Source organism: Kribbella steppae, assembly GCF_004342025.1.
GTDB classification, from domain to species: domain Bacteria; phylum Actinomycetota; class Actinomycetes; order Propionibacteriales; family Kribbellaceae; genus Kribbella; species Kribbella steppae.
Genome location: NZ_SLWN01000006.1, coordinates 454,412 through 509,047, shown reverse-complemented (window position 1 = coordinate 509,047; position 54,636 = coordinate 454,412). Strand labels below are relative to the sequence as shown.

Sequence of the window (54,636 nt, the reverse complement as noted above, 5' to 3'; positions counted from 1 at the left end):
GACGTACCGACCGTGCGACTGCGACTTCGGAGCTGGAAAGTCTCCTGATGGAGAAAACTGTCGGTGGGTGCATCTAGTGTCCGTCCTGCAACCCCGGCAGAGGGAGGGAACGAGATGTCCACGTTGTCAGATCGGCCGAACACGGCACTCGTGGTGATCGACGTCCAGCAGGGCGTCGTGTCGGAGGGGTACGAGCGGGACCAGGTGGTGGCGAACATCAGCACCCTGGTCGGCAAGGCACGCGCCGGTGGAGTACCGGTCGTCTGGGTGCAGCACAACAGCGAGCACCTGCCGAAGGACAGCGACAACTGGCAACTCGTCCCCGAGCTGAAGCGGGACGAGTCGGAGCCGCTCGTCCACAAGACGTTCGCCGACTCCTTCGAGGAGACCGACCTCGAGGACGTGTTGGCGACAGCCGGGATCGGCCGGATCTTCGTCAGCGGGGCGCAGACCGACGAGTGCATCCGCTCGACGATCCACGGCGCTTTCGTCCGCGGGTACGACGTGACACTCGTCGGCGACGCCCATACCACCGAAGACCTCACCGAGTACGGCGCCCCGCCGCCGGACAAGGTGATCTCCCACACCAACATGTACTGGGAGTCCCACCGAGCCCCCGGCCGCACTGCCGCGGTGGAGAAGACCGCAGAGGTCACCTTCAAGGAAGGCTAGCCTCGGGCTCCGTCAGCCGTTGACCCAGGCGGGGAAGCCGTCGCGCCAGCTCGGGTACCTCGGTTCCCACTCGAGCTTCGTGCGTGCCTTCTCGTTCGAGGCGCCACGGGCGGTGGTCATCTGGGCGAGGACGAATTCACCGGCCAGCAGTTTGCCGAGCCAGGCGGGCATATGCAGCGGGGGCTTCGCGCCCGCGATCTCGGCGAGGTACGGCAGCCACTCAGCGACCGGTGCCGGGTCATTGTCCACCACGTTGTAGACGCCGGGCGCACCGCGCTCGACCGCTGCGAGCGTGGCTGCTGCCGCGTCGGTGGTCTCGATGAAGGACCAGACTCCGGTGCCACCAGCCACGATCGGCATCTGCCGCTTCCGGACCATCTCCACCATCGGATCCGAGGCGCCCGGCCCGTAGAAGGTGCCGTACCGCAGCACGATTCCCTCGGGTGCCTTGAGCGGAACGGTCTGGTCGACGTACTTCATCGCCGCCATCGTCTGCACGCCGGACGAGACGGGCTTCGAGATGAGCGGATCGGTCTCGGTCTTCACCGGGCCGCCGGACTGCTCGTAGACGAAGTTGTGGCCTTGGGCAACGACCCGGCGGGTGCCGGCCCGCTCGGCGGCCGCCAGGAGGTTGTCCGTGCCGCGGGTCCGGAGCGCGTTGGTGGCTGCGAACACCTTGTCCATCTTGCGGAGGCTTTTCATCTCGGCCAGCGCGGTCATCTGGTGCACGATCACTTCGGGCTCGGCGGCGCAGACCGCAGCGATCACTCCCTCGCGATCCAGCCCGTCGACGACGACCGGCTCTGCACCGGCCGCACGCAACTGCGCGACCTTGCCGGGGGACCTGGTGGTGGCCGTGACCTGGTGACCCGCCGCGACCAGCCCGGGGACCAGGTGCCGGCCCAGTACTCCGGTCGCTCCTGTCACGAAGACCTTCATGTTCGTTCCTTTCGTATCTGCCGTCGCGGTGTAGACACGTCCCGGCTCGAGGCTGTGACATCGGCGGCCGGTCTCTTCGGAAACACGACGAAACGGGATTCGAACGATCCATCGAACCGCTTCGACCTACGAAGGTGACGAACAACGTGAAGCTCCTCAACAATTGGCTCGCCAACTCCGGTACGCCGGCCCCGTCCGGCCGGGGCACCGGTAGGCTGGCCGGACACGACTGGCGAGGGTGGGCGCGAACCACCGGGGAGTGACAGCAGGGCATCGACCGCCTGGGTGCCCGAGGCAACGAAGTCGAGGAGCCTGTCGTGCATCGTGTTCTGCAGCTGTCCGACACCCATGTCAGCCGCACCGGCCCGGACGAGGACAGCGTCGACGGTCTCGCCGCGTTGCAACAACTGCTGTACGACGTACGCCATGTGCCGGCGTTGGACCTCGTCGTGGTCAGCGGCGACATCGCCGACGACGGCTCCAAGGAGGGCTGCCTCGCTGTTCGCTCGGCCGTCGGCTCGTTTGCTGCGGAGCGAGGGATCCCGCACATCTACAGCACCGGAAACCACGACCGCCGAGAGGGCTTCGAGGCCGCGCTCAGCTGGGGCCACCTCGGCCCGGACGGCTCACCGATCGGGCGGCGTGCACAGGTCGACGGCGTGATCGCAGCGGTGAGCGAGATCAACGGGCTGCGCGTGATCACCCTCGACAGCCTGGTCCCCGGCGAGACCCACGGAGTGCTGGGCCGCGAACAGTTGGACTGGCTGGCCGCCGAGTTGGCTACACCGGCGCCGGACGGATCCATCGTCGTACTGCACCATCCGCCGATCTCCGTGGACGCCATCCTGTACATGAAGTCCGTCGTACTGCAAGAACCTGCGGCGCTGGGTGATGCGCTCGCGGGGACCGACGTACATGCCGTCCTCTGCGGCCATCTGCATCACCAGCTGTCCGGCATGGTGGGGGAGAAGCCGGTGTGGGTTACTCCAGGTGTTGTCACTCGCATCGACCTCACCGCACCGAGCGCTCTCGCCCGCGGCGTGCTAGGCGCCGGAGCAACCGTCATCGACCTGGGCGGCCCCTCCTCGCCGATGTTCCACATCCTCCACGCCCGCGACCCGCGCGCCGGCTCAGAGGTCTACGTCTACGACCCACTGACCGGCGAAGACACCACCGAGAGCTCATGAAGGGATCGGATCCGACGGACCCCGGCTTCAGCATGCGCGTCGTACCGATCGACCAGAACGGCGTCGATCCCGACAGCCAAGGCGCCGCGAACGTCCTTCTCGAGTGAGTCGCCAACCATCAGTACGTCGGACGGCGTAAGCCCGAGCCGGTCGACTGTCTGGAGGAACGCGCGCGGATCTGGTTTGCCGGCCGGCAACGTCTCGGACGAGATCAGTACGTCGACCTCGTCCGCGAGCCCGAGCCGATCGATCTTGTAACGCTGGTGATCCTCGTTGCCGTTGGTGAACACCACAGCGGCCAACCCCGCTGCTCGGACCTGCCGCAGTGCCGGCACGGCATCCTCGAACAGTGTCCAGCCGGCTTCGTAGCGACGCAGGTAACCCAGGAACAGCTCGTCGGCCTTGTCATCGCTGACCGTGACGTCGAGGAAGGCCCGCACGCGCTGGCGTCGCTGCTCCGGGAAGGTCAGCTCGCGGCGCTGGTAGCGCATGTAGTGCTGCTCCGACAGTTCGGCCCACCTGTCGGCCACGGCTGAGTCGGTGATGCCGTGCTCGGCGGCCCACTCGACAACTGCGGCGGCCGCAGCGGACTGCTGGTCTACGAGGGTTCCGTCCAGGTCGAAGAGGACGGCTTGAAGCGTCGTGTCAGGCAACGCTGAACTCATTGACTACCGAGCCAATTCTCGAGGGACGGGAGTACGGCGCGCAGGTCGCGGCCGGTGACTTCGACATCGGCGAGGGCGCGGGCCCGCTCCGTCGCGTTGAACGCAACCGCGAGGCCGACCTCAGCGAACAACGGGAGATCGGAAAGGCTGTCACCCACGGCCACGCAGCGGTCCAGCGTCAAACCGCGCTCTTTGGCAAAGCGCACAGCGAAATCGCGCTTCGCCTCGGAGTCGTAACTGCTGAGAGGAATGCCGGTGTAGATCCCGTCCCGCACTTCCAGCCTGGGGCCGCAGGTGTCGACAAAGCCGAACGTTTCACACAAATACACACCCACTGGATGCCAAGCGAGGGTCGCCAAGGCGGGAATCACGTCATGATCCACGCACCACTCGACGACCTCGGCGATGCCGTCCACGAGCGGGAGCACCCCAAGCCATTCCCGGATCTGCGTCTCGCTCGTCCCGGCCCAGCCGCGCGCGTCCAGTTCCTCGACGTACCGCGCCGAAACCAGTCCCGCATCCCACGCGGCCTCCGCTTCGGCCACAGCGTCCGCCCGCCCGAGGTGGCCGGCCAGATGGACCGCCGACGAGATACCGGGGACGAGCGTTCCATCGACGTCGAAGAAGGCAACAGCTTTCAACACACGGTCCTTGTCGTCGGGTTCAATCGAGCTTCGCCGCGTCGGCGAGGGCTGCCAGGAGGGCCGCGGTGGCGGGTGGGTCGGGTGGTTCGCCGTACGTCGCTGCGTAGACGTGCCGGCGCGACCCCGGCAACTCGCTCGCGACGATCCCGTCCGTCCGGTGGGCGCGTAGGGCCAGTCCTGGCATCGTCGTGACGCCCAGTCCGGCGGCGACCAGCGTCTGCATCACGACCATGTCGTCGGATATGTAGCCGATCTTCGGCTCGTAGCCCTCCTCGGCGCAGAGCGACAGCAGGTGACTGCGGCACCGGTCGCAGCCCGCGATCCAGGTCGCGTCCCGCAGGTCGGCGATTCGTTGCCCTTGGCCCGATGACAGGAGGTAGAGCGGGTCGTCGAGCAGGTGATGCAGGCGTACGCCGGCCGGCTCGGGCTCAGTCTCGTCGTACCGGAAGACGACCGCGACGTCGATCTTGCCGGTGCGCAGAAGCTCGAGCGCCTCGGGTGGGTGCATGTCGGTCAGGCCGATCTGCAGCCCTGGATGAGTACTGGCCAGTGCGGCGACGGCGCCTGGGATGAGGGACCCGATGGCGGACGAGAATCCGGCCAGGCGGACTCGGCCGGCGGTCAGGCCGACATGGGCGGCGAGCTCGGCATCGACGGCGTCGATCCGTCCGAGGATCTCGGCGGCGCGGACGGCGAGGAGCTGCCCGGCCTGCGTGAGCCGGATGCCCCGGCCGACGCGTTGAAGTAGTTGCGCGCCGGTCTCAGCCTCGAGCCGGGCCAGGTGGTGCGTGACGGACGGCTGGGAGTAGTGCAGCTCCTTCGCCGCCGCGGTGACGGACCCGTGGCGGGCGACGGCCTCGATCACGCGCAGGCGGGTGACATCCAGCATGCATCAACTCTATCTATCAATGACCATGAAAGTTGGCATTAGACGTATACGTCCAGCGCGCGCACCCTCGAATCATGACCATCACACTGACTCACCCCATCACCGCACTGGCCGCCGGTGTGCGCACCGCCGTCAACAAGCACGCGGACTGGTCCGGCACCGCCGAGCTCGTCGCGGAGCAGCTCCGCCTTCACCTGCCGGGCCCCGACGTACTCACTGCGGAGCAGCGCGACGGTTCGCCGGACAGCTACCGCAGCCACACGCTGCACGTCGAGCCCGACGGATCGTTCTCGATCATCGGCATCGTCTGGCGGCCCGGTCAGATCACCCGCATCCACGACCACGTGACCTGGTGCGTCTTCGGCGTCATCCAGGGCACCGAACACGAGGAGCTGTACGACGCCGACCTCCGGCTGGTCGGCACGAACGACAACCGCGTCGGCGACGTCAGCGGCTTCGCCCCACCCGGCGACATCCACCGCGTCCACAACACCACCGACGCCACCGCCATCTCCCTCCACATCTACGGCACCGACGTCACCCGCATCGGCTCCACCGTCCGCCGCTACTACGACTGACCGACGTGTCGAATGCTCGTGGGCGTGTTCGACGGACAGGTGAGCGGTCGGACGAGCTGACCGCGTCGCTTCCAAGGAGACGACCATGTCATCGACGGTGTTGTACATGTCCATGTCCCTCGACGGGTTCGTCGCCGGGCCCAACGAGACGCGCGAGCACGGGCTCGGGGACGGCGGCGTGCGACTGCACGAATGGACGACCGGGCTCGACGATCCGGCCAACGAGGACGGGGACCGGCAGATGCTCGAGGACTTCCTGTCCACCGGGGCGGTGGTCGCCGGCCGCGGGACCTTCGAACCGGCCGAAGGCTGGGGCGGCGACCACCATGACGGCGTACCGATCTTCATCTACAGCCGCCACCAGCCCGAACCGGAGTTCGCGAACTGGCCCTTGGTGACGTACCTCAGCAACCTGGAGTCCGCCGTACGTCAGGCCAAGGAAGCCGCCGGCGACAGGAACGTGCTGGTCCACGGCGTGACCGTGGCTTCAGAGTGCCTGAACGCTGGTCTCCTCGACGAGATCCAGATCCACCTCGTCCCGGTCGTCTTCGGCCAGGGCCGCCGACTGCTCGAACACCTTGACGCCGAGCAGATCGAGCTGGAGACCATCGACGTTCTCCGCGGCCGCGACGCGACCCACCTGCGCTACCGCGTCCTCAGTCGTCCTTGAGATTGTCGAGTACGGCGACCTGCTCGGGGGAGAGGCGTAGGTCGCCGGCGGCCACGTTCTCCGCCAGGTGGTCAAGGCTGCCCGTGCCGGGAATCGCGAGAACGTGGTCGCCGCGGCTCAACGTCCAAGCGATGCGGATCTGAGCGGGTGTCGCGTCGTGCTCACGGGCAATCGCGAGCACCGCATCGTCCGTGGCGACACCACCCGTCTCGCGACCGGCTGCGGTGACTGCGAAGAACGGCACGAATGCCATCCCCTGCTCACCGCAGAGATCCAGCACCTCGTCGTTGACGCGGCCGAACCCAACGCCGTACCTGTTCTGCACCGCGACGACCGGCGCGATCGCTTGCGCCTGCGCGATGTGGTGCATCCGGACGTTGGACAGGGCGAGATGCCGGATCAGGCCCTTGTCCCGCAGCTCGGCCAAGGCCCCGAAGTGCTCAGCGACGGAGTCGAGGCCGTGCTGGCGGAGGTAAACGACGTCGAGGACGTCCCGCCCGAGGTTGCGCAGGTCCTTTTCGACGAGCGCCCGCAACTGGTCCGGCGACGCCAGACCGGCCTCGGTCGGCCCGATCTTCGTCGCGATCACCAGTTCCTCCGGGTACGGCGCCAGCGCACGGCGAACCACGTCGTTCGCCCAGCCGAGACTGGTGAACTCCAACGACCGCTCGGGCCCGCCGTACGACGGGTAGAAGTCGGCGGTGTCGAGGTGGTTGACGCCCAACTCGACGGCGTGACGCAACAGCGCGATCGCCTGCTCCTGGGTGTGTTGGCCGTCGCCGCCGGCGAGACGCTTCGTCCCGAAGCCGATGCGCTCGACCGGAAGGTCGCCGATCAACGACTTGCGCCACGCATTTTCTGGTGATAAGTTAATTGGTAAGGGTGCATTTTTCTGTGAATTCTGCATTCGGCCAGGATAAGCTCAGCTGTGAATTCCGTCCAGCTTTTGTGGCAACTTTTTCTCCACTATGATTCGCCTCGTGATCGACGAGCGTCAGCGGCTTCTGCTGCAGGACTGGCTGCCGGGAGCCGAGGTCGTGAAGGACCACAGCTGGGGCCTCGTCGGCACGACCGTGCTCGAGCTGCGGCACGACGGCACGCAGTACGTCGCGAAGGCCGGCGACCCGGATGACCATCACATCGCGCGGGAGTTGCGCGCACACCGCGAGTGGCTCGAGCCTTGGACGTCGCGGGGGAGGGCACCACAGCTCGTGCAGGCCGATGCCGAGGCGAAGCTGCTCCTGACGCGTTATCTACCGGGGGAGTTGGTGGAGGGAAGCGAATACGAACAGCTTCCCGACGTATATCTCCAGGCTGGTGAATTACTGGCGCAGTTTCACCAGCAACTCGCAGTAGAGGATTTCGAATTCGAGGCCAACGAGAAGAAGAAGTCACTCGCAGCGCTCGGCAAACCTCACCGCATCGCACCTGAGTTGACCGACCGACTGCGTGCGGAAGTCGAGTCCTGGCCGACGCCTGGAACGACGTTGGTGCCGACGCATGGGGACTGGCAGCCACGGAACTGGCTTGTCCACAGCGGAGTGGTGAGCGTGATCGACTTCGGTCGCGCCGGTCTCCGGCCGGCCCTGACAGATTTCGCCCGCCTTGCTGTTCAGCAGTTTCAGACGGACCCAGCGCTCGAGTCTGCATTCCTGCACGGCTACGGCTCAGACCCGCGCGACCCCGAAGCCTGGCGCCCCAACCGCCTCCGCGAGGCAATCGGCACCGCAGTCTGGGCCTACCAGGTCAACGACACCGGCTTCGAAGAACAAGGCCACCGAATGATCGCCGAAGCATTGGCCGACTCGGTCGACTAGCAGCTCTCCGGTTGAGGTCGCGGGGGAGCAGCCACGCCGGCGATCGCATACTGGGGGTGGGGCGACGACTGGTGGGAGGGTGGAGTGGACCTCGGCGTTCATCTGCCATTGATGGAGTTCGAAGGCGAGGGGCAGTCCCTCGCCCGGCTCCAGGCGACCGTGGATGCGGCGCGCGAGGGTGGTTTCGCCGCGGTGTCGGCGAACGACCACTTCGTGTTCTCCACACCCTGGCTCGACGGGCCGACAGCTCTCGCCGCGGTGCTGGGGCGTTCTGGAGAGCTCACCTTGGCCACGACGATCTCCCTGGTCGCCTTGCGTGGGCCCGCACCGCTGGCCAAGACCCTCGTCGCCCTTGACGTTCTGTCCGGCGGACGGCTCATCGCCGGCGTCGGCCCGGGCTCGTCCCGACGCGACTACGACGCCGTCGGAATACCGTTCGAGGATCGATGGAGCCGCTTCGAGGAGGCGGTGACGATTCTTCGCGCACTCCTGGGCCGAGCGCCGGCGCCGGAGCAGACGCGCTTCTACGCATTACCCGACGGCGAACTGCTGCCCTCGCCGGTGCGGGACGGCGGCGTTCCGGTGTGGATCGGAAGCTGGGGATCGGCGGCCGGGCTGCGCAGGGTCGCGCGTCTGGCGGATGGTTGGCTCGCTTCGGCGTACAACACGACCCCTGAGCAGTTCACCGCCGGGCGCGAGCGCCTGGCCGGTGAGCTCGATCGGCAAGGCCGTCCGACCGACGCGTTCCCGAATGCGCTCGTGACCATGTGGACCTACGTGACCGAGGACCGCACCGAACGCGATCGCGTCCTTCACCACGTCCTCGCCCCGTTGCTCAACCGCGATCCCGACGCCCTCCGCGAGCGAGTATGCATCGGGTCTGCCGGCCACTGCGTCGAACTGCTGTCTCGGTACGCCGAGTCTGGCTGCCAACGCGTCGACATCTGGCCCATGGGGGAGTCGGCTCATCAAGTCGAGACGTTCGCCACCCACGTCGCTCCACACATCAGCAGAGGTTGATTGTCGTAGGCCCAGAACTCCCGAAGCTGACCCGAAGTGCAAAGTAACGTCGGCTACCCGGCCTTCAACGGCACTTCGAGGCTCGTTGCAGGCTGCGGTGCACCGTTGCTCGGCACGCCATCCAGCGCCAGGGCGCTCTACCAGACGACATCGTCGAGCGCCGGCCATGGCGGACCCTCCCGCAGAACGCGAAGGAACGCCACTCCCGATTCTCTGCCGCTCGGGTGTTGGTCGTTGAGACTCCAGCGATGCGCTGCGACGATCGCGAGTACGACCCCCCTGCACTCGCCGACCAAATCTTTGTCAGCGTCGGGATAGTGCCGGCTGACCTCGCTGGGCACCCAAGCCAGGTCGTACTCGACAGGCCCGCGGGCGGTGTTTTCGAAGTCGATGAAGAGCGGCCCGTTCTTCGTGTTGAGGATGTTCCCCGGGTGCGGCTCGCCGTGCAGCAGCTGTTCGGCGCCGCGCCGGTTGACGATTGATCGCCCCAGATCGCGCAGCGTATTGGCGAGCAGCGCCCGGTCCGTATCCGCGAGATCGGGAGTGACGTCACGGCTGGCAACGTCTCGTTGAGTAGCAGCCACTCGATCCATGAAGTGTGGCGTCGTGACCTCGATCCGCCGCAGGCCGGCATGAAGACGTGCGAGCGCCTGCGCGTACTCGGCCGGCGGAAGCATTCGAGACTGCACAGGTTCGAAGTAGGCCCACAGGGCGATCTTGAACCCGTCATGCACGAAGACGCGTGGTTCGACCCGAGCCTCGAGCGCGGCGACCGGGCTGTCCAACTGCGCTAGCCGTCTCACGAGTTCAACTTCTCGCTCTGCGCTTGCGAAATGCGTCATGGGCGTGACTCGGGCGACGATGTCGCATGGCGTCATGCGGATGACGAGTCGGTTGGAGTCGCTGAGAACGATCGCGTCGTCGACGGCCAAGTCGAGTTCTGAGGCGGTCGACATCGCCGCAGCCACCGCACGCCGCGCCTCAGTTGCTTCCATCTCCGTGTCCCCTCCCCGCGACGTCGACTGACCCGTCGAGGAATTCCCTGATCGCCCGTTTGGACTTGAGCACGTGCCGGGTCGCGTGTTGCCCGTGTCGGGCAATGATCGCTTGCTCGCGTTCGAGTTTCGCGCGCCGGTTCCGCCAGATGACCGGGATGAGGCGCCATTCATCGCGCAACCGTTGCCAGGCCGAGTACTCACATCCTTCAGGCAGCGTGTCCGGCATTCGGCAGCCGCGCAGCAACGCGCGTCCCGCGCACCGCCACCACGGCGTGGCCAGGACCACGACGGTGTCGGCGCGTTCGAGCCGGAGATCGAGCGTCTCGGTGTAGTTGCCATCGGCGATCCACGCGTCACCGGCCAGGAGGCCGCGTTGTTTCTCGCGCCACTCGGCCTCCGACGGTTCGGTCCAGCCCGCCTTCCAGAACTGGAGGTCCAGATGAATGAGCGGCAGGCCGGACTTGACCGCAAGTGCCCGGGAGAACGTGGATTTCCCGGATCCAGCCATCCCGGTGATGACGATGCGGCGTTGAGCTTCGTGGGGGTACATGACACCTTCGCAGGGTCGCAGCGGTGCCAGGTTCGACTACATGAAGGCTGTCTGCGCCGTGGTGTCGAAGCTGGCAAATGACCTTCTGCGACACGGCAGGATCAAGGATGCCCGGCGGAGCTGGCAGCGTTCTCACGACTGCCATGCCCGCCAATTGGCCACAGGGCAAGGCTCCCCGCGATCAGGAAGCTCCCGGCAGCATCGCATTGCTGCAGACCTGCGCAGCACGCGACGACACGTCCGTACCTACCGTGTCAGCGCGTGCCCCGCCGGCCGGGTAGGTCGCGATGCACCCGACCCCAGACGCCATCCGCCATGAGCAGCCTCTCCAACGAAAATTCAAGGAACCGGCCCGCGAACGCCAGCCGTCCATTCAGAGCGATTCTAACCGTCACGCGGACTCGGGGCAGCTACTTTGCCTCCGGGGTCACCATCAGCAGTTCTGGGCCGTCGTACCGACGACACGCATCGATGCTGTCTATGAATCAGCGGAGAGATTGGCATTGGACCGCATGCGTCGGGGGAGTGCACGCTGTGGTGCAGGGACAACCTCGGGAGGCCGTGATGGGCAAGCTGATCTACTCGATGATCACCTCACTGGACGGCTATGTCAGTGACCGGGAAGGAAACTTCGGGTGGGGAGCGCCGGAGGAGGAGTCACACGAGTTCGTCAGCGAACTGAGCCGGGGGATCGGCACGTATCTGTACGGCCGGCGGATGTACGAGACGATGGTCTACTGGGAAACCGCACACACCGTGCCGGACCAGCCGCAGTACATCAAGGACTACGCGAGGATCTGGCAGGCGACCGAGAAGATCGTCTATTCCACGACACTGCGTCAGGTTGCCAGCGAGCGAACCCGGATCGAACGGACCTTCGACCCGGACGCCGTACGCGCGCTGAAAGCTGAGTCGGAGCTGGACATCACGGTCGACGGTCCGCATCTGGCAGCACAGGCGATCCGGGCCGGACTTGTCGACGAGTACCAGCTGTACGTCGGTCCGGCGATCGTTGGCGGCGGCAACAGGTTCTTCCCGGACGGTGTGACCGTGGATCTCGAGCTCCTCGACGAACGCCACTTCACCAACGGCGTCCTCTACCTCCGCTACGCGGTCTCCCGGTAGCGGGTCGCGGAAGGGATCATTGGGAGTACCAACGATTGTGCTATCGTTGGGGGAGCCAACGTTGGTCGTCCAAACATTTGGGCGCCGCATGAATCCCCTGGAGTTCACGACCATGATCACGCCGTTCCGCATCGACATCCCCCAGGCCGACCTCGACGACCTGACCGACCGGCTCGCCCGCACCCGTTGGCCCAACGAGGTGGCCGACGCCGGCTGGGACTACGGATTCCCGCTGGCGCGGCTCAAGGAACTGGCCGAGTTCTGGCGCACCGGCTACGACTGGCGCGAGCACGAGGCCAAGCTCAACGAGCTACCGCATTTCACCACCGAGATCGAGGGCCAGAACATCCACTTCGTCCACGTCCGGTCGTCGAACCCGGACGCGCTGGCGCTGATCCTCACGCACGGCTGGCCTGGTTCGTTCCTGGAGTTCCTCGACATGATCGAGCCGCTGTCGCGCGACTTCCACCTGGTGATCCCGTCCATCCCGGGGTACGGCTTCTCCGGGCCGACCCACGAGCGCGGCTGGGATATCGTCCGGGTCGCGCGCGCCTGGGCCGAGCTGATGCGCCGGCTCGGGTACGAGCGCTACGGCGCACAGGGTGGCGACTTCGGCTCGGGCATCTCGATGGCGCTCGGCGCAGTGGCACCCGGGCAGGTCGTCGGGGTGCACGTCAACTACCTGCCGTCCCGGCCGGTCCCGGACGCCGACATCGAACTGTCCGCGACAGATGAGGCCCGACTGGACAAAGTCAGGCAGCTGATGGCGAATCGTCCGCCGTACCAGGCTCTGCTGGCCGCCACACCACAGACCATCGGCTGCGCACTGACCGACTCGCCGGTCGGCCAGCTGGCCTGGATCGCCGAGCGCTTCGCACAGTGGACGGACCCCAGCTCGCAGATCAGTGACGACCGGATGCTCACCGACATCTCGCTGTACTGGCTGACGGCCACCGCGGCATCCTCGGCCCGGCTGCACCACGATGCTCCACGAGGCATCGAGCCGTGCCCAGTTCCGGTGGGCGTCGCGGTGCTCCCGCATGACATCACCCAGTCGGTGCGACCGCTGGCCGAACGTCTGTTCGACATCAGGCACTGGTCGGAGTTCGAGCGCGGCGGCCACTTCGCCGCAATGGAGGTGCCGGACCTACTCGCCGAGGACATCCGCGACTTCTTCCTCAACCACATCCAGACACCCAGGGGAGCGCTGGAAGCCCCTGCTGAGGCACCCGCGCCGGCGTAAGTTGACATAATGTCGCTTATCGGCGCAGAACTCACGGGAGTCGCAGTAGATGCAAGAACTCCCGCCTGAGCGCGATTGAGAGCTGTTCGTGCAGGTCAGGAGCCGATCGTTGTGAGCTTTCTCAGGTCGGGCGGTTGGGCACGTTCAGGCCGGCTGGATCGTGCGGCGCATGACGGTGTTCTTCATCCCCTTGGAGCGGACGAACCCGAAGCCGGCTTGCTCGTACATCGTGCGTGTGCCGTTGTAGACGAAGGAGTTGCTCATCCTCTTCTCACCGGTCTCGTGCGGGTATCCCTCGACCACACCGCCACCTTGCGCTGCAATCAGATCGAGCGCACCGGCCAGAGCCACCTTGGCGTAGCCCTGTCCGCGGTGGCGCTTGTCGACGAAGATGCAGGTGATGCGGTAGTCGGGAATGACATCGGCCTCGGCGAGGTACTGCTTGCGGTGATGGATGGTCGGCAGCTCATCCGGAGTGCCGTACTCCGCCCACGCGATCGCCTCATCGCCAACCATGACCAGCGCCGCATGAGCCTGTCCGGCCTCGACCAGCCGTTTCTTCAGCGCGCGGTTGCCGTCGTAACCCTGCCCCCGCTCGGCACAGTCGGGGTGGAAGTAGATGCACCAGCACCCACCGAAGATCCCGTTGTGTCGCTCTACCAGGCCGGCGAACGCGTCCCACGTGTGAGCAGCCAACGGCTGAATCGAGTAGCCACTCGTCATCATGCCGCCGATCGTAAGCACGTCGTGCGGACGAATCTACGTCCGCATAGTCGGACCGAACCATGCCGTCGCAACGCCATCGACCATCCGCCAATCCGTTGCGATCTCTGTGTCATACCCGGCACTGTAGAGCCCATTCCGGACGATCTCCTTCCGGATAGTGATCATGTCCCGGCCGGGGGCATTGATGGACGTCGTGACCAATCCCCGCTGAGCGCGTCTCGCGCAACAGTCTTGTGCTGGTCAGGGATCGCAGAATGGTCGGGCGAGCGCGAGGTCGGCGTCGACTCGACGCAACCCGTCGAAGCCCCACGTGTTGACGCCCTCCAGGTCGACCTCGTTGAAGATGCGTACTGCGAGGTCGCGCAGCGAACGGGCGAGCCGGGCGTACTCGAGGTGGGTGAGGTCGAGTCGCTCCGCGCCGTAGGCACGCAGGAAGCGCACAGGGTCAGGCCCGCACAAGGCGGCGAACAAATCGTGCTCGCGCGGCGCCAGCCTCGTGTGACCCCAGTCGAGCAGCGTCGCGACGCGACCGTCCTCGACGAGGACGTTGTGAGGGAACAGGTCGTGGTGGCACACGACGTACGGCACGTCGATCGCGCGGGCCCGGTCGATCACCGCTTCGAGCCGGTCGACGTTGGCCATGAGCTCGCCACGGCGGTCGACAATCCAAGGGTGGTCGTGCCGGTCGCGCAGTACCTCGATGCACCACTCGTCTATCTCGGTGCGGGGCAGGACGAGGTCTGCGATCTCGTGAACGGCGCTCATCGCCCGCGCGATGGCGTCGGCGTCGTTCCACGTTGCCTGGCGGCCATCGACGAACGGGAACAGCGCGTAGCGCCGACCATGGTGCTCAGAGGTGTACGAGCCGTCGAGCGCTCGCTGCGCCGCAGGAACGGGGATGCCCCGAGCCGCCAGCTCAGCGGTCAGCGCCAATGCCGCGTCGCTGTCGGGCTGCTGACGCCAAAGCTTCACGAACCAGCGCCCGTCGGTGAACGCATCCGCTTCGAACCCGCCCGGATGCGGCCGCAGCTCGCCCACCTCGATACCGAAGGCGTCGTGGACGTGAGTCGCCGTCGGCGGGCGTACTTCGCTCCACATAGACCCAGGACACTACAGCCTTGGTGCGCGGCTAACGCCCTCATTTTCCCGCGATCCAGTCGGCTACTCCCCCGCAGCTACTCCCTGTTCTGCTAGCTCAAACCATTCGGGATCTGCCCGTGTGATAGGCAATTCGCCGTGCCTGAACGTACGACGGACGTGCGCGTGGTGGCCGAGATCAACCAATCTGCGCTGGCGCGTGCACTGCCGGCCCGCGAGAATTCCCGCGATGATCCCCGCCCTTCTGCACCTCGCCAACGACCTCGAACGAAGGTGCGCATAGGGACCCGGCTGGTGTGGATGGCGCTACTACCGCCTCGGATTGCTGGCGGTCATGGTTGCGGCTACCCCGTGCTTCGAGAAGAGTTCGAGCAGCAGGTCGTGGCCCTGCGTGAAGTCCCATTGCTCGGCGAGCATCCCGGCCGCCCGGGCACCATCGACGTTGCGTGCGTTGTCATCGATGAACAGGATCGTCTCGATGTCGGCACCGATCCGGCGCGCCGCCTGGGAGAAGAACGCCGGGTCGGGTTTCGCAACACCGAGGTCGTAGGAATAACAACTCACGTCGAACAGATCGTCGTACCCAAGGGCTGTCCGCATGTGAGCGCCACGGTAGCGTTCCTGGTTCGTTCCCAGGTGGACGCCGTATCCGTTCTGCTTGAGTGCTCGCACGATCCCGATCGATTCCTCGATGATCGCGATGTTCTTCCAGACCGCGGCGTACACGTCGGCCACCGGTGTGACCACGCCGTAGTTCTGGAGTGTCGCCGCGAGAACCGGCATGTAGTCGCCGCGGCCGGCGAGCATCGGTAGCTCGTCAGACCAGGTCTTGTGGAGGAACTCACGGGCCCTGTCGCCGAGATACGGCTCCATGGCCGCGTACCAGCCGCCGGGCAGGTCTTGCAGGACGCCGTCGGCATCCAAGAGCACGTGGCGAACGCTGGACTCGGCGACCGCCCGCTTGGAACCCGCCGTCGTCGGCGCCAGCGTGATCCCTGTCGCCAGTGGCGTCGGCTCGCCACGCACGTGTGGGACCACGCCGACTTGGAACTCGTCTTCGTAGATGACTGTGCCGGGTTCGTCCGAGGTCACCCGGTGGTAGGCAACGCCGTGGGCCGTCAGAATCCCACACAGTTCGTTGATGAGCTCCTGCATGTCGGGCCGGATCGGCGGCCTGAACCAGGTCACTGCACCGACACTGTTCCCGTCGGCGTAGAAGTCCGGGTTGGGTAGGTTCTCGTTGAACCAGTCGTCGATGTCGAAGTAGCGCGTCTCTTCGGCCGGAGACAGTCGACCCGCTCGCCGGAGATGATCGACCGCGACAAAGACACCCACTTCGACGCCCAGGCGTCCCCGATACTCGACCTGCATCCGAACGTAGGGGCCATCACTCATGCCGCCGATGATGCCGCACCCGTCCCCGCAAGCGCAGGTCTATTTGCGGCTGGCCTCGAGTCCATCGAGTCGACGCCACTCCCCCGTCAACTCCCGGCGCTGCCGGTTCAAGCGGGCGAGTTGCATCAGCACTTCCAAGGACCCGGTCCAGCGACAGCCCGCACAACGTCCAAATAGCGACGAACCGCATCAGAAGCTGCCTGGTGTCCTTCAACCCGCGAGAGTACGACGGACAGCCCGGCACCGACTCCGACGTCGGAGGGCGCATTCAGCATCGACGCCATCGCCGCGGCCTTCGCCAGATCGCCTCGAGCGACGTGCTTCGCCGCCAACGGAAGCATGGCAAGGGCGAACACGTCGGGGTCCGGTGCAGGCCCCGGCAGACCTCGGCCCACCAGCTCGAGCGTCTCCGACAGGTCGAGGCTCCCAGCTGTGCCGGCACCGGCCAGTAGCCGAGATTCTCGGGGTAGCGGCGCGCCCGACGGCCACCAATACCAGTCGACCCACAGCGGCAGAGGCCCAACGTCGTACATCGCCCCGACATACCCACCGTCGACCGGTCCGTTGTCCGGCATCTCGAGGGTCAGCAGCGTCTCGCCGAGCACACGCTCTCCGCCGACAACGACGATGTCCACATCACTCCACTCATCGTCCCTTCCGGACCCGAGTGAACCAACCAGCCAGACTCCCTCGGCCTGCAACGCCGGCACGGTCTCCGCTAACCATCGTGCCCGCCCACTAGCCAACGCCGCCACCATGCTCCGTGCCTCATCCCGCCTCACGCGACGGCACGCTATCCGGCCTGCTGGCCGAGACACGATTGGTTGCCGCTCACCGTGCGCGCGATGTCGGCCACCTCGCGATATGCCGTGCGGACGTCAGCCACAACCTCGCTGACGCTGCGGTGGAGGTACTCGCCTTTCTCAGCTGCGGCGTCGAAGTCGAATGACTCGAGCTGCGGATGATCCTCGTCGAGGACGCGCCTGATGCGACCGGCATACCATCCCACGGCCTCCCCCACGTGCGCGGCGTACTCGATAGGTGCCCAGACCTCGGCCGCCGGACGTCGTCGTACGCAGTCCGCATCCGCCGCCAGCATGTTCTTCAACACCACCGGGAAGCCGTCACACCTCGCCACGAGCTTCGTCCGATTCCATTCGAAGTTGTAGCCGCACTCGGAGCATCCATCGGAAGCCACACGACAACTTAACCGTCGACGACCTCAGCTGCACTCGTCGACAATGCGGCGAGCGCCACGAGCGCTGGATAGTCCTGCATCGCTGGAAAGTCGCGTCGGTAGTACTCAGACCAGTAGCTGCGGGCACGCTCCCGTGTGAGCGTGATGAACTGGGGATTCTCCCGACCGAATGAGACGAGCAGGGCGAGCAACTCGGCGCCGGCAAGTTCATCGATGGCATCCGCGACGTCGAGAGCGATCTGTACGACGTACTCCCCCAGCAATTGAACGATGTACGGCGCGACGAACGACTCGCGGCAGCTGAGGAGAACCCGTGCAGCCGTCTGTCGAACTCGACCGTCGGAGTGGCGCGAGTACATGCAAGCCAGGACCGGCCGAGCGGCTTCAGGTAGCGCAGCCAGGGCCTGCGTCGTGAGTGTCGGGTTGTACATCCGGTACGGAACTTGGACCGTCTGTCCCTCGACGACGACCGCCGGCCAGTGACGTGAATGGCTCGCATTCACCAACCCCGAATTCTCGAAGTCCGCCGGCGGCAGTTGGATCGCTGCATCCGCGACGCGGTCGGCAACTGCGGCCGGGAACGCATGCGTCCAGTCGAGAGCCATGACGAGATCCTACGGATGTCCAAGCCGCCGTACGTCGCCTACCAGGTTGGTCGTCGGCCAGGTTGAACAGCTGGCACAGAGTCCAACGGGGCCTGCAACACCGGCAACATCGCCTCGGCAGTAGACGGACCGAATGGACAAGCCGAGTGCAAGTATGCGAACAACTGACGACTGTTGATTAGGGCAACTAGCCGATCCAGTCCGGATCTTGCTTGTCTCGCTTCGTTGCGTGAGACAAGCCCGTCGGCTACAGCCTGGTCGAACTCGTCCAGGTCGACGACCTCGTGACGAACCCCGTCCTCCCGAACCAGGACATCCACGAACAGATCAGTCGCATAGACAGCTCCAGGGCCTACCTGCATCGGCGTCGCGATGTCGCAGTTGTAAGCAAAGGATCTGACGATCGTCGGCGAGAGTTCGGGCTCCACGACCGCCCCTGCGCGATCGATGGTCACGTTGACCTTGAACCATTCGTCGCGAAACGCATAGTGACGAAGAACGATCCCGCCCGACTCGGCTTCACTGACGAATACCTCCTCGTCGAAGCGCAACACACCTGCCGGTGGGATCTGAAACTGGCGCACATGTTGTTCGTCGGGATGGAAGTCGAAGTCACTGACGAGACCTGACGGGGGCTCCATCATGTTGCTCCGATCACCTCGTCCTTCGCCGTCCGCGAGTGTCGCACGCAGTCTCCACCACTGATCGACGGTCGGCTGCTGATGGTGCGGTGCGACTCAGCTACCGCTAGAGCATCGCGTATCGAGTTAATCGCGTTGCGTCGCGGGCTCTGGGCGGCTTACGTTGCAGTCGTCGTGGGCCGGACGTGCCCTGATCGGAGATGTGGAGCGGATGACTTCTCAGCTTTTTGCGCTCTCGTTTGATGCGCACGACCCGGTCGGGCTGGCGCGGTTCTGGGGTGGTGTTCTGGGGTGGGAGTTGGCCGACGGTCCGCACGACGACATCGCGCTTCTGCCGAGTGATGACACTGGCTTCCGGCTGCGGTTTCTCCCGAGTCAGGAGGAGAAGACCGGTCAGAATCAGATGCACTTCGATCTGACGAGTCAGTCCCTCGAGGAGCAGCAGCAGACGGTCGCGCGGGCGCTCGAACTCGGCGGCAAGCACATCGACATCGGTCAGCTGCCGGAAGAGCTTCATGTGGTGCTCGCCGACCCTGAAGGCAATGAGTTCTGCGTCATTGAGCCGGGCAACAACTTCCTGGCCGACTGCGGGTTCATCGGGGCGCTCGCGTCCGACGGTTCGCAGGAGGTCGGGTACTTCTGGAGCAAGGCTCTGGACTGGCCGCTGGTCTGGGACCAGGACGAGGAGACCGCGATCCGCTCGCCGCACGGCGGTCCGAAGATTACCTGGGGCGGTCCGCCGGTGGACCCGAAGACAGGGAAGAACCGGCTGCATTTCGACCTCGCGCCACCTGCCGACGGTGATCAGCAAGCGGAGGTCGAGCGTCTCATCTCCCTCGGAGCGACTCGACTCGACATCGGCCAGGGCGATGTCAGCTGGGTGGTCATGGCCGATCCCGACGGTAACGAGTTCTGTGTACTGACTCCCCGCTAGAGCGCCGGCAATCCCACGCCGCGCTACGCAGGTGTGGGCTCTGGGTCGCCCGCCCCTCAACTCCCCCGTTTCCGGAGCCGCGCGACAGCTGTGAGGTCAGGCGTCGCTGGGGCCGGGTTCCCAGCCGGTCCGCTGCGCCCATTCATCCGCTTCCCTGATCATTTCCCAGATGAACGGACCCTTGGCATCCACGTAGGCGGAGCGATCCGTGACGAGCAGATGGGCGACGGAGCGTTTGACCGCCGCGTACGCAGTTGCTCGCTCATGGTGCGCCCGCAGGTAGTCGCGAAAGAGCAGCGCGAACTGCTCATCGAAACTCCCACCGCGCCGGACATGCAGGTGGGTGCGCTTCCGCGGTGGCACCTCCCGGAAGTAGCGCTTGGTCAGCTCCGGGTTGTCCGCTTGCCATTCGAATCCGCAGGACTCGATGGCGGGCCGATAGCCATCAACGGGCTCCAGGCTGGGGACGGAGATCTGGACGTCAACGATCGGCTTGGCGGCCAGCCCGGGAACAGCCGTCGATCCGATGTGGTCGATTCTCAGTGCTGCCGTGCCCAACGCCCGCCGGAGCTCGTTGCCCAACTCCAGGAACTCGGACCTCCAGACCGGGTCGTAGTCCAGGACGAGTTCCTCTGCCGCAGTCACACCGCTGATCATCCCACCCAACTTATTCCTTGACGCGAATATTCTGTGCAGTGAATACTTCTGTCCATGGACGAATTGCTCAGCGCGTTGGCGGATCCGGCTCGGTGGCGGCTGGTGGGGCTGTTGGCAGAGCGGCCTCGGTCGGTCGGCGTACTCGCGCAGCTTGCGGATGCGCGGCAGCCGCAGACGACCAAGCACCTGCAGACCCTCGAGCGGGCAGGCATCGTGACCTCCCAGCGCACCGGACAGCGCCGAATCTATGCGCTTGAGCCCGCTCCCCTACGGGACCTGGCGGCTGCGCTCGCCCAGCTCGCCGACACCGTGGAGCAGGGCGGCGGCTCACGCGAGACCTACGACCGGTACGGGCTCAGCCTCCACGCGGAGCGCCTCGCTGCGGAGGAGTCGGGGTGGGCTGACGGACGCACGTTCGGGTTCCGTCGGTCGCTGGACGCGGACCGCGAGTTGGTTTGGCGGCACCTGACCGAAGGATCGCTGCTCGAGCGATGGTGGACGCCCGACGACCTTCGCGTCTCCGAGCTCGTCTTCGAGGCGCGACCGGGTGGGCGGATCGTCCTCGAGTACCGCGATGCCGAGGATGCCGACGACTCTGATCTGGTGGCCGGACGCGGGGACGGCTCTGTTGACGACGTACGCCCCGGTGAACACCTCTCGTATCACCTCTCCCCCGGACTGCCGGACGGCGGCGTCGCGTTTACCGCGTGCGTCGACTTCGACCTGCGGCCCGCCGACACCGGTACGGACCTCGACGTCCAGTTCCGGATTACCAACAGCACAGTCGACTCCGCGGACGCCGTCGCGGGCATCGAGATCGGCTTCGGCCAGAGCCTCGACAAGCTCGCAGCGGCCCTAGCCGCGGACACCGCCGAGCGCGACACCGAGCACGACACCGATATGAGGAGCCCGAAGTGAGCGAGCAGACCGACGGCCGCAGAGTCGTCACCAACATGAGCCTGTCCATCGACGGCCACTACGCCAAGCCGGACCCGCTGGACATGAGTTGGGTGATGCCGTACGCCGTCACCGACGTCGCCCGCGACCACCTGACCAGCCTCTGGGAACCGGCCACGACCGCGCTGCTCGGGCGGGTGAACGCCGAAGGATTCCTTGGTTTCTGGCCCACCGTCATCGGCATGGACGGCGCCGACCCGCGTGACGAGAGATTCGCGCAGTGGCTCGTCGACACCGACAAAGTGGTCCTGTCCTCCACCCTCGACGAAGCGCCGTGGGAGCGTACGTCGATTGTCGACAATCCAACTGCCGACGTGGTCGCGGACCTCAAGGCGACCGGGAGCGGCGACATCCTCGTCCTCTCCAGCGCAAGCGTCATCAAGGCCCTGCTCGCGGCCGACCTGGTCGACCGCCTGGCCCTGACGATCTTCCCGATCTTCCTCGGCGCCGGTCCCCGCCTCTTCGACGACGGCCTCCCCACCGCCCAATGGAGCCTCACCACCCAGACCGCAGGCGAGCACGGAACGCTGTCCCTCATCTACGACCGAGTCCGCTGACGTGGCTGGCCGTATGCACACCGTGGAGCAGTTGTTCGCGCTGCTCGACGAGCTGGTGGAAGGCAGTGAGCGTGGGGATCGGACGGCCGGAGCGGCAGCCGAGTTCTGGGCTGAGTTGCTGACGAGGCCGGGGCATCCGCTGGCTACTCAGTTGCCGGATGAGGCGCTGGTTGATTGGTACGAGCGTGGCCTTCTGGGGAGCCTGGACGGAGCCCGAGTGCTGGATATCGGGTGTGGTGCCGGACGCAACAGCAGGTGGTTCGCGGAGCAGGGCGCCACGGTGGAGGGCATCGACCTGGCGGCAGGCTTGCTGGAGCAGGTGCGGGCGACCATGCCGGAGTCGGTGACGCTGACTGCGGCCGACGTACTGCGTGACCCTCTGCCGGCCGGGCAGTTCGACCTGGTCTACGACTCCGGCTGCTTCCACCACATCGCTCCGCACCGTCGCGTCACCTATCTCGAACGGGTGTTGCCGATGATCGGTCAGCGGTTCGCGATCGTCACGTTCGCGGCCGAGCGGATGGAGACGCCGGGCGACGACCAGATCGTCAGGACCGGCGATACGGAAGGCGGTATGGCGTTCTCACTCGACGACCTCGCCGAGATCTTCGCCCCGCTCGACCTCATCGAACTCCGCGCGGTTCGCTCTGATCGCGAAGACGCTTTCGGGCCCGACTTCCTGAACGCCGGCCTGTTCGCCCGGCGAGTCGGTTAGTCCAGGCAGAACTCGTTGCCCTCGGGGTCGGTCATCGTGATGGTGCCGAAGGCCATGGGTGGGGCGGGATCGAAGCGGCGTACGCGCTTCGCTCCCAGCGCGACGAGTCGATCGCACTCGGCCTCGAGCGCCGCCATCCGCTCGTCTCCCTGTAGTCCGGGGGCCGCACGGACATCGAGGTGGACGCGGTTCTTGGCGACCTTGTCTTCCGGCACCTGCTGGAAGAACACCCGCGGGCCCTCCCCGTCCGGGTCCTCGATGGCTGATCTCGAGTTGCGCTCCTCCTCCGGTGCGCCGATCTGCTCGAGGAACTCGTCCCACGCGTCCAGCGGGTCGGTGCCCTCCGGCACCTCGACGCCGGGCGGGCCGGGGTGGACGTAGCCCAGCACGTCGCGCCAGAAGTACGACAGCGCTCGCGGGTCGTGGGCGTCGAAGGTGACCTGGATCTGCCGGCTCATCGGAGTGCTCCATTCGTCCTCGGGTTCGTTACGACCACTCTCGCACCCCTAGCGGACAGACTCGGTCCGCTATCTCTGGCAGGCTGGTCGCATGGGCGGTGATGAGCGGGGTACGACGGAGCGGGTCCTCACCCTGCTCGGCCTCCTGCAGCAGCGCCAGGTCTGGACCGGCCCCGAACTCGCCGACCGGCTCGGCGTCACGCCACGCACGGTACGGCGGGACGTCGAGCGTCTTCGCACACTCGGCTACCCGGTGCACGCCAGCCAGGGCGTCGGCGGCGGGTACCAACTCGGCCCGGGTCAGGATCTGCCGCCGCTGCTTCTCGACGACGAAGAGGCGATCGCCACGGCGGTCTCGCTGCTCGCCGGCGCAGGTGGCGCGGTGGCCGGGGCCGGCGATGCCGCGGTGCGGGCGCTGACCAAGCTCGACCGGGTGCTGCCCATCCGGCTGCGGAGCTTGGTGCGCGCGCTCTCCGGCTCGGTGGAGTCCATGAGCGGAAGCCGTACGACGATCGACCCCGACGTACTCATGACGCTGGTCAGAGCCTGCCGCGACGAGGTAGAAGCTGACTTCGACTACCCGTCCGGGAGCGAGGTACGACGGCGCCGGGTCGAGCCGTATCGCCTGGTCGCCTCGGACCGGCGCTGGTACCTCTTCTCCTACGACCTTGATCGCGACGACTGGCGGAGCTTCCGCGTCGACCGAATGAGCGAGGTAGCTGCCCGGACCTGGCGCTTCCGGCCGCGCGAGGCGCCCGATGCGGCGACGTTCGTGCAGGAGGGTGTGGCGAGTCGGGTATACCCGCACCAGGCACGCTTCCTCGTGCAAGCCCCGGCCGAGACGGTGCGTGCGCAGATTCCGGCGTCGGCGGCCGTCGTACAGCCGCGTGGGAGTGAGCACTGCGAGGTGCTGAGCGGGGCCGGCAGTCTCGACTTCGCGCTCATGCATGTGCTCCTGCTGGGGCACGACTTCGAGGTGCTCGACCCTCCGGAACTCAGGAGTCGCTGTCGAGTGCTGGCGGATCGACTGCTGTCGGCCGGTGCAACGGACTCACCGGACCCGGCCCGGAAGGAGTCATGAGGGGAAGACGACCTGCGTCAATCGCTGGGACGCGAGTTGCTGTCGGTCAGAGTCGCCAGATGCGAATTCGGCGAGCTGATACTCCCGATACAGCTCGAGGAAGTGGTTCTGGAAGTCCAGTGTGCGGTGGCACAGGTCGCGGAGGGTCTGCCTGTCGGCAGCGCGCGACGGAAGCTGGTAGTGCCAGCGGTTGCGACACAGGTCGTGCACCTGGGTGACCAGGTCGGTCCATTGGTCGGCGACGTGCTTCTGGTAGAGCTCGACGCATGCTGCTTTGTCCCTGACGTACTGGCCGCTGTGGAGCGCGATGATCGCCGTGGCTGTCCAGCCGACCGTTGCGATGAGCAACTTGGTGCTGGGCTGATCGGCGCCGTCCGTGCACTGGTCGAAGCCGAAGAACGGGCCGTCAGGATCGATGTGGTCGAGTGGATAGACGAGTGGGCCGTTGTGACGCTGGACCGGAAAGGTGTAGCTCAGGTACGGCGTGTGTACGACGGAGCGGACGTAGGTGTCGGCGTCGAACGACGGGAGGTCCGGGCGGATGTCCTCGCCGTACAGGAGTCGCGTGGCGAGCTTGAGGTTCAGGGCAGCGCCGACGCCGTCGGGTTGGCGAAGACCACGTTCGCCGACCAGGATCACCTCCAGCAGCATCGGTGTGAGCCGGGCACAGTGGTTGCTCAGGGCCCGGGCTCGGTCAAACTCGGCGCCGTCGGTGAAGCGGTCTTTGAACACGATGAACAGGTCGAGGTCACTGCCGTCAATGCTGGTGCCGCTGGCATGACTGCCACGCAGATAGAAGCCGCGCACCCTGCCGGGAAAGGCCGTCTCGAAGATGCCGATCACGCCCTGAGCGATCCGGTCGCACTCTCGATCCCCCGTCGACTCGATCAGCTCAGGCTCAGCCACTCGTCAACCTTACGTTTCAAGGTGTGTACGTGAGGACTACGACGCCGTTACCGACCTTGGTTACTTCGGCCAGGTTGAGGTGGGTTGTCGGGAGCTCGGGGAGCAGAGTGTCGCCGGAGCCGGCGATGAAGGGGAAGAGCCAGAGGTGGAGTTCGTCGAGGTGGCCGGCTTCCAGGAGCGCACGGCTGAAAGAGCCGGTGCCGTACTTGAGTAGCGTGCCTTCGCGAGAGGCTTTGAGTTCGGCAACCGCGTCCACGGCGTCGCCGGGCAGGATCTCGGCGTTCCAGGTCGCGTCGGTCAGCGTGCGTGAGGCGACGTACTTCGGCAGCGGGTTGAGCTTCTCGGCCAGTACGCCGGTCCGGCTCGGCCAGGAGCCGGCAAAGGCCTCGTAGGTTGCCCGTCCGAGCAGCAGTGCATCGGCGGAGTCGAGCAGCTTCCCGGCGTACTCGACGTGGTTGTCATCCTGGAAGCTCATCTGAGCGCCCCAGAAACTCTCGCCGGAAACCATCCCGTCAAGGGAGATGTACGTCGATTCGATCAGCTTCATGGCGGGGAACGTACCGACCGTGGTCAGCGCCTGTCTTGTACCGAAACGCAGGTCACAAGCCCAGGACCACGCTCCCCCGCGCTACCTCTGCCGGGGTGTGACCGATCAACCGGCGCAACTGCCGGGTCAGGTGCGCCTGGTCGTAGTACCCCGCATCTGAGACAACGTCCGCGATCGCCGCACCCGCGCGCAACAGCTGCACCGCGTGCCTCGCTCGCTCGATCAGTTGCAGCGTTCGCCGCGGTACGCCGACCGCGCGCACGAACCGGCTCTGCGCCGTTCGTTCCGGCAGACCGCGTACGGCGACATCGTGCCGCAACTCGTCGATCAGCGGATCGAAGACCAGCAGACCGGCGCGCTCGAGACGGTCGACGAAGACGTCGAGGTTCTGCGGGGTCGGCATCTCCCAGGCCAGTCCGTCCAGCAGAATCCGGCCGTCCGGCAGGGACGGCAGCACCGCGTCCTGGAAATCGATCAGCCGGCTGGGCAGGAACATCGGCAGGTACGCCCCCAGGCGGAAGTCAGCACCGAAGTACTCCGAGTCAGCCGAGCAGATCGCTGGAGTCGCCTTCGTCGCCGGCCCGCGAAGGTGCACCGCCCAGCGCCCGCCGATCCGCGCACACCCGATCCCCGGACCGACCGCGGCGAGCGAACTGAAGGCGGTCGGACTGTCGCATTCCGCAGTCCAGATCCGAGCCAGCGGCCCGTCCGGCACGCTGACGATCCGACTGCTTAGCCCCATGCCCGCCAGTGAACCAGAAACCCAGCCCGGTAGTCGGCTGGAAGCGTGCTGTGGAGCTGCCAGCTCAGGTCGGCGCCGATCGCATTGGTTGTTGTGGTCATGCCGACCATGCTGGGAGGTTGACCCTGCGTCAGGGTCAACCTCTTACGCGACGTACGACGCCAGGTGTTCGCCAGTGAGGGTGGACTTGGCGGCGACGAGGTCGGCCGGGGTGCCTTCGAAGACGACGTGGCCGCCGTCGTGCCCGGCGCCCGGGCCGAGGTCGATGATCCAGTCGGCGTGCGCCATGACGGCCTGGTGGTGCTCGATGACGATGACCGACTTGCCGGAATCGACCAACCGGTCGAGCAGACCGAGCAGTTGCTCGACGTCGGCGAGGTGGAGGCCGGTGGTCGGCTCGTCGAGGATGTAGGTGTCACCCTTCTCGGCCATCTGAGTGGCCAGCTTCAACCGCTGCCGCTCACCACCGGACAGCGTGGTCAAGGGCTGGCCGAGCGTGAGGTAACCGAGCCCGACGTCAGCCATCCGGTCGAGGATCTTGTGGGCGGCCGGCGTACGAGCCTCGCCGTCCTCGAAGAACTCCTCGGCCTCGCTCACGGACATCGCGAGTACTTCGGCGATGTTCCGGCCGCCGAACGTGTACTCGAGCACCGACGCCTGGAACCGCCTGCCTTCGCACTCCTCACAGGTCGACTCGACGGTCGCCATCACACCCAGGTCGGTGTAGATGATGCCAGCGCCGTTGCAGGTCGGGCAGGCACCCTCGGAGTTGGAGCTGAACAGGGCCGGCTTCACGCCGTTGGCCTTGGCGAACGCCTTACGGATCGGGTCGAGCAGTCCGGTGTACGTCGCTGGGTTGCTTCGACGCGAGCCACGAATCGCAGCCTGGTCGATCACCACGACGCCTTCGCGGTCGGCCACCGAGCCGTGGATCAGCGAGCTCTTGCCGGAGCCGGCGACACCCGTGATGACGCAGAGCATTCCGAGCGGGATGTCGACGTTCACGTTCTGCAGGTTGTTCGTCGACGCGCCGCGGACCTCGAGCTGGCCGTCGGACGAACGGACCGATTCCTTGAGCTTCGCGCGGTCGTCGATGTGGCGGCCGGTGGTGGTGTCACTCTTCCGCAGTCCGTCGACGGTGCCCTCGAAGCAGACCGTGCCGCCGGCCGCGCCGGCGCCCGGGCCGAGGTCGACGACGTGGTCGCCGATCGCGATCGTCTCCGGCTTGTGCTCGACGACCAGCACGGTGTTGCCCTTGTCGCGCAGCTGCAGCAGCAGCTTGTTCATCCGCTCGATGTCGTGCGGGTGCAGGCCGATCGTCGGCTCGTCGAAGACATAGGTGACGTCGGTGAGCGACGAGCCGAGATGACGGATCATCTTGGTGCGCTGCGCCTCTCCCCCGGACAGCGTGCCGGCCGGCCGGTCGAGCGAGAGGTAGCCGAGGCCGATCTCCGCGAACGAGTCGAGCAGGTGCTGCAGGCCGGCGAGCAGCGGGGCCACCGACGGCTCGTCGAGATCGCGGATCCATTCGGCGAGGTCGCTGATCTGCAGCTTGCTGAGATCGGCGATGTTCTTGCCCTTGATCTTCGACGCGAGCGCTTCCTTGCTGAGCCGGGTGCCGTCACAGTCCGGGCAGGTCTGGAACGTCACTGCCCGCTCGACGAAGGCGCGGATGTGCGGCTGCATCGCGTCGACGTCCTTGGACAGGAACGACTTCTGGATCTGCGGGATCAGGCCCGAGTAGGTCAGGTTGATGCCCTCGACCTTGATCTTGGTCGGCTCCCGGTAGAGCAGGTCGTGCAGTTCCTTCTTGGTGTACTTCTTGATCGGCTTGTCCGGGTTGAAGTATCCGCAGCCACGGAAGATCCGGCCGTACCAGCCCTCCATGCTGTAGCCGGGGATCGTCAGCGCGCCCTCGTTCAGCGACTTGCTGTCGTCGTACAGCGCGGTCAGGTCGAAGTCGGTGACCGCACCCATGCCCTCACACCGCGGGCACATACCGCCGTGGTAGACCGCGTTGCGCACCACGGTCTTCTCGCCGTGGCCCTTGTCGGCGACCATCGAGCCGGTCGCCGTACGCTTCGGGACGTTGAACGAGTAGGCCGTCGGCGGGCCGATGTGCGGCTTGGCGAGCCGGCTGAACAGGATCCGCAGCATCGCGCTGGCGTCGGTGGCGGTGCCCACGGTCGAGCGGGGGTTCGCGCCCATCCGCTCCTGGTCCACGATGATGGCCGTGGTCAGACCGTCCAGCATGTCGACCTCGGGGCGCGACAGATTCGGCATGAAGCCCTGCAGGAACGCGCTGTAGGTCTCGTTGATCATCCGCTGCGACTCCGCGGCGATCGTGCCGAACACCAGCGAGCTCTTCCCCGAGCCGGACACCCCGGTGAACACCGTCAGCCGGCGCTTGGGGATCTCGATGCTGATGTCCTTGAGGTTGTTCTCGCGCGCACCCTGGACGCGGATCAGGTCGTGGCTGTCGGCGGCGTGCGGCGCAGGCGACGATGCCGTCTTCCTCGTGGCCTTGGTCGTCATCGTGGGTCTCCATCTGTGGGGCGGGGACCGCGTGTCTGGCCCCCCATCGGCGCGTGGCTCGATTTAACCAGCTTCGCGGCGTTCTTCCGGCTCGCCGAGGTCGGTTCCGGTTCTGCTGTCGGCGATCGCGGCGCGCCCGGCTGAGGCGCGGGGTTCTCGCGCCTCAACTCGGGGAAGCTGCGGTCAGCCGGCCTTCTGAGCGATGCGGATCATGTTGCCCGAGGGGTCACGGAACGCGCAGTCCCGGACACCGTACGGCTGGTCGGTCGGCTCCTGAACCACCTCGGCGTCGGTCGCCTCGATCTTCGCGAACGTGGCGTCGAGATCGGGGGTTCCCAGGTTGATGCTGGCGTAGGTGCCCTTGGCCATCATCTCGACGACCGTGCGGAGCTCGTCGTCGGTGAGACCCGGGGTGGCGTCCGGCGGGTAGAGCACGATCGACACGGGCTGGCCGACCGGGCCGACGGTGATCCAGCGCTTCCCCTCGTACCCGACGTCCATACGGACCTCGAAGCCGAGGACGTCGCGGTAGAAGGCCACGGCGGCGTCCGGATCGTTGTGCGGTAAGTAGGTCTGCTGAATGGTGATGTCCATGTCGCTCACGCTAGTTGTCGCTCGGTGGGCGGCGCTTCTCGATTCCTGATCGGTCTGGTGACCTGTTTCGCCAGGCACGCCGGGATGCCCTCCGTCGAGCGCGCCTCCTCCTGCTCCCGGTACACGCTGGGCGGTACGCCGACGAGCTCGGTGAACCGGGTGCTGAAGGTCCCGAGCGATGAGCAGCCGACCGCGAAGCAGATGTCGGTCACACTCAGCTCGCCGATCCGCAGCAGCGCCATCGCGCGCTCGATCCGCCGCGTCATCAGATAGCTGTACGGCGCCTCGCCGTACGCAAGCTTGAACTGCCGGCTCAGGTGTCCCGCCGACATGTTCACCCCACGCGCCAGCGCCTCGACGTCCAACGGCTGCGCGTACTCCCGATCGATCCGGTCCTTCACCCGCCGCAACAACGCAAGGTCCCGCAGATCCTTCACCCCAGCCACCCCAAGATCATGCCACGCCCACCCCCGATCAACCCCTCCCGTCACTTTCCGTAGCTGTGTCGGGTCGGCTGAGTCAACCAGGAATGGCGTGAGGCGGTTCTAGGTGACGGGGAGGGTGCGGCGCGGGGCGGTGGAGGTGGTCATGCCGGCTGAATGGTAGAGGCGGAGGGCGTGGGTGGGGGTATTGGTGTCGACGTGGACGATCGTGCCGGTTCGGCCGGCGGCTGCGTCGAGGGCGAAGGCGTCGTGCAGGAGGAACGTGGCCAGTCCACGGCCTCGGAACCTCTCCACCACGCCGAGCATGTCGATGTAGCCGCAGTTCTCGGTTTCGACGTACTCGTCGCTGCAGGCGCGGATCGCGACCGCGCGCCGGTTGACCTCGAGCACCGTGAGCTGGGACCAGTCGAACGTCGCGCGGGCCTCGCGTTCCTCGATCCACACCTCGTGCGGGCGGGGGACGAAGCCGAACTGACCGCGGAAGCTGGCGATCAGGACGCCATGAGCTGCGCGGCGGCTGGCGTCATCGAAGGCGCCTCGACGTACCACGATGTCCGCCGGCACCTTCGCGGCGGCGACCGGTCCGGTGTGATCGATGCGCATCCGGTGGTACGTCGTACCGGTGGCGAAACCAAGGCCCGTCACGACTCACCGCGTAGCCGGACCCGACAGGAAAGAGTCGACCGATGCAGAGTCGGCGCCCCTGACCGCCGAGACATCAACCGCTCCCACCGGAACTGCGGCCGAGAGACCTGCGAGCACGCGGTCCGGATCGGCAGACGGAAATGGCCGGTACTGGTGATGTGAAAAGCCTTCACGATGCCCCCCTTGGACACTTAGTAGATGCGCCCGCGGGGACCAAAGTTGCCGATCAGACCACGCGTGAATGGTGGCGCGCCCAGACCAGCGGGCGCTCGTCGTCGGGGACCTGGTGGAGTTCACGGACCAGGGCGTCGATGTTGGGCGTCATCGTCACCAGCACCGACGTCGGCAGATCGCCGATCGTCGCGAAGGTGTGTGCTGTCCCAGCGGGTACGACGACGAACTCTCCGGGACCGAGTTGCCGTACCTCGGGCCCGAGCGTGACCGCGAGCGCGCCGGACAGTACGACGAACCCCTCGTCGCCACGGTCATGGACATGCAGCGGAGCCATAGGTTCTGGATGCGGGGTCAGATCCCAACGCCGCATGACAAAGTCAGCCACCCACCCGACCCTACTCGCGCGTGAGGTCGTAGATGAGGCAAGGCGAGTTGGCCTCGTCGCGCAGTGTCAGTGCTATCGGGCGTACTTCGCGCCCCAGTTCAGGTAGGCGACGTTGGCCAGGAGCCAGCCGAAGCCGATGGCTTGTTGGCCGTCTACTTCGGGGGTCGGCTGGTAGCGGTTGTAGAGCGCGAGGCTGTGCTGGTGCACGCCTGGATCCCACGGCGTTGCCTGCATCCAGCGGGGTGCTTGGTGAGCGACCGACGCGGCCCCGATCGCCGTACCTGCGACGGTGGTGTGGATTGCGGGCAACCCGTCGGCATCGGTGGTTGCGACGTTCTGGGTGTAGGTCCTGGCGAGCCGGGCCATGTCCTGGCCGGTGAACCCGAGCCGAGCCCGGAAGGCGCGCACCGCGAACTCGACATCGATCGCACCATGGCTGATGTCCTCGAACTGCCGAGCCGGCCCACCGGAAGGCGTGAAGATCGAGACGTCCGTCTCCGGCGACCCAGTCTTCGCGAAACCCTCGTAAACGCGCCCGCCCATCGGCCAGTAGCGCCATTGGTACGCGTCACCCGCATCGACCGTCAGCTGCCCGGCGAACATCTTCGACATGGCGGCGACCTTCCGCCGATACCCGCGATCGCCGGTGGCCAGCGCTAGCTCGACCAGGGTCTGGCCGAGTCCGACTGATTGGTTGATCGGCTGCTCGCATCCGTCGTACGCGAGCGGCTGTTCCTTCGGCCAGATCAGATGTCCCTCGCCTGCCGGCGTCTCGCGGTATTCCCAGTCGTGTACGGCGACCGCCTCGCGGCACGCGGTGAGGTACTCGGCCGCCTTCGTCCGGTACCGTCCCTGCAGGACTGGCGAACCACCTACGATCCGGACGAAGCTGGCGATCGGGTACGTGATCATGCCGGTGTGTACGGCGAAGATCACCGGCTTCGTGAGCATCGGGAACTCACCTGTCGCCGGGACCAGCCCCGCACCACCTGAAACATCTCGCGCAGTCAGCTGCAACGGTCCCGGCGCCGCCGTGTAGATCCGGCTCACCGCGTAGTCCGGACTCGCCGGATCCATGGTGAGATCGGTCAGCGTGACGGTGCGATTCACCTGGGTGTTCACCAACTGGACCGTGAAGGCATCCGCACGGGAACCGGCGGTGACGGTCACTTTGGTGTCCTCGGCGTACGGCAGCGCCTGCCGCAGCTCCAGCACCGCATGACCGTTGCTATCGGCAAGAGTCGTGTAGCCGGTGGTGTACGGGTGATCGGCACGCCAGGCCGGCAGCGAGAGCCCGCGGTAGTCGGTGACGCCGCGCTCGCTGTCGCGGACCGAGAGGACCTGGTCGACGTTGTCGATCAGCCGGTCGAGGTAATACGTGTCGCGGTACGTCTCGTACATCCGGATCAGCCCGAGCAGCACATACGACTGACTCCAGGCCAGCATGCCGGACCGGCCGTCGGCGTTGGTGTTGTCGTTCGGCTGGTCCGGCTGACCCGGTCCGCCCTGCTGGAACAGCCGGTCCCAGTCGTCGAACGTCGTACGGGCGGTGTAGTCGATCTCCGCGGCGAACGCGGGAGCTGCGGAGAGAGCTGATCCGGCGACGGCTCCGGCCGCGGCCACACCGCCCATCCGGAGAAAGTCGCGACGGTTGAGATTCATGGTGGGCGGCCTCCGGCTGGACGTGGGCGGACGTGCTGCGGGGAGACTCACATCCTCTCGCAGGTATGGCGTTATGGCAGCTCGACCGAGAGGTGCGGCGCCAGCGACCGCAGGAAATCGGCCGCGTCGAACATGGCTCCGGCCGAGGCCACCCCCGTTGTTCGCGTTTGTCCGGCGAGCAACCGCCGTACCGCTTCGACCGCCAAGGGCGCGGTGACCGCGTAGATGTCTCCACCCCGGGCGATCGCCCGACGTTCGACGCCGTCGGCGCGGACCAGGACGTCGACAACGAACGTCTGGTCGGCATCCCCGTGCGCCGGGGGCGCCGGCGTGTCCGGGTTCGCCAGGTCTGTTGCCGCCTCGATTGTCATACACGTCCGCACGTCTGGTACGTCGACATGACTGGGAACTGTCACGACATCAGCCATGGTGAAGTCAGCGATCACCGTGCGCCGGCCGAGCGGCTCCGGGAACAGCCAGTCCTGCTGCGTCGGCTTGTCGTCGTGGTACTCCAGCGCACCGTTCCGGAAGCGCACCCGCCGACCCGCCCGCCGATCGTGCGACACCTGACCCGCCATCCGAGTGCCCGGCGTGGGATGCCAACTGTTCAAGCCATACGCGACGCGCACCTCATCCGCTGTGGTCCACTCCCCCAGCGCCGCGGTCACGAGCAGGTCACCCAGTCCGCCGTAGAACGCCATCGCCGGAACCACTGGTGTCTCGGCCTTGGCGTAGTCGGCGAACGTCGACACGTTCGCCTCGATCTCGGCCGCGACATCGACGTACGGGATCCCGGCACGCAGGGCCGCCTCGATCACCGGGCCGGCGGTCGTGGCGAACGGGCCGGCGCAGTTGATGACCGCTGCCGCACCGTCGAGCGCACGGTCCAGCGCACCCGCGTCGTCCACCGTCGCCGGGCGTACGTCGTCTCCGCTCAGCCGGGCCGCGTCACGACCGGAGACGATCGGCGTGAAGCCGCGCTCGGCCAGTTCGGCGACGACGAAGCGGCCGGTGTGCCCGGTCGCTCCATAGACCACTACTGCAGACATCCGTGTTCCTCCACTCGTTGGTGCGACGAGTCTCGCCGTCCGACGGGCACGAGCGTGAGAGTCCGGAACGCCACCATGCGTACACTTTCGGACATGCACACCGTCGCGCTGGCGACCGCCGGCCACCTGCTCCATTTCGAGCTCGGCGTCGCCTACGAGATCTTCGGCAATCCCCCGCTCGAGGCATCGGGGAGCTGGTACGACGTACTGCTCTGCGGACCGGGTCCGGTCCAGGTCGGCCCGTTCTCGGTCGAGCCCGACCACGGGCTCGACCGCCTGGTGAGCGCCGACACCGTGATCGTGCCGGCGTGCGCCGATGTCGACGAACCACCGCCGCCCGAGCTGGTCGACGCCGTACGTGCTGCCCATGAGGCGGGTGCGCGGGTGGCGTCGCTGTGCACGGGCGCGTTCGTACTCGGCGCTGCGGGACTGCTCGACGGTCGGCGCGCGACCACGCACTGGGGGCACACTGCGGAGCTGAGTGCGCGGTATCCGCTGGCCGAGGTTGATCCGGACGTGCTCTACACGGACAACGGCAGCGTGCTCACTTCAGCCGGCAAGGCCGCCGCGGTGGACCTCAGTCTCCACCTGATCCACCTCGATCACGGGGCCGCGATCGCCAACAGCGTTGCCAGGCGTCTCGTCGTACCGCCGCACCGGTCTGGCGGCCAGGCGCAGTTCGTGGCGACGCCGGTCGAGGTGAACGGCGACCACAGGCTTGCCCAGTTGCTCGCGTGGGTGCTCGAGCGGCTGGACGAGCCGTTGACCGTGACTGACATGGCTCGGCGGGCGAACACGAGTCCTCGCCACCTTGGTCGGCAGTTCCGATCGGTGACCGGGCAGACGCCGCTGCAGTGGCTGCTGACCCAGCGGGTACGGCGCGCTCAGGAGCTGCTGGAGACGACGGATCAGAGTGTCGAGTCGATCGCTGTGGCGACTGGGATGGGTACGGCCACCACACTGCGGCGCCAGTTCAAGCGGGTCGTCGCGGTGCCGCCGGACACCTACCGGCGCGCCTTTCGTGATCCATCGGCGGGCGACGTACCGGGCCGGCGGCGTTAGGAAGGGTCTCGCGGGTGCCAGCCGTGCGGCGTAATGTCAGCCTATGGTGCCGTTCGGCCGGAAGACTCCGGTCCAGTTGACCGTCGAGCCGTCGACGGTTGCCGCCGGCGAGGAGATCATCTGCCGCGTTGACGTCGGGAAGATCGACGCCAAGGTTCAAGGTGGCCGGATCGAGCTCGGCTATCTGAACTCCTACTGTCGGGTCAGCCGGGACAGCGCCGGGGAGGACTCGGAGGGCTGGACCACCGAGTGGGTGCCGGTCCAGACGGTCCCACTGTTCGCCGGTACCCCGGAGCCCGGTCAGCGGGTCTTCAGCTTGTGCCTCCCACAGGAGGCACCCCCGAGCGTCGACGCCGCCGTCGCTTGGGAGGTCCGGGCCATCGTGGACCGTCGTCGAGGCTTCGACGCTTGGGACGAGGCGCCGCTGGTCGTCCAAGGCGCCCCCGGCATGCTGGCACATCGCACGCAGACTCCGACGGAGTATGCGACCGAGATACCGATGACCGTCGAGCTCACGACCCGAGAGCTTCGGCCTGGTGGCAATCTGGCCGGCACTGTGACCGCGAACCCGACCGTCGAACAGCACACGCGGGGCTTGCGTGTTCAACTGGTCAGCGAGCGCCACGAGCAGGACGGCATCGTCGAGCGCGACGTCGAGGCCGTCGTGACGCTTTCCGGCGAAGCTGAGCTGCGGCCCGGCGTATCGATCTCTTCCCCCTTCCAGATCGCCGTCCCCGCGGACCCCGCCCCGTGCTGGGACGCGAAGTACAACTCACAGCACTGGTACCTGGAGGTCGTCGCCGACCTGCCGATGATGCGGGACGAGGTCACTCGCATCGAGCTGCTGGTCGCCCACGGACGGAAAGAGCCGAGGGGCTGACGGCTAAGGATGGGTGACGGCGGCTCGTCGCGCAGCAGGATCAACGAGTACGGCGACGTTGTCCGTCCGCTGCTCAACGCTCCCCCGGCCTCGGGGCAGGTCAGGAGCGTCGGCCAGCAGCGTGGCGATGATCGCGTCGTTCGCGTGCAGGTACGGACGATCGAAGAAGTCCACCGTCGCCGGCCCCGGAGCGGGCAACCCGACCGCGCGCTGCCGGTTCAGCAGATGCTCCAGGGCCCTGCCGAGCTGCTGCTGCCGGTAGCGCCAATGGTCAGCCTTCAAAGTCTTCCGCAGCGCGTCACCCACCTCGCGCGCACAAGGCAGTTCAGCGAACAGCGTCCCGCGCCATTTCGGGTACGGCGGCCAACGCCGCTCGATCATGAACGCCAGGTGCACCGCGACGTCGACGAGCCGCGCCGCGATCACCCGTGAACCGATGTCGTCGCCGAGATCCCCGGCGCGGCTCATCAACGGCATCTCCTCCTGCAGCCGGAGCCAGTCGCACGCCAGGACGTATCGCCAGACGTCATCCGGGTACCACTGCAGCCGATCCCGGACGGCGGAGATGTCGCCGACCTGATCGACGAACACCGGCCCGCCGACCACCTCCAGGACAGCTTGGCCGGTCACGGTCAGCCAGTCGATTGTCGACAATTCGTCCCGAGGGTCGAAGCCGAGCCGCCCGCGGACAAATCCCTCCGCCGACGCGACCTCGACGTGGTGGATGCTCTCGGTCTGTCCGGTGAACGGGAAGTGCGTCGGCAGACCGGCGTACGTCTTGGGCAACTCCGCGGCGAGATACGCGTCCACCTCGTCGCGGCTCGCCTCGTCGACGAGGAGCGTGAGGCGCAGACCCCAGTCGTGGTCCCGGGAGGTCGCATCGTCGAGACCCAGTACGTCGGAGCCACCGCCGAGCCGACCGGCAGCGTGCTGGAGCTCCGGCCACTTTGCCGCGAGCAACGGTCCGACCACGTCGTCGTAGTACGCGCGAGCCAACCCCCGTCCATCCACACCTCGATACTGCCGGACCTGCCTGCATCACACGAGGGGATTTCCGATACCGTGACCGCGTGTCGGGCGAACCTGTTGAGCGCCAACGCGCCTCCGGTTGGCCGCCGGGAGACGCGTTGGCCGTCGTCGCGATCGTGCTCGCACTGGGCGCGCCGGCCCTGCTCGGCCTCTCGCGCACCGTGCAGACCCCGCTCATGGAGACCGCGCCCGCCAGCATCACGGTCGCCCTCGCGATGAGCGCCGCGGTCGCGATCCTCCGCCTGATCGAGCCTCGCCGCGCCGCCCTCCGCCTCGCCCGCGACGGAACCCTGGGCCCCAGGCTCTATCTGTTCATCGCCTGTCTCTGGCTCCTCTGCCCGATCATCTCGACCGTCCGCCTCACCGCGGACCCGTCCACCCTCACCGCGGCGGCCATCCTCGCTCAGTTGGCCGCCATCGCCGTGATGTTCCACCACGCCCGGAGCTCAGCCGCCTAGCTGGGATGGTCGGGGTGGGTGATAGTCAGTGGGTAGTTCGTGGGCTGCGGTGGTTGAGGAGACGGTTGTTGTGGCGGGATATCCGAGGAAGATGCACACGGCGCTGGACACGACGGATGTGCGTGGGTTGGCGGAGTTCTACCGGAAACTGCTCGGTTTGCGGTACCGGCCTGGGGATGAGCGGCCGGCCGACGGGTCTGTCGACGATGCCGACTGGCTGGTTCTGGTAGATGACGACGGGAATCGTCAGTTGGCGTTTCAGCAGGTCAGCGTCCTGCCGCGATCGACCTGGCCGTCGCATGACGTGCCGATGCAGTTGCACGTCGACTACGCCGTGCCGTCGCTCGAAGAACTGCAGCACCACAAACAGCGTGCGGTGGACCTCGGCGCCGAGGTGCTCCTCGACCGCACGACCGAAGGCGGCGAGCCCCTGTACGTCCTGGCCGACCCAGCCGGTCACCCGTTCTGCCTTCTCGTCGGGCGGCCCTGACGTCTGCCTAGACTCCGTGGATGGTCAGACACTTCAATCCAGCGGGTGTTTGGGCACCTGACGGGCGAGCGTTCAACCAGGGCGTGATCCAGCCCGAAGGGCGCGTCATCCATGTGACCGGGCAGGTCGCCTGGGATCCGAACAGCGTGGTGGTCGGAGTCGGCGACGCCGCGACCCAGCTCCGCAAGAGCTTCGAGAACGTGCAGGCGATCCTCGCCGAGGTCGTCATCCCCGAACTCCTCGTCGAGGTACTCCCCATCGCGGTAGTCCCGCCGAACCGCTTCCACGACTCCACCCCATGACCGCCCTGCACCTACCCCAACGACTCACAGCCTTCACGTGCACCCTCAACTCAGCAGGCCACGTCTTGATGGTTCGCCATGAGCGCCTCGGCGTAGTCCGCTGGGAACTGCCCGGCGGACACGTGGAGCCCGGCGAAACTCCTGCCGAAGCAGCAACCCGCGAGACCTTCGAGGAAACCGGCCTCCAAGTCGACGTCACCCACCTTGTCGCCGAATGCCGCCACCACTGGCGCCACCGCGCGGTCGGCATCCTCTACTTCTTGGCGACGCCAGCAGCCGACCACCGCCCCCGTCTCGTCGAACCAGGCATCCAAGCCATCGACTGGCTCGATCCGAACGAGCTCGATCCCGACGACACCTCCGCGCTCGCGCTCCCCGTCGTACGCCACCTCGCAACGAGCCGTCCCGCCCACCCTCTCCTCTTCGAAGCAACCCACCTTCAGACCCAGTCCGGTTGGGAACCTCGCCTCACTCGAAGCTGGCTTCGGCTCGGCCGATGTTGGTAGCTGCACCTTTGTGACATCTGCAGGCGGTGGTGTTCGTCACCTGGCGACACCGTCACAGCGGCTCGGTCGTCGGCATCTTGTGTTCGTTCAGTGCGCACAGAGGACGAAGTGAGGACGAAGGCATGAGCAAGATCGCGCTAGTGACAGGGGCGAACAAGGGCATCGGCCGTGGAGCTGCCGAGCAACTCGCTGCGCTGGGTATGTCGGTCCTGATCGGCGCCAGGGACCCGCGGCGCGGCGAGGAGGCTGCTGAGGCACTGCGAGCGGAAGGCGGTGACGTGCACGCGGTCACCCTGGATGTCACCGATCCGACCACCGTCCGGGAGGCGGCGAAGCAGATCGAGGAGCAGTTCGGACACCTCGACGTACTGATCAACAACGCCGGCATCACCGGTTCCGGACAGGTATCGCCCCAGGACGCCTTCGATCAGGTCCCCAGCACCGTCGAGCTGGAGATGGTCCGGGCGGTGTTCGACACCAACGTCTTCGGGGTGATCGCGGTGACCAACGCGATGCTGCCATTGCTGCGGCGGTCACCGGCACCGCGCATCGTCAACGTCAGCAGTCACGGCGGGTCGCTGACCCTCACCAGTGATCCGGACGGCCCGTTCGCAGCACTCCTGCCGTCGGCGGCGTACGTGCCGTCCAAGGCTGCGCTCAACGCGCTGACGGTCCAGTACGCCAACGAACTGCGCAAGGACGGCTTCCTCGTCAACGCCGTCGCCCCTGGCTTCGTCGACACCGACAGCAACAACCACACCGGTTTTCTCACGGTCGCGGAGGGCGCCGCGGTCCTGGTCCGCCTGGCCACGCTCGACGCCGATAGTCCGACCGCCGGCTTCTTCAGCGAAGATGGCCCTGTGCCCTGGTGACCCATAGGCTTCAGCCCATGTTTCGCGAGGCTGGGGCCAACGACTTCGAGGCCGTCATGCGGTTGTATCGGCAGCTGCATCCCGGGGATCCCGTACGGCGGGACGGCGCCGACGCGGAGGTGTTCGCGCAGATCCTGAGGGCTCCGGGTCTGCGGCTGTTCGTGCTCGAGGTCGACGGCAAAGTCGTCGCGACGACGTACCTGAACCTCATCCCGAATCTCACCCGCGGTGCGGCCCCGTACGCCGTCATCGAGAACGTCGTCGTCGATGCCGAGGTGCGGGGATCCGGGCTCGGGAAGCGGATCATGGCGGGCACCTTGCAGGCGGCGCAGGATGCCGGTTGCTACAAGGTGATGCTGATGACGGGATCACGAAGAGAGTCCACGCACGGGTTCTACAAGGCCTGTGGATTCGATGGTGATGCGAAGACCGCGTACGTCGTCCGGCCGGGGCGGGAGTCACGGCAAGGAGTCGAGGGCGACCTGCAGGTCTAGGTGCCGGCCGGCCGCCAGCATCCGTTGGTACGTCGGGTCGCCGGCCTCGGCCGCCTGGGTCATTAGACCCAGCTGCAATGTGAGCCGTTCGGCGATCAGGTCGATGATGTCCGCGGTCGTGCCTTGCCACTTGTTCTCCCGGAGGAAGAGCTCGAGGCGGGGCAGGCGAGAAGCGAGGTCTGTGAAGCCTTCGGCGGCAACGACATGCGGGGCATGGAGCGGGGTCCACGAGAAGGCGACCCAGGCGACATCCAGTTCAACCGTCACCGGCCCGGCCATGTCCCAATCGACGAAGCCGACCAGACCGTCCGGGTTCCAGACGGCGTTGTACGGCGCTGGGTCGTTGTGCGCGATGATCAGGCCCGGTCGCCACGTCTCGCCCTCGCGCCAGCGCGCGTCCGTCGGCGGGACAAAGTCGGCGACAGCCGCGTGGTAGCGACGCAGCCATCGGGCCACGTCCACCAGCGCCGACCCGCTGTGCGTCCACGACGGCCAGGGCCTTGCGTTCCCCACGGTCTGCCCGGGCAGGAAGCTGACCATCTCCCGCCCCTCGGCATCCACCCCCAACGGCCGAGGCGCACCCTCGAACCCGGCCGCGTCCAAATGGGCGAGCAACGCATGCACCGAAGCGGTCCATGGGCCCGCGGTACGGCGGACGATGCCGTCAACCAACGAGGCACCCTCGTCGAACCCACCGTCCAAACGCCCATCAGTCATGCGCCACATGCTGCCAAAGCATCCGGCGCAGCGCCCACCGATTAGACCGACACCAGCCCCGTCACGCCGAGCTCGAGCCACCGCGCCTCAAGACCACCGGCAGCGAACGCCCCCGCAACCCCCGACCGCCCCTGCGAGAAGTGACTCCACCCCTCGTAATGCACCGGGATCACCGTCTGCGGCCGTAGCAACGAGCACAGCTCAACCCCGTCCCGCCCAGTCATCGAGTAGCGCAACGGCCCGGTCACACCGAACCGCACCGCCCCGAGGTGAAGCAGCACCGTCCCCACATCGAATCGACCGCCGACCTGACGCATCCCGTCGTACAGGACGCTGTCGCCCGACACCCACAGCGCCCCGTGCTCCTGCCCTGGCCACTCCACCGCGAACCCGATCACGTCACCCGTGATCGACCGGCTCAGTGGCGGCCCGTGTCGACAAGGTGTCGCCGTGATCGACAGCGGCGGCCGTCCCGGCCGGTTCAGCGTATGGACAGCCCATGGCGCCAACCCGACAGCCCCGCCACCAAGCCGGGCAGCACCAGTCACCGTCGTCACCACGGCACCCACCCGGGGCAGCAGCGCGCGTCCCAAGTCGTCGAGGTTGTCGGCATGCTGATCGTGCGTCAGCAGTACTGCGTCGATCTCCGGCAACTCGTCGACACCGAGCGCCGGCCCGACCAGCTTGACCGAGGACGAACCCCACCCGAAGCTGTACCGGCGACCGGGCGGGTCGAACGTCGGATCAGTGAGCAGCCGCCAACCGTCGACCTCGATCAGCGTCGTCGGGCCGCCGATGTGGGTGATCCGGGCGAGACTCACGAGTGGGCCAGCGCCCAGTCCAGTACCTCATCGGCGATCCGCTCCCAGCCTTCCTGCGCGGGCAGCAAGTGCGCGTAACCGTCGTACTCCCGGATCTCCGTGACCGACTTGGACTTGTAGTGCTTGGCGTTCGAGCGCTGCACCTCCGGCGGCATGATGTGGTCCTCGGAACCGGATACGAACAGCAGCGGCGCGCGCGAGTCGTTGTGGTAGTCGACCCAGGTGTCCTGGTGACCCGGCTGGAAATTCGCCAGCACGCTTCCCCACAGGATCCCGCCGTTCGCCGGGATCGCGTACCGCTCGTACAGCGCGCGGGCCTCGTCCTCGGCGAACGTGTTCGTGAAGGCGTAGTTCCACTGCTCGAAGGTCAGCGGGACCGCCTTGTGCCGGTTCGCGGGGCTCTTCAGCACCGGGAACGTCGACTTGACCTGCGACACCGGTACGACGCGCACGCCCTCGGTCGGTGCGGAGTTCATCGCCACCCCGGCCACACCGAGACCGTGGTCGAGCAGGATCTGCGTGAACGCCCCGCCGGCCGAGTGCCCGATGATGATCGGCGGTGCGTCGAGGGCGCGGATCACCGACTCCAGGTGGTCGATGATGGCCGGCACGGTGACTTTCAGTACCGGCGTCGGGTCCGCGTTCAGAGACTCCACCTCGACCTCGAACCCGGGGTAGCCCGGCGCGAGGACCTTGAAGCCGCGCGCCTCGTAGTGCGTGATCCAGTGCTCCCAGCTCCTCGGCGTCACCCAGAAACCGTGAACCAGCACGATGGTGTCAGCAGGCATGATCGTGTGTCCTTCCCTCCGGGAGGTTTGCCGGAAACGTAGCTGTCCGGACGGCGTCCTTCGTAGGATGTGCGTGCACGGATCTGGGCTGTGTCTGCACAGTTCGCCCCCCAGGTTCCAGGGGTGGAGGGGGTTGTGGATGGCCGTGCTGCTCGATACCGCCGTACTGCCGAAACAGGACCGGGCCGAGGCGTTCTATGCGGCGATGATGTCGGCGAGTGTGCCGTCCCGGGTCGAGCACGAGGATCCGTCCGGCGACGTGCACGCCCGGATGGATTTCTGGCGCCTCGGTACGCCGGATCTGTTCCGTAACGAGGGGTCCGGGATCCGGCTGGTCCGTACGCCGAAGCACGTCCGGATCGGCGGTCCGGAGCGGCTCGCACTGGCCGTGCAAGTGATCGGGTCGGGTGTGTTCAGTCAGGGCGGCGTGGATCAGCGGGTCCGCACCGGGGAGTTGATGCTGGTCGATCTGACCGCGCCGTACGACTTCGCCTGGAGCGGTCGCGGCGCGTCACTGGCGTTCCAGATCGACTACGACGACCTCGAGCTGAGTGTCGAGACGATCCGCACAGCCGCGCGCCGGTTGCCCAGCAGTCCGCTGTACGACCTGATGCTGCACCATCTGACCGTGCTGCCCGGGATCATCAGCTCGCTGCAAGGCACCGAGTCGGCCGACCTGGTCGGTACGGCGACGACGCAACTCGTCCGGGCACTGCTGACATCCGCTGCGGACAACGACGTGCAGCACCCGCATGCGATGGCCGACGTACTGTTCACCCGCATCACCTGGTACGCGCGTCAGCACCTGGCCGACCCCGATCTGACACCGACCCGCATCGCGGCGGCGCACAACATCTCGCTCCGCTATCTCTACAAGCTGTTCGCCGAGCAGCACCTCAGCCTTGAGCAGTGGCTGATCACCGAGCGCCTCAAAGGCGCCGCCCGCCAGCTCGCCGACCCCGCGTACCGCCATCGTTCCATCGCGGCCATCGCCGCCGGTTGGGGTTTCCTGGACCCCGGCCACTTCACCCGCCGCTTCCGCAAAGCGCACGGCATGACACCGCAGGAATGGCGACGGACTACGCACCGACCCTGAACACCAGCCCCGGTGGCAGCATCGATCTCCAGTACACCTTCACCCTCGACAACGACCTGATCATCCGCCTCGTCATCGCACCCTGAGGTAGACGGTTTGCGTAGCCTGAACCTGTCATGGACACAGCGATGGCGGAGTTGCGTTCGTTGATCGCCGCCGCGGCCCGCCGCGAGCCGCCGATCGACGGGTTGCTGCTGTCCGTCGTCGAGGCACCGACTCCCCCGATGGCATCGCTGGCGACGCCGGTGTTCGCGCTCGTCGCACAGGGCAGGAAGCGGCTCGCGGTCGGCGACCAGGTCTTCGAGTACGGCGCCGGCGACTACCTCGTGGTGTCAGTGGATCTGCCCGTGACCGGCCATCTCACCGAGGCGCCGTTCCTGGGCGTCGGGCTGACCTTGCGATCCGACGCCATCGCCTCGCTGCTCCTGGAGCACCGACCGGTCGGCGCGACGGCCGGCTTCTCCGTCACCAAGGCGCCGGCCGACTTGATCGACGCGGTGGTCCGGCTGCTGCGGCTCGCCGGCGATCCCGAGGACGCGCGGGTGCTCGCGCCTATGGTCGAGCGGGAGATCCTCTGGCGACTGTTGCGCGGTCCGAACGGCGCCGCCGTCCGGCAGATCGGTCTGGCCGACAGCAGCCTGTCGCACATCGGGCGGGCGATCCGGTGGATCCGAGACCACTACACCGAACCGTTCCGGATCGAGGAACTCGCCGCGATGGTCGGGATGAGCGCGTCAGCGTTCCATCGGCATTTCCGGACGGTGACCGCGATGACCCCGATCCAGTTCCAGAAGAAGATCCGGCTGCAGGAGGCGCGGCTGCGGCTGGTCGGTCTCGGCGAGGACGTCACCAGTGCCGGGTATGCCGTGGGCTACGACAGCCCGTCGCAGTTCAGCCGCGAGTACCGTCGCGAGTTCGGCACGCCGCCGAGCCGCGACGCCGTTCAGCTCCGCGCGGCACCGTCGTACCAGATGCCTACCTTTCCCTGAATCAGGCAGGATCGTGCAAGTCATCACGAGCAATGGTCTACGGGAACTCCTTGCCTGCAGCGTCTACTGATCGTGTACCCATTCACAACTCAGTAGGAGATTGGCACGATCATGCAGGTAGCCATAGTCACCGGTGGGAGCTCCGGTATCGGGCAGAGCGCGGCCTTCGAGCTGACGAAGCGCGGTGTCGGAGTGATCCTGACCTACCACGGCAACGCGGCCGGCGGTCTGGAAACGGCCGAACGCATCGAGAAGGACGGCGGTACGGCGGTCGCTTTGCGGCTGGACGTGAGTCGTAGCGACACCTTCGACGACTTCAAGACTGCCGTAGCGCAGAGCCTGGCCGAGCGGTGGAACCGGACCTCCTTCGACTTCCTCGTCAACAACGCCGGCGTCGGGCAGCAGCCGGTGCCGTTCGAGGAGACGACCGAGGAACTGTTCGACCAGATGCTGCGGATCCACCTCAAGGGGCCGTACTTCCTGACCCAGACCCTCTTGCCTCTGCTCGAGGACGGTGGAGCGATCGTGAACACCAGCAGCAGTTCCGCTCTCGACAACACCAAGCCCGAGCCGGGCTACTCGGTCTACGCGAGCATGAAGGGCGCCCAACTGGTGCTCACCCGCTACCTGGCCAAGGAGTTCAGCGGTCGCGGCATCCGGGTGAACGCGGTCGCGCCGGGCGTGACCCGGACACGCCTCGGCGACGACGCGTTCTCGAAGTACCCCGAACTGATCCCGCCGCTCGCCGCCCGGACCGCGCTCGGCCGGATCGGCGAATCCGACGACATCGGCAAGGTGATCGCCTTCCTCCTCTCCCCCGACGCCGCCTGGATCACCGCTCAAACCCTCGAAGCCTCCGGCGGCTACGACCTCTGACGGGGTACCGAAGGACAGGAGGTGTCCGCCCATGCCGGGCCCGATCGTGGCGACACGCCGGACGGCCCCTCGGCCAACTCGACTACCTCCTGTCGTTCGGTACCCACACATCCCCCCACGAGGCCGAGCGGGCCTTCCGGTACTCCTCTTTTGAAGCTTTACGGACAGTCAGTCGCTGACGAGTGCCGGTGGCGACACAGAGGTCCAGCACGACCTGGCCCTTCGGGCTGCTCGGTCGCGTGATGATGCGGGCCTCGGCTGGATGGACGGGCGCGCGGGTGGCGACGAGGTAGGTGAACTTCTCGTCCTCGTAGTTACGGATGCCGTTCTTCAGAAGCCGGTGGAGTTCACTCCGGGGAAGTCGTACGGCGAAGTGGCACCAGTCGCTCGTGGCCAACGGACAGGCGTGCTGGTGTGGACAGGGCGCGGCGATCGTCAAGCCGTGCTGGATGAGTTGCTGCCGTACCTCGAGGATCCGGTGGAAGCCGCGTGGTGTGCCGGGTTCGACGATCACCACCGTGTCCGCAGTCTCGGCCGCGGTGGTGATCAGTCGGTGGCGCGTGGCTTCGGAGAGCTCGTTGAGGACGTAGGCGATCGTGATCAGGTCGACGCGGCGGTCCGGGGTCCAGCGTCGGAGATCGGCAGTGGTCCAGCGTTGGTTGCTGCTGGCAAGGGTTGCGATCAGGCGGCGACCGAGCCTGATGGCCGCTGGTTGTCGCTCGACGATCTCGGTTGTGATGGTTGGCCAGAGGCCGGCGGCGGCCCAGGCGGCGGCTCCGGTGCCGCCGCCGAGGTCCAGGTGCGTGGCTACGTCGGTGTCCACGGCGAGTAGGGCGGCGCGGATCGCGTGGTAGGTGGCCGGCATGCGGAAGACGGCGTACGCGAGGCAGTCGAGGTCGTCCGCCATGCCGAGGGTGGTGTCGTCGACTTCCTCGGCGCGGTAGCGGGCTGACATGGCGGCGACGCGAGCGCGCAAGGCGTCGTGCTTCACGCCGTCGAGGGCCTGGGTGAGGGCAGCATTCAGTTGTGTGTCCACGATGGACAGCTCCGGTTCGGTCGGTACGGGGTGCGCGCGGGCGCACAGGACCCGCGGCCTACGCCGCGACGTACCAACCGGTCCGGAGAGTTACTGAGCAGATTTACCGATCAGACAAGGAGGGGTCGGTACGGAACCGGATAGCCATGCAAGCCATGACGCACCTCCTCGATCGGACTGTTTGGCCGACTGTAGCCAACAGACGGCGCGGAATGCTCCTGGTTTATCAGCGGTCGAGGCAGGTGCAGATACAGACCTTGTTGCCCTCGGGGTCAGCCAGCACCGTGAACGCGGGCGCTTCCTTGTCGTAGGTGATCCGGCCGCCTGCCGCGACGCCGGCGGCGATGCGTTCCTCCGCGACGTCGTAGGGCACCCAGAGATCGAGATGGAAGCGCTGCTGTGGAGTCTCGTGGGCGTCCGTGCCCTGGAACCACAGGTTCGGCACGCGTCCCGTCGGATCGACGACATTGCCCGACTCGTACGACTCGGTGCTTCCGGTGAGGACGGCGGCCCAGAACGGACCGACCGCCGCGAGGTCCGCGGTGTCCAGCGCAAGCTCGAGCTGCCGCACCGCCGAGGGCTCAGCAGCGATCCCCATCGACTGCGCGATCGAGCTGATCCGCCGCGCCAGCTCGATATCGCGCTGAGTCACCCACGCGAACACGTGCTCGGCGCCGTCGTCATCCCGGTAGACGGCATCCTGACTGATCAGCTTCACGTCGACGAACGTGTCGGCCAGCCTGACCTCCGCGCAGCCCTCGCCGACGGCCTCCGCAAAGCGAACGCCGTCGGCGAAGGACCCGGTCAGGAATCGTCCATGCAGGCCCTGGGCAAGTTTGCGCCAGTCGTCCAGGCCGGCATCCAGGATCCCCTGCGTCATCACTGCGTCCATGTCCGCTCCCCAATCACCCAGTGCATCGAGGCTAGGACACAGCACCGACAAACGTCAGATCAGGACCTCCTTGCCGTCCTCGACCACGATGTCGCCGGTGCCGACCGAACCGAAGCCGTCCTGCCGCAGCGTCAGCGACACCACGCCGTTCTGCACCTCCCCGGAGGTGATCTTGTACGTCGACGGTACGGCGCCGTCCTCGAACAGCCGCTTGCCCGTGCCGATCACGACCGGGAACTGGATCAGCCGGTAGGTGTCGACCAGGCCGGCGTCGTGCAGCGTCCGCGCGAGCTGCCAACTCCCGTGGACCTGCAGCTCCCGGCCGGGCTGTTCCTTCAAGCGCCGTACTTGGTCGATGATGTCGTCGCCGCGCAGTACGGTCGTGTCGCCCCAGGCGGCGTCCTCGTCGGAGAGGGTGTTGCTGACGACGTACTTCTTCCACGTGTTCAGCGCGGTCGAGACGATGTTGTCCGGCTCGACCGTCACCTGCGACCAGAAGGTGCGCATCATCTCGAACGTCGACCGCCCGAGCAGGAACGCGTCCGCCTCGCGAAACCACCCGTCGACCGGGTCCAGCTGCCCCTCGCCCGCGTGCGGTACGAGCCAGCCGCCGTGCTCGAATCCGTTGCTCCGGTCCTCGTCCGGCCCGCCCGGGCCCTGCATGACGCCGTCCAGGCTGACGAAGGTGTTGACGCTGAGCTCCATGATGTCTCCCGAAGGTTGTCGGTGTCTTCTCGGCTACGCGTCGAACCGCCTGGACCGAACTCGACACCTCACTTCTGAGAATTTCCGGACTCGAGGACGGCGAGGTCACGCTCGGCGTACATCCGGTGCTCCCACTCCTCACCCAGGATGCAGCTGAGACACTCGCTGACCTGGTAACTCTCCGACGCCGGGTACCCGGGTTCTGTCACCGGCTCGGTCATCTCGGTGAGCCGCTCGTCGGTGAGCTCGGCGAAGACGGTACGGACCGTCGCCATCCGGTCGGCCCGCAGGGCGAGCACCTCGTCGAGTGACGGTTGGACGGCGCGATCACGCGGAATCGGCGGCGTGTCGCGCATCTCGTCGTGCGGCAGGTCCAGCGGATCCCACGGCGCCGGATCGCCGAGGACGGCACGCCGTACCCAGGCATCCGTGGCGAAGACCAGGTGACGCTGCGTCTGGATGAACGACCACTCTCCGTCGACGGATTCGTGCAGCATCGCCGGCGGCAGCTTCCGGGCCCGCTCGACCGTCTCACCCCACAGCCGCTCGAGCAGCTCCCACGCCTCCCGGTAGCCGTCGGCGTCGGCCGGGCTCATCTTCTCCCGACCGGGGTGACGACGGTTGAGCTCGGCATCGATCAGCGGTACGACGTCCACACCCCACACCGTGAGATTCCGAATGTCACCGTCGATCGACACGTCCCGCACCACCGCACGGATCGTCGCCCCATCCAGATTGACATTGTCGAACCGCGCGCCGCGCAGATCGACGTCGTGGAACACCGCGCCCCGCAGCGACAGCTCCTCGAAGCGAGCCCCGGCGAGATCCTCCTGCTTGAACTCGGTCATCTGGTCAGCGTGCCGCGCACCCGCCCGCCCGTCCAGAGCCGTGCCGGTCGAATCCGTGGTAGACCTGCTGCCGCGAGTGTCCCCGGCGAAGGAGCAGCATGTACCGCAGGCTCGTCCTCAAGCTGTCCGGTCAGGCGATCGCCGGCTCGAGTGAATTCGGGTTCAGCAGCGACCGGCTCACCCACCTCGCCAACGAGGTGATCGCGCTGCGTGCGACCGGTGTCCAGCGTGCGGTCGAGCTGGATGCCGACGCCCTGCTCGTCGCCAAGAACGGCGCCGACGGTGTGTACGACGCCGACCCGAACACGTCCCCGACCGCCACCCGTTTCGACCACCTGACCTATCAGGAGGTCATCGACCGCGGCCTCGGCGTGATGGACCAGTCCGCGTTCATCCTGGCCCGCGACCATCGCCTCCCGCTCCACGTCTTCGACATCGACCAGACCGGCGCAGCCAGCACCATCGCCACCGGCAACCACCTCGGCACCCTCATCAACTGAGGCGATACGCACGGGCCTGGATGTCGTAGAGCTCGGCGTATTGGCCGCCTGCCGCGACCAGCTCGTCATGTGTACCGACCTCCGCGATGCGGCCTGAATCCATCACCACGATGAGGTCAGCGACACGGACCGTCGTGAATCTGTGAGTGACGAGGAGGGTTATGGCGTTGGTGGTTCGGGCTTGGTGAGCGGCGTTGGCGTAGCGGTGGAAGAGTTCGTGTTCGGTCGTTGGGTCGAGTGCGGACGTCGGCTCGTCCAGGACGAGTAGCAGTGGTTGGTGGCGCATCAGGCCGCGGGCAATCGCGAGGCGTTGGCGCTGGCCGCCGGAGAGTTCGACGCCGTCGTCCCAGGTGGTCCCGAGCTGGGTGGACAGTCCGTTCGGTAGCGCGTGCAGGACGTCCTCGGCGGCGGCGTCGCGGAGCGCCTGGTGCACACGGGGCTCGTCGTCGACCGCAGCCAGGTCGCCGAGTCCGACTGCCTCGCGGGCGATCAGTTCGAAGTCGGCGAAGTCCTGGAATGCGCCCGACAGCCGTGACCGCCACGCCGCCGGGTCGAACTCGGCGAGATCCTTGCCGTCGACCAGGATCCGGCCGTCGCTCGGGCGATACAAACCGGTCAGCAGCTTGACCAGAGTCGACTTCCCGGCGCCGTTCTCGCCGACCAGGGCAACCACCGAACCGGCCGGCAGGTCGAGATCCACCGAAGCCACCGCGTCGGAGTCCGAGCCCAGATGACGAAACCGGACCGCCTCCAACCGGATCCCGGACTCCAGTTGTTCCGGCGGTTCCGAAGTACCGCCTCCGGCTGTCTGTACGACGTAGTCCTGCAGCCACACGAAGCGCGATACGTTCCGCATCAGCCTGGCGGTGTCCTGGACGGCGTTCGTCAAGATGCCGCTCACGTTCTCCAGCCCGCGCACCGCGGTGACCGCAACCACGAGCGCCGCCACTGAGACAGCACCGCGCAGAGCGTCGTACGTCATCCAACCGAGGACACCGATCGCGGCACCGAAGAAGACGCCGGAGATCCCGGCCGACAACAGCGCGCCCTTCCGCGCGCCGCGGACCAACGGTCGTTGCCAGGCGGTCGCGCTGTCCCGAACCCGGTGGCGCAGTTCCTGCCGCAGTCCGAACACTCGTGCCTCGGCTCCTCCGTACGGCGAGGTGACCAGATCGACCAGGTGTTGCGTCAACCGCGAGGGCGCGGCGCTCTCTTCCTCGGCCGCGCGACCCCAGCGAGTGGTCCAGCGGCCCGTCAGCAGCCGCGGAAATCCGAGGGCCGCGAGGATCAGTAGCCGCCAGTCCGCGGTTGCCGCGACGACGAGGATGCCGGTGGCGAAGGCCAGGTTGTTCAGGATGTTGAGCAGCATGTTGAGCGCGCCGCCGAGCGTCCCCTGGCCGTCCCGCAGGGTCTGGGTCCGATCGAGATAGTCGGGAGACTCGAGGTGCTCGAGCGTCGGGACCCGAGCGATCAACTCCGCGATCTTGGCGTCGAAGTCGAAGCCGACCCGCTCCATCAGCGCGATCCGCGCATTCGTGCCGACGATGCCCAGCAGGTTCTGCACACCGGACACGGCCACCAGGGCGGTGACCGCGACCAGCATCTGCCCGCGATCGGCCGCGATCGCGCCGGCCACGAACAGCCCGAGGAACCATGGAGTCGCCGCGCGCAGCAGGCGCCCGATGGTCTCGGCCAGACACGAGAACGCGAGGCCGGGGCTCACCCGGAACGCGGCCGTCAGCACCATCCACACGCCGCGCCTCATCGGAACCGCCCCGCCTGCAACCGGAACAACGCAGCGAACTGACCATCCGCGGCCATGAGTGCGTCGTAGCTGCCGTCCTCGACGATCCCTCGCTCCGGATCGAGTACGACGATGCGCTCGGCGTGCCGCACGCTCGACAGTCGGTGCGTCACCAGGATGGTCGTGACGCCGGCCGTCATGTCCAGGAACCGGTCGAAGAGAGCAGCCTCGGTCCGCACATCCAGCGCCGCAGTCGGCTCGTCCAGGATCAGTACGCCGGCGCCACCCGCAACAGCCGTCAACGCGCGAGCCAACGCGACTCGTTGCCACTGACCACCGGACAGTTCGGTGCCACCGTCGTAGTCAGGCGAGAGGACCGTCTCCCACCCGACGCGCTTCAGCAGTACGCCGCCTGCCGCGTCCATCAGCGCCTTGTCGAGCAGCGGCTGCTCGTTGCGGATGGCAACAGCTCCGAGGCCGACGTTGTCACGCAACGGAAGGTGGTAGCGGACGAAGTCCTGGAAGATCGCAGCCACCCGCGGATTCCCGGTGATCTCGTCGGCCGGATCGTTGCCGTCGACCGTGATCGTGCCGGTGTCGGGCCGGTAGAGCCCGCACAGCAGCTTGATCAACGTCGACTTACCGGCACCGTTCGCGCCGACGACTGCGATCGACTGACCGGCCGGGATCTCCAAGCTCAGTCGCGACAAGGTCGGCTCGGTGCGCGTCGGATAGGTGAAGGTGACGTCCTTCAGCTCCACTGCCAGGGCACCGTTGGCTTCACGCGGCGTCAACGCAGGCGGCGGTGCGAGATCAGTTGACGGCAGACCGGCCTCGCGACGGAGCCCGACCAGCCCGGCGACAGTCGCGGCGTACTGGCCAAGTGCCCGCTGCCCATCCCCGAGGATGCCGAACGCATCCATCGCCAGCACAGCCTGCAGCAGCGTCACCACAGCCGCCACTCCGACCTGCCGATCGGCCACGTCATCCGCCAGCAGTGTCAGCACCCCAGCGATAACCACCGCCGTCACCACACAACTGAGGTACACCGGCCTGAGACCGCGCTGACGCGACGTCCACAGCTCGGCCATCGCGGACAGCCACGTGAACCGGTACCGCTCCAGCAACCAGTCCGCCAACCCGAACAGCCGTACCTCCTTCGCCCACGCCGACTGCGTCAACAGCCCACGCAGGTACGCCGCCCGGCGCCGAGGCCCGGCCGACGTCTGCATCACCCGGTCGAACGAGGCGTCCACCCACCGCGTGAACGTCCACGCCATCACCACGAACGAGCCGGCCAGCACGAACGGCACCCACCACCGCCACGTCAGCAGTACGACGAACGCCCCCACACCAGCGAGTCGCGCGCTGAGCACCTGCCAGGTGCTGTTCAACCCGAACATGAACGTCCAGTCGCGGGTCGCTTCCACAACAGCCTGCAGCCGACCCGAGAACCCCGGCGAGTCGAGCAGTTCGAGACCCTGTGGACGCAGACTTGTCTCAGCGAGCAATTCCAGCACGTACGCCGCCGTCGCAGCCGTCGTCCTCGCGGTCAACCAGGCCATCAACGACGACAGCAACGGACCGCCGATCATCAGGCCGCCCATGACTCCGAACCACGGCCAGACCGACCCGTCGCCCGACAACGCGGCGATGAATTGGCCGATGGCAACCATCAGCCCTGTCCCGACAGCTGCCTCGAGAATCACCACGATGACGGCCGCGAGCATCCAGCCGGGGCAGGCGCGCCACATCACCCTGGCCTGCAGCCAGTACCGGCTCATGCGGTGAGCTCGTTGGTCATGGTGGTGACGTGGGCGGCGAACCAGTCGCCGCCGGCGCGGTGCTCGGCGTGCAAGGCCATCAGGCACCACAGGACTCGGTACATCGACAGCGTCTTCTCGAGACCCGCCGTACTGAGGCCGTAGCCGGCCAGGAGCGCCTTGGTTGGTACGTCGCCGGACATCGAGAAGCGGGCTATGTCAAAGAGTGGGTCGCCGTACATGGTGTCGCCCCAGTCGATGACGCCGGTGAGTTCGTTGCCGACGGCGTACAGATGGCGAGGGTGCAGGTCGCAGTGCAGCAGCACCGGTTCGACGTCGGCCACGGTGGCGACGAAGGGTGGGATGATCACGCGGAGGCGCTGGGCGAGGTCGTCGGGCATGATGCCGGCGAGGACGTCGAGCCGCTCGATCAGCTGCAGCAGCCGCTCGGCCCAACTGCCGTCGTCCCCACGGATCTCGTGCAGGCGGCGGAGCCCACGGCCGAGCTCGGTGATGACCGCTTCGGCACTGGACGCGCTGCCAGGGACCTCGGCACAGATCAGGTACGTCGGCTCGACAACCAGGATCTGTGGAGCCGGCACACCGACGGATCGGGCCCGCTCACAGGCGCGGGCCTCGGCCTCGACCGTGTCGCCGGATTTCAGGTAGACCGTCTCCCCGGACACGGTCTGCAGGCGGAAGGTCTGGTTGCCGGCGAAGCCCTGGACGGATTCCACCTGAGCGATCGGGCCGACGACAGCGGCAGCGAGAGCGCGGGCGTCGAGAAGGGGCGGCGTCACCACGTCAGAGTAAGCGACTGTGAAGCCCCCAGCTAAAAGGTTTGCCGACCACCACCGCGGCTGCTGTACTCGTGTCGTTCACAGCAGGTGCCGAGTCAAAGGAGTGCAGCGATGCGACCTCGCTTCATGTCAATCGCGGACCGTACTCACACCTGTTCAAGGGACATGAAGTTTTGTGAAATTGCTGAACCTAGGGATCCTGGCGCATGTCGACGCCGGTAAGACGAGCCTGACCGAGCGGCTGCTCTACGCCGCCGGGGTCATCGACGAGATCGGCAGTGTCGACGACGGCAGCACCCAGACCGATTCCCTCGCGCTGGAACGCCAGCGCGGTATCACCATCAAGTCCGCGGTCGTGTCGTTCGCGATCGGCGACGTCACGGTCAACCTGATCGACACCCCCGGCCACCCGGATTTCATCGCCGAGGTGGAGCGGGCGCTCAGCGTGCTCGACGGCGCCGTCCTGGTCATCTCGGCGGTCGAGGGCGTCCAGGCGCAGACCCGCGTGCTGATGCGGACGCTGCAGCGACTCCGGATTCCGACGCTGATCTTCGTCAACAAGGCCGACCGCGCCGGTGCGCAGTACGAGTCGGTGCTGAAGTCGATCGCGGACAAGCTCTCGGCCGCGATCGTGCCGATGGGTTCGGCGAGCGGTCTCGGCACACGCAATGCGGCCTTCACACCGTACGGGCCGAGTGATCCGTACGGCGACCTGCTCGAAGTCCTCGCCGAGCACGACGACCAGCTGCTCGCGACGTTCGTGGAGGACGAGAAGGCGCTCACGTACGACACACTGCGCTGCAAGCTCGCCGTACAGACGAAGCAGGCGCTCGTGCACCCGGTGTACCTCGGCTCCGCGATCACCGGCGCCGGCACGGAAGCCCTGACCGAGGGTATCCGGGACCTCCTCCCCCTCGCCTCAGGCTCTCCGACCGACCCGGTCGACGGCTCAGTCTTCAAGGTCGAGCGCGGCCCGGCCGGCGAGAAGGTCGCCTACGCAAGGATGTTCTCCGGTACGGCGCATGTCCGCGAACGGCTGCGATTCGGCCACAACGGCGAGGCGAAGCTGACCGCGCTCGAGGTCTTCGGCTCCCCGCCGACGGCCGAGGTACGAGCCGGTCAGATCGGCAAGCTGTGGGGTTTGGCCGACATCCAGATCGGCGACCGGATCACCTCGACCACGCACGAATCGGCCCCGGCAACCGGCGGATTCTTCGCGCCGCCGACGCTGGAGACGGTGATCTCGCCGGTCCAGCGGTCCGACAAG

64 protein-coding genes and 1 riboswitch (2 of these 65 only partly in view) are annotated in these 54,636 nt (G+C 66.8%); of the genes, 27 read left to right on the top strand and 37 right to left on the bottom strand.

The window, feature by feature from the left end; genetic code table 11:
• Positions 1–48, top strand: the 3' end of a protein-coding gene (locus EV652_RS20115; protein ID WP_132210696.1) for a DUF1905 domain-containing protein. 255 nt of this gene lie to the left of the window's left edge; the window shows 48 of its 303 coding nt (coding positions 256–303); the start codon falls outside the window, past its left edge; the stop codon is at positions 46–48.
• A gap of 66 nt (positions 49–114) precedes the next feature.
• Entirely contained in the window at positions 115–672 is a 558-nt protein-coding gene (locus tag EV652_RS20110) for a cysteine hydrolase family protein (RefSeq protein WP_132210695.1), read from the top strand.
• 12 nt (positions 673–684) lie between these two features.
• Here the strand turns inward: EV652_RS20110 and EV652_RS20105 are convergent, their stop codons facing one another.
• Positions 685–1,611, bottom strand: a complete 927-nt coding sequence (locus EV652_RS20105; RefSeq protein WP_132210694.1) for an NAD-dependent epimerase/dehydratase family protein — start codon at positions 1,609–1,611, stop codon at positions 685–687.
• Positions 1,612–1,826: 215 nt separating this feature from the next.
• A riboswitch (ZMP/ZTP riboswitch) is annotated at positions 1,827–1,905 on the top strand.
• A gap of 23 nt (positions 1,906–1,928) precedes the next feature.
• Between EV652_RS20105 and EV652_RS20100 the strand changes: the two genes are divergently transcribed.
• Positions 1,929–2,798: a metallophosphoesterase family protein gene (locus EV652_RS20100; RefSeq protein ID WP_132210693.1), complete on the top strand. Its 870-nt coding sequence runs from the start codon at positions 1,929–1,931 to the stop codon at positions 2,796–2,798.
• On the opposite strand, the gene EV652_RS20095 is transcribed toward EV652_RS20100, so the two are convergent.
• Genes EV652_RS20095 through EV652_RS20085 form a run of 3 tightly spaced genes read right to left on the bottom strand, consistent with a single transcriptional unit; the run spans position 2,756 to position 4,996 of the window.
• A complete protein-coding gene (locus tag EV652_RS20095) occupies positions 2,756–3,451 on the bottom strand; it encodes an HAD family hydrolase (protein WP_199238284.1) in 696 nt (231 codons plus the stop codon). The two genes, EV652_RS20100 and EV652_RS20095, sit on opposite strands and share 43 nt — an antisense overlap.
• An 8-nt stretch (positions 3,452–3,459) precedes the next feature.
• A complete protein-coding gene (locus tag EV652_RS20090) occupies positions 3,460–4,104 on the bottom strand; it encodes an HAD family hydrolase (protein WP_199238283.1) in 645 nt (214 codons plus the stop codon).
• A 22-nt stretch (positions 4,105–4,126) separates the two neighbouring features.
• Complete coding sequence (locus EV652_RS20085) at positions 4,127–4,996, bottom strand: LysR family transcriptional regulator (protein ID WP_132210690.1); 870 nt, start codon at positions 4,994–4,996, stop codon at positions 4,127–4,129.
• A 74-nt stretch (positions 4,997–5,070) separates the two neighbouring features.
• Between EV652_RS20085 and EV652_RS20080 the strand changes: the two genes are divergently transcribed.
• Both EV652_RS20080 and EV652_RS20075 read left to right on the top strand, forming a co-directional pair.
• A complete protein-coding gene (locus tag EV652_RS20080; protein WP_132210689.1) occupies positions 5,071–5,574 on the top strand; it encodes a cysteine dioxygenase family protein in 504 nt (167 codons plus the stop codon).
• A gap of 85 nt (positions 5,575–5,659) precedes the next feature.
• Positions 5,660–6,244, top strand: coding sequence for a dihydrofolate reductase family protein (locus tag EV652_RS20075; RefSeq protein WP_132210688.1), 585 nt, complete (start codon positions 5,660–5,662; stop codon positions 6,242–6,244).
• Here the strand turns inward: EV652_RS20075 and EV652_RS20070 are convergent.
• Complete coding sequence (locus EV652_RS20070) at positions 6,231–7,082, bottom strand: aldo/keto reductase (protein WP_242001871.1); 852 nt, start codon at positions 7,080–7,082, stop codon at positions 6,231–6,233. The genes EV652_RS20075 and EV652_RS20070 overlap by 14 nt on opposite strands.
• A 142-nt stretch (positions 7,083–7,224) precedes the next feature.
• On the opposite strand from EV652_RS20070, the gene EV652_RS20065 reads away from it, so the two are divergent.
• Positions 7,225–8,061 carry a phosphotransferase family protein gene (locus tag EV652_RS20065; RefSeq protein WP_242001870.1) on the top strand — a complete coding sequence of 279 codons (837 nt, stop codon included), beginning with the start codon at positions 7,225–7,227 and terminating at the stop codon, positions 8,059–8,061.
• Between the two features lie 111 nt (positions 8,062–8,172).
• Positions 8,173–9,081: an LLM class flavin-dependent oxidoreductase gene (locus EV652_RS20060; protein ID WP_199238282.1), complete on the top strand. Its 909-nt coding sequence runs from the start codon at positions 8,173–8,175 to the stop codon at positions 9,079–9,081.
• Between the two features lie 137 nt (positions 9,082–9,218).
• Here EV652_RS20060 and EV652_RS20055 read toward each other — a convergent pair whose 3' ends face one another.
• Both EV652_RS20055 and EV652_RS20050 read right to left on the bottom strand, forming a co-directional pair.
• Positions 9,219–10,076: an aminoglycoside phosphotransferase family protein gene (locus tag EV652_RS20055; protein WP_132210684.1), complete on the bottom strand. Its 858-nt coding sequence runs from the start codon at positions 10,074–10,076 to the stop codon at positions 9,219–9,221.
• Positions 10,063–10,629 carry a P-loop NTPase family protein gene (locus tag EV652_RS20050; protein WP_132210683.1) on the bottom strand — a complete coding sequence of 189 codons (567 nt, stop codon included), beginning with the start codon at positions 10,627–10,629 and terminating at the stop codon, positions 10,063–10,065. Before EV652_RS20050 ends, EV652_RS20055 begins: the two co-directional genes overlap by 14 nt.
• Before the next feature lie 564 nt (positions 10,630–11,193).
• On the opposite strand from EV652_RS20050, the gene EV652_RS20045 reads away from it, so the two are divergent.
• Both EV652_RS20045 and EV652_RS20040 read left to right on the top strand, forming a co-directional pair.
• Positions 11,194–11,754 carry a dihydrofolate reductase family protein gene (locus EV652_RS20045; RefSeq protein ID WP_132210682.1) on the top strand — a complete coding sequence of 187 codons (561 nt, stop codon included), beginning with the start codon at positions 11,194–11,196 and terminating at the stop codon, positions 11,752–11,754.
• An 88-nt stretch (positions 11,755–11,842) separates the two neighbouring features.
• Complete coding sequence (locus tag EV652_RS20040; protein ID WP_242001869.1) at positions 11,843–12,997, top strand: epoxide hydrolase family protein; 1,155 nt, start codon at positions 11,843–11,845, stop codon at positions 12,995–12,997.
• A gap of 144 nt (positions 12,998–13,141) precedes the next feature.
• On the opposite strand, the gene EV652_RS20035 is transcribed toward EV652_RS20040, so the two are convergent.
• The 7 genes from EV652_RS20035 to EV652_RS20005 all read right to left on the bottom strand — a co-directional run bounded on the left by EV652_RS20035 (position 13,142) and on the right by EV652_RS20005 (position 18,663).
• The gene (locus tag EV652_RS20035; RefSeq protein WP_132210681.1) at positions 13,142–13,723 is read right to left on the bottom strand and encodes a GNAT family N-acetyltransferase; all 582 of its coding nucleotides are present in this window, start codon (positions 13,721–13,723) and stop codon (positions 13,142–13,144) included.
• 240 nt (positions 13,724–13,963) lie between these two features.
• Positions 13,964–14,821, bottom strand: coding sequence for a phosphotransferase enzyme family protein (locus EV652_RS20030; protein WP_132210680.1), 858 nt, complete (start codon positions 14,819–14,821; stop codon positions 13,964–13,966).
• 309 nt (positions 14,822–15,130) lie between these two features.
• Positions 15,131–16,216, bottom strand: coding sequence for an HAD family hydrolase (locus EV652_RS20025; protein ID WP_242001868.1), 1,086 nt, complete (start codon positions 16,214–16,216; stop codon positions 15,131–15,133).
• A gap of 125 nt (positions 16,217–16,341) precedes the next feature.
• On the bottom strand, positions 16,342–16,851 hold the full coding sequence (locus tag EV652_RS20020; RefSeq protein WP_132210679.1) for a hypothetical protein: 510 nt from the start codon (positions 16,849–16,851) through the stop codon (positions 16,342–16,344).
• Between the two features lie 158 nt (positions 16,852–17,009).
• Positions 17,010–17,324, bottom strand: a complete 315-nt coding sequence (locus EV652_RS20015) for a hypothetical protein (protein WP_132210678.1) — start codon at positions 17,322–17,324, stop codon at positions 17,010–17,012.
• 98 nt (positions 17,325–17,422) lie between these two features.
• Positions 17,423–18,019: a hypothetical protein gene (locus tag EV652_RS20010; RefSeq protein WP_132210677.1), complete on the bottom strand. Its 597-nt coding sequence runs from the start codon at positions 18,017–18,019 to the stop codon at positions 17,423–17,425.
• A 38-nt stretch (positions 18,020–18,057) separates the two neighbouring features.
• Positions 18,058–18,663: a ribonuclease FAU-1 family protein gene (locus EV652_RS20005; protein ID WP_132210676.1), complete on the bottom strand. Its 606-nt coding sequence runs from the start codon at positions 18,661–18,663 to the stop codon at positions 18,058–18,060.
• Between the two features lie 208 nt (positions 18,664–18,871).
• Between EV652_RS20005 and EV652_RS20000 the strand changes: the two genes are divergently transcribed.
• A complete protein-coding gene (locus EV652_RS20000; protein WP_132210675.1) occupies positions 18,872–19,594 on the top strand; it encodes a VOC family protein in 723 nt (240 codons plus the stop codon).
• A gap of 96 nt (positions 19,595–19,690) precedes the next feature.
• Here EV652_RS20000 and EV652_RS19995 read toward each other — a convergent pair whose 3' ends face one another.
• Entirely contained in the window at positions 19,691–20,239 is a 549-nt protein-coding gene (locus tag EV652_RS19995) for a GrpB family protein (RefSeq protein ID WP_199238281.1), read from the bottom strand.
• A 66-nt stretch (positions 20,240–20,305) separates the two neighbouring features.
• On the opposite strand from EV652_RS19995, the gene EV652_RS19990 reads away from it, so the two are divergent.
• From EV652_RS19990 to EV652_RS19980, 3 genes are read left to right on the top strand one after another with little or no spacing between them, the layout of a single operon-like run.
• Positions 20,306–21,169, top strand: a complete 864-nt coding sequence (locus EV652_RS19990; protein WP_132210673.1) for a metalloregulator ArsR/SmtB family transcription factor — start codon at positions 20,306–20,308, stop codon at positions 21,167–21,169.
• Entirely contained in the window at positions 21,166–21,765 is a 600-nt protein-coding gene (locus EV652_RS19985) for a dihydrofolate reductase family protein (protein WP_132210672.1), read from the top strand. The genes EV652_RS19990 and EV652_RS19985 overlap by 4 nt, the downstream gene beginning before the upstream one ends.
• Before the next feature lie 13 nt (positions 21,766–21,778).
• The gene (locus EV652_RS19980; RefSeq protein ID WP_132210671.1) at positions 21,779–22,480 is read left to right on the top strand and encodes a class I SAM-dependent methyltransferase; all 702 of its coding nucleotides are present in this window, start codon (positions 21,779–21,781) and stop codon (positions 22,478–22,480) included.
• Here EV652_RS19980 and EV652_RS19975 read toward each other — a convergent pair.
• Positions 22,477–22,938: a VOC family protein gene (locus tag EV652_RS19975; RefSeq protein ID WP_132210670.1), complete on the bottom strand. Its 462-nt coding sequence runs from the start codon at positions 22,936–22,938 to the stop codon at positions 22,477–22,479. The two genes, EV652_RS19980 and EV652_RS19975, sit on opposite strands and share 4 nt — an antisense overlap.
• A gap of 91 nt (positions 22,939–23,029) precedes the next feature.
• Here EV652_RS19975 and EV652_RS19970 point away from each other — a divergent pair, with 91 nt between their 5' ends.
• Complete coding sequence (locus tag EV652_RS19970; protein ID WP_132210669.1) at positions 23,030–24,019, top strand: helix-turn-helix transcriptional regulator; 990 nt, start codon at positions 23,030–23,032, stop codon at positions 24,017–24,019.
• On the opposite strand, the gene EV652_RS19965 is transcribed toward EV652_RS19970, so the two are convergent.
• From EV652_RS19965 to EV652_RS19920, 10 genes are all read right to left on the bottom strand, one after another.
• A complete protein-coding gene (locus EV652_RS19965; RefSeq protein WP_132210668.1) occupies positions 24,014–24,925 on the bottom strand; it encodes a nucleotidyltransferase domain-containing protein in 912 nt (303 codons plus the stop codon). The two genes, EV652_RS19970 and EV652_RS19965, sit on opposite strands and share 6 nt — an antisense overlap.
• Before the next feature lie 16 nt (positions 24,926–24,941).
• Positions 24,942–25,472 carry a dihydrofolate reductase family protein gene (locus EV652_RS19960; RefSeq protein WP_132210667.1) on the bottom strand — a complete coding sequence of 177 codons (531 nt, stop codon included), beginning with the start codon at positions 25,470–25,472 and terminating at the stop codon, positions 24,942–24,944.
• Between the two features lie 52 nt (positions 25,473–25,524).
• Positions 25,525–26,214 carry an AraC family transcriptional regulator gene (locus tag EV652_RS19955; protein ID WP_132210666.1) on the bottom strand — a complete coding sequence of 230 codons (690 nt, stop codon included), beginning with the start codon at positions 26,212–26,214 and terminating at the stop codon, positions 25,525–25,527.
• A 144-nt stretch (positions 26,215–26,358) separates the two neighbouring features.
• Entirely contained in the window at positions 26,359–28,749 is a 2,391-nt protein-coding gene (locus tag EV652_RS19950; RefSeq protein ID WP_132210665.1) for an ATP-binding cassette domain-containing protein, read from the bottom strand.
• A gap of 183 nt (positions 28,750–28,932) precedes the next feature.
• A complete protein-coding gene (locus tag EV652_RS19945) occupies positions 28,933–29,343 on the bottom strand; it encodes a VOC family protein (RefSeq protein WP_132210664.1) in 411 nt (136 codons plus the stop codon).
• A 5-nt stretch (positions 29,344–29,348) separates the two neighbouring features.
• Complete coding sequence (locus EV652_RS19940) at positions 29,349–29,789, bottom strand: helix-turn-helix transcriptional regulator (RefSeq protein ID WP_199238280.1); 441 nt, start codon at positions 29,787–29,789, stop codon at positions 29,349–29,351.
• Positions 29,790–29,888: 99 nt separating this feature from the next.
• Complete coding sequence (locus EV652_RS19935) at positions 29,889–30,431, bottom strand: GNAT family N-acetyltransferase (protein ID WP_132210663.1); 543 nt, start codon at positions 30,429–30,431, stop codon at positions 29,889–29,891.
• Positions 30,432–30,657: 226 nt separating this feature from the next.
• Complete coding sequence (locus EV652_RS19930) at positions 30,658–30,990, bottom strand: cupin domain-containing protein (protein ID WP_132210662.1); 333 nt, start codon at positions 30,988–30,990, stop codon at positions 30,658–30,660.
• A gap of 72 nt (positions 30,991–31,062) precedes the next feature.
• Positions 31,063–32,652 (bottom strand): hypothetical protein, encoded by a 1,590-nt coding sequence (locus EV652_RS19925; protein WP_132210661.1) that lies wholly within the window; start codon positions 32,650–32,652, stop codon positions 31,063–31,065.
• A gap of 71 nt (positions 32,653–32,723) precedes the next feature.
• On the bottom strand, positions 32,724–33,701 hold the full coding sequence (locus EV652_RS19920) for a saccharopine dehydrogenase NADP-binding domain-containing protein (protein WP_132210660.1): 978 nt from the start codon (positions 33,699–33,701) through the stop codon (positions 32,724–32,726).
• Positions 33,702–33,794: 93 nt separating this feature from the next.
• Here EV652_RS19920 and EV652_RS19915 point away from each other — a divergent pair, with 93 nt between their 5' ends.
• Entirely contained in the window at positions 33,795–34,763 is a 969-nt protein-coding gene (locus tag EV652_RS19915) for a helix-turn-helix domain-containing protein (RefSeq protein WP_132210659.1), read from the top strand.
• Positions 34,764–34,806: 43 nt separating this feature from the next.
• Positions 34,807–35,643 (top strand): hypothetical protein, encoded by an 837-nt coding sequence (locus EV652_RS19910; RefSeq protein ID WP_132210658.1) that lies wholly within the window; start codon positions 34,807–34,809, stop codon positions 35,641–35,643.
• A gap of 3 nt (positions 35,644–35,646) precedes the next feature.
• On the opposite strand, the gene EV652_RS19905 is transcribed toward EV652_RS19910, so the two are convergent.
• Entirely contained in the window at positions 35,647–36,654 is a 1,008-nt protein-coding gene (locus EV652_RS19905; RefSeq protein WP_132210657.1) for a DUF4037 domain-containing protein, read from the bottom strand.
• A 59-nt stretch (positions 36,655–36,713) separates the two neighbouring features.
• On the opposite strand from EV652_RS19905, the gene EV652_RS19900 reads away from it, so the two are divergent.
• From EV652_RS19900 to EV652_RS19875, 6 genes are all read left to right on the top strand, one after another.
• On the top strand, positions 36,714–37,130 hold the full coding sequence (locus tag EV652_RS19900; protein ID WP_132210656.1) for a hypothetical protein: 417 nt from the start codon (positions 36,714–36,716) through the stop codon (positions 37,128–37,130).
• Positions 37,131–37,221: 91 nt separating this feature from the next.
• Positions 37,222–37,620, top strand: coding sequence for a VOC family protein (locus tag EV652_RS19895; protein WP_242001867.1), 399 nt, complete (start codon positions 37,222–37,224; stop codon positions 37,618–37,620).
• A 20-nt stretch (positions 37,621–37,640) separates the two neighbouring features.
• Positions 37,641–37,922, top strand: coding sequence for a Rid family hydrolase (locus tag EV652_RS19890; RefSeq protein WP_132210654.1), 282 nt, complete (start codon positions 37,641–37,643; stop codon positions 37,920–37,922).
• On the top strand, positions 37,919–38,428 hold the full coding sequence (locus EV652_RS19885) for an NUDIX hydrolase (protein ID WP_132210653.1): 510 nt from the start codon (positions 37,919–37,921) through the stop codon (positions 38,426–38,428). Before EV652_RS19890 ends, EV652_RS19885 begins: the two co-directional genes overlap by 4 nt.
• A 122-nt stretch (positions 38,429–38,550) precedes the next feature.
• Entirely contained in the window at positions 38,551–39,300 is a 750-nt protein-coding gene (locus EV652_RS19880) for an SDR family oxidoreductase (protein WP_132210652.1), read from the top strand.
• Positions 39,301–39,317: 17 nt separating this feature from the next.
• Positions 39,318–39,794, top strand: a complete 477-nt coding sequence (locus EV652_RS19875) for a GNAT family N-acetyltransferase (RefSeq protein ID WP_132210651.1) — start codon at positions 39,318–39,320, stop codon at positions 39,792–39,794.
• On the opposite strand, the gene EV652_RS19870 is transcribed toward EV652_RS19875, so the two are convergent.
• From EV652_RS19870 to EV652_RS19860, 3 genes are read right to left on the bottom strand one after another with little or no spacing between them, the layout of a single operon-like run.
• Positions 39,759–40,511: a phosphotransferase gene (locus EV652_RS19870; RefSeq protein WP_132210650.1), complete on the bottom strand. Its 753-nt coding sequence runs from the start codon at positions 40,509–40,511 to the stop codon at positions 39,759–39,761. The genes EV652_RS19875 and EV652_RS19870 overlap by 36 nt on opposite strands.
• 41 nt (positions 40,512–40,552) lie before the next feature.
• Positions 40,553–41,332 carry an MBL fold metallo-hydrolase gene (locus EV652_RS19865; RefSeq protein WP_132210649.1) on the bottom strand — a complete coding sequence of 260 codons (780 nt, stop codon included), beginning with the start codon at positions 41,330–41,332 and terminating at the stop codon, positions 40,553–40,555.
• Positions 41,329–42,120, bottom strand: coding sequence for an alpha/beta hydrolase (locus tag EV652_RS19860; protein ID WP_132210648.1), 792 nt, complete (start codon positions 42,118–42,120; stop codon positions 41,329–41,331). The genes EV652_RS19865 and EV652_RS19860 overlap by 4 nt, the downstream gene beginning before the upstream one ends.
• Before the next feature lie 139 nt (positions 42,121–42,259).
• Between EV652_RS19860 and EV652_RS19855 the strand changes: the two genes are divergently transcribed.
• The 3 genes from EV652_RS19855 (at position 42,260) to EV652_RS19845 (ending at position 45,081) form a co-directional block, all read left to right on the top strand.
• Positions 42,260–43,216 carry a helix-turn-helix domain-containing protein gene (locus EV652_RS19855; protein WP_158441199.1) on the top strand — a complete coding sequence of 319 codons (957 nt, stop codon included), beginning with the start codon at positions 42,260–42,262 and terminating at the stop codon, positions 43,214–43,216.
• 116 nt (positions 43,217–43,332) lie between these two features.
• On the top strand, positions 43,333–44,205 hold the full coding sequence (locus EV652_RS19850) for an AraC family transcriptional regulator (protein ID WP_132210646.1): 873 nt from the start codon (positions 43,333–43,335) through the stop codon (positions 44,203–44,205).
• 111 nt (positions 44,206–44,316) lie between these two features.
• The gene (locus tag EV652_RS19845) at positions 44,317–45,081 is read left to right on the top strand and encodes an SDR family NAD(P)-dependent oxidoreductase (RefSeq protein WP_132210645.1); all 765 of its coding nucleotides are present in this window, start codon (positions 44,317–44,319) and stop codon (positions 45,079–45,081) included.
• Between the two features lie 82 nt (positions 45,082–45,163).
• Here EV652_RS19845 and EV652_RS19840 read toward each other — a convergent pair whose 3' ends face one another.
• From EV652_RS19840 to EV652_RS19825, 4 genes are all read right to left on the bottom strand, one after another.
• Positions 45,164–46,117, bottom strand: a complete 954-nt coding sequence (locus EV652_RS19840; protein WP_132210644.1) for a small ribosomal subunit Rsm22 family protein — start codon at positions 46,115–46,117, stop codon at positions 45,164–45,166.
• A 226-nt stretch (positions 46,118–46,343) separates the two neighbouring features.
• Entirely contained in the window at positions 46,344–47,009 is a 666-nt protein-coding gene (locus EV652_RS19835) for a 4a-hydroxytetrahydrobiopterin dehydratase (RefSeq protein ID WP_132210643.1), read from the bottom strand.
• Between the two features lie 54 nt (positions 47,010–47,063).
• Positions 47,064–47,714 (bottom strand): dihydrofolate reductase family protein, encoded by a 651-nt coding sequence (locus EV652_RS19830; protein WP_132210642.1) that lies wholly within the window; start codon positions 47,712–47,714, stop codon positions 47,064–47,066.
• 68 nt (positions 47,715–47,782) lie between these two features.
• Entirely contained in the window at positions 47,783–48,562 is a 780-nt protein-coding gene (locus EV652_RS19825; protein WP_132210641.1) for a DinB family protein, read from the bottom strand.
• Positions 48,563–48,660: 98 nt separating this feature from the next.
• On the opposite strand from EV652_RS19825, the gene EV652_RS19820 reads away from it, so the two are divergent.
• A complete protein-coding gene (locus EV652_RS19820; protein WP_132210640.1) occupies positions 48,661–49,062 on the top strand; it encodes an amino acid kinase family protein in 402 nt (133 codons plus the stop codon).
• On the opposite strand, the gene EV652_RS19815 is transcribed toward EV652_RS19820, so the two are convergent.
• The 3 genes from EV652_RS19815 to EV652_RS19805 are packed head-to-tail and all read right to left on the bottom strand — an operon-like array spanning position 49,055 to position 53,369.
• Positions 49,055–50,827 carry an ABC transporter ATP-binding protein gene (locus EV652_RS19815; protein ID WP_242001865.1) on the bottom strand — a complete coding sequence of 591 codons (1,773 nt, stop codon included), beginning with the start codon at positions 50,825–50,827 and terminating at the stop codon, positions 49,055–49,057. The genes EV652_RS19820 and EV652_RS19815 overlap by 8 nt on opposite strands.
• The gene (locus tag EV652_RS19810; protein ID WP_132210639.1) at positions 50,824–52,590 is read right to left on the bottom strand and encodes an ABC transporter ATP-binding protein; all 1,767 of its coding nucleotides are present in this window, start codon (positions 52,588–52,590) and stop codon (positions 50,824–50,826) included. Before EV652_RS19810 ends, EV652_RS19815 begins: the two co-directional genes overlap by 4 nt.
• The gene (locus EV652_RS19805; RefSeq protein WP_158441198.1) at positions 52,587–53,369 is read right to left on the bottom strand and encodes a phosphotransferase family protein; all 783 of its coding nucleotides are present in this window, start codon (positions 53,367–53,369) and stop codon (positions 52,587–52,589) included. Before EV652_RS19805 ends, EV652_RS19810 begins: the two co-directional genes overlap by 4 nt.
• A 175-nt stretch (positions 53,370–53,544) precedes the next feature.
• Between EV652_RS19805 and EV652_RS19800 the strand changes: the two genes are divergently transcribed.
• On the top strand, positions 53,545–54,636 hold the 5' portion of the coding sequence (locus EV652_RS19800; RefSeq protein ID WP_132210637.1) for an elongation factor G. It continues 888 nt past the right edge of the window; only the first 1,092 of its 1,980 coding nucleotides appear in the window; the start codon lies at positions 53,545–53,547; the stop codon falls past the right edge of the window.

Excerpts from the sequence above, each read along its gene's own strand:
- EV652_RS20110 (WP_132210695.1), top strand. The coding sequence starts at position 115 with ATGTCCACGTTGTCAGATCGGCCGAACACGGCACTCGTGGTGATCGAC.
- EV652_RS20105 (WP_132210694.1), bottom strand. The coding sequence starts at position 1,611 with ATGAAGGTCTTCGTGACAGGAGCGACCGGAGTACTGGGCCGGCACCTG.
- EV652_RS20085 (WP_132210690.1), bottom strand. The coding sequence starts at position 4,996 with ATGCTGGATGTCACCCGCCTGCGCGTGATCGAGGCCGTCGCCCGCCAC.
- EV652_RS20080 (WP_132210689.1), top strand. The coding sequence starts at position 5,071 with ATGACCATCACACTGACTCACCCCATCACCGCACTGGCCGCCGGTGTG.
- EV652_RS20075 (WP_132210688.1), top strand. The coding sequence starts at position 5,660 with ATGTCATCGACGGTGTTGTACATGTCCATGTCCCTCGACGGGTTCGTC.
- EV652_RS20060 (WP_199238282.1), top strand. The coding sequence starts at position 8,173 with ATGGAGTTCGAAGGCGAGGGGCAGTCCCTCGCCCGGCTCCAGGCGACC.
- EV652_RS20055 (WP_132210684.1), bottom strand. The coding sequence starts at position 10,076 with ATGGAAGCAACTGAGGCGCGGCGTGCGGTGGCTGCGGCGATGTCGACC.
- EV652_RS20050 (WP_132210683.1), bottom strand. The coding sequence starts at position 10,629 with ATGTACCCCCACGAAGCTCAACGCCGCATCGTCATCACCGGGATGGCT.
- EV652_RS20045 (WP_132210682.1), top strand. The coding sequence starts at position 11,194 with ATGGGCAAGCTGATCTACTCGATGATCACCTCACTGGACGGCTATGTC.
- EV652_RS20040 (WP_242001869.1), top strand. The coding sequence starts at position 11,843 with ATGAATCCCCTGGAGTTCACGACCATGATCACGCCGTTCCGCATCGAC.
- EV652_RS20035 (WP_132210681.1), bottom strand. The coding sequence starts at position 13,723 with ATGATGACGAGTGGCTACTCGATTCAGCCGTTGGCTGCTCACACGTGG.
- EV652_RS20030 (WP_132210680.1), bottom strand. The coding sequence starts at position 14,821 with ATGTGGAGCGAAGTACGCCCGCCGACGGCGACTCACGTCCACGACGCC.
- EV652_RS20025 (WP_242001868.1), bottom strand. The coding sequence starts at position 16,216 with ATGAGTGATGGCCCCTACGTTCGGATGCAGGTCGAGTATCGGGGACGC.
- EV652_RS20010 (WP_132210677.1), bottom strand. The coding sequence starts at position 18,019 with ATGGCTCTCGACTGGACGCATGCGTTCCCGGCCGCAGTTGCCGACCGC.
- EV652_RS20005 (WP_132210676.1), bottom strand. The coding sequence starts at position 18,663 with ATGATGGAGCCCCCGTCAGGTCTCGTCAGTGACTTCGACTTCCATCCC.
- EV652_RS20000 (WP_132210675.1), top strand. The coding sequence starts at position 18,872 with ATGACTTCTCAGCTTTTTGCGCTCTCGTTTGATGCGCACGACCCGGTC.
- EV652_RS19990 (WP_132210673.1), top strand. The coding sequence starts at position 20,306 with ATGGACGAATTGCTCAGCGCGTTGGCGGATCCGGCTCGGTGGCGGCTG.
- EV652_RS19980 (WP_132210671.1), top strand. The coding sequence starts at position 21,779 with ATGCACACCGTGGAGCAGTTGTTCGCGCTGCTCGACGAGCTGGTGGAA.
- EV652_RS19975 (WP_132210670.1), bottom strand. The coding sequence starts at position 22,938 with ATGAGCCGGCAGATCCAGGTCACCTTCGACGCCCACGACCCGCGAGCG.
- EV652_RS19970 (WP_132210669.1), top strand. The coding sequence starts at position 23,030 with ATGGGCGGTGATGAGCGGGGTACGACGGAGCGGGTCCTCACCCTGCTC.
- EV652_RS19960 (WP_132210667.1), bottom strand. The coding sequence starts at position 25,472 with ATGAAGCTGATCGAATCGACGTACATCTCCCTTGACGGGATGGTTTCC.
- EV652_RS19955 (WP_132210666.1), bottom strand. The coding sequence starts at position 26,214 with ATGGGGCTAAGCAGTCGGATCGTCAGCGTGCCGGACGGGCCGCTGGCT.
- EV652_RS19950 (WP_132210665.1), bottom strand. The coding sequence starts at position 28,749 with ATGACGACCAAGGCCACGAGGAAGACGGCATCGTCGCCTGCGCCGCAC.
- EV652_RS19945 (WP_132210664.1), bottom strand. The coding sequence starts at position 29,343 with ATGGACATCACCATTCAGCAGACCTACTTACCGCACAACGATCCGGAC.
- EV652_RS19925 (WP_132210661.1), bottom strand. The coding sequence starts at position 32,652 with ATGAATCTCAACCGTCGCGACTTTCTCCGGATGGGCGGTGTGGCCGCG.
- EV652_RS19920 (WP_132210660.1), bottom strand. The coding sequence starts at position 33,701 with ATGTCTGCAGTAGTGGTCTATGGAGCGACCGGGCACACCGGCCGCTTC.
- EV652_RS19915 (WP_132210659.1), top strand. The coding sequence starts at position 33,795 with ATGCACACCGTCGCGCTGGCGACCGCCGGCCACCTGCTCCATTTCGAG.
- EV652_RS19910 (WP_132210658.1), top strand. The coding sequence starts at position 34,807 with ATGGTGCCGTTCGGCCGGAAGACTCCGGTCCAGTTGACCGTCGAGCCG.
- EV652_RS19895 (WP_242001867.1), top strand. The coding sequence starts at position 37,222 with ATGCACACGGCGCTGGACACGACGGATGTGCGTGGGTTGGCGGAGTTC.
- EV652_RS19890 (WP_132210654.1), top strand. The coding sequence starts at position 37,641 with ATGGTCAGACACTTCAATCCAGCGGGTGTTTGGGCACCTGACGGGCGA.
- EV652_RS19885 (WP_132210653.1), top strand. The coding sequence starts at position 37,919 with ATGACCGCCCTGCACCTACCCCAACGACTCACAGCCTTCACGTGCACC.
- EV652_RS19880 (WP_132210652.1), top strand. The coding sequence starts at position 38,551 with ATGAGCAAGATCGCGCTAGTGACAGGGGCGAACAAGGGCATCGGCCGT.
- EV652_RS19875 (WP_132210651.1), top strand. The coding sequence starts at position 39,318 with ATGTTTCGCGAGGCTGGGGCCAACGACTTCGAGGCCGTCATGCGGTTG.
- EV652_RS19870 (WP_132210650.1), bottom strand. The coding sequence starts at position 40,511 with ATGACTGATGGGCGTTTGGACGGTGGGTTCGACGAGGGTGCCTCGTTG.
- EV652_RS19860 (WP_132210648.1), bottom strand. The coding sequence starts at position 42,120 with ATGCCTGCTGACACCATCGTGCTGGTTCACGGTTTCTGGGTGACGCCG.
- EV652_RS19855 (WP_158441199.1), top strand. The coding sequence starts at position 42,260 with ATGGCCGTGCTGCTCGATACCGCCGTACTGCCGAAACAGGACCGGGCC.
- EV652_RS19850 (WP_132210646.1), top strand. The coding sequence starts at position 43,333 with ATGGACACAGCGATGGCGGAGTTGCGTTCGTTGATCGCCGCCGCGGCC.
- EV652_RS19845 (WP_132210645.1), top strand. The coding sequence starts at position 44,317 with ATGCAGGTAGCCATAGTCACCGGTGGGAGCTCCGGTATCGGGCAGAGC.
- EV652_RS19835 (WP_132210643.1), bottom strand. The coding sequence starts at position 47,009 with ATGGACGCAGTGATGACGCAGGGGATCCTGGATGCCGGCCTGGACGAC.
- EV652_RS19830 (WP_132210642.1), bottom strand. The coding sequence starts at position 47,714 with ATGGAGCTCAGCGTCAACACCTTCGTCAGCCTGGACGGCGTCATGCAG.
- EV652_RS19825 (WP_132210641.1), bottom strand. The coding sequence starts at position 48,562 with ATGACCGAGTTCAAGCAGGAGGATCTCGCCGGGGCTCGCTTCGAGGAG.
- EV652_RS19820 (WP_132210640.1), top strand. The coding sequence starts at position 48,661 with ATGTACCGCAGGCTCGTCCTCAAGCTGTCCGGTCAGGCGATCGCCGGC.
- EV652_RS19815 (WP_242001865.1), bottom strand. The coding sequence starts at position 50,827 with ATGAGGCGCGGCGTGTGGATGGTGCTGACGGCCGCGTTCCGGGTGAGC.
- EV652_RS19810 (WP_132210639.1), bottom strand. The coding sequence starts at position 52,590 with ATGAGCCGGTACTGGCTGCAGGCCAGGGTGATGTGGCGCGCCTGCCCC.